Origin of the sequence: Lewinella sp. (genome assembly GCF_050633125.1) — a bacterium.
Taxonomy (GTDB): Bacteria; Bacteroidota; Bacteroidia; order Chitinophagales; family Saprospiraceae; genus Lewinella.
The window spans coordinates 1-57,671 of record NZ_JBOEFX010000048.1 but is presented as its reverse complement, the minus strand read 5'-3'; the positions used below and the strand labels follow the sequence as shown (position 1 = coordinate 57,671).

General features: G+C 45.4%; 56 protein-coding genes, 1 tRNA gene and 1 pseudogene. 38 read left to right on the top strand and 20 right to left on the bottom strand.

Annotated elements, in window-relative coordinates; genetic code table 11:
* Nucleotides 1-49 precede the first annotated feature (49 nt).
* From ACRBG0_RS11525 to ACRBG0_RS11515, 3 genes are all read left to right on the top strand, one after another.
* On the top strand, nt 50-796 hold the full coding sequence (locus ACRBG0_RS11525) for an MlaE family ABC transporter permease (RefSeq protein ID WP_431487037.1): 747 nt from the start codon (nt 50-52) through the stop codon (nt 794-796).
* A 14-nt stretch (nt 797-810) separates the two neighbouring features.
* Nucleotides 811-1,572, top strand: coding sequence for an ABC transporter ATP-binding protein (locus ACRBG0_RS11520; RefSeq protein ID WP_431487036.1), 762 nt, complete (start codon nt 811-813; stop codon nt 1,570-1,572).
* Between the two features lie 99 nt (nt 1,573-1,671).
* Nucleotides 1,672-1,755 (top strand) — tRNA-Leu (locus ACRBG0_RS11515).
* A 69-nt stretch (nt 1,756-1,824) separates the two neighbouring features.
* Here the strand turns inward: ACRBG0_RS11515 and purD are convergent.
* Nucleotides 1,825-3,093, bottom strand: a complete 1,269-nt coding sequence (gene purD / locus ACRBG0_RS11510) for a phosphoribosylamine--glycine ligase (RefSeq protein ID WP_431487035.1) — start codon at nt 3,091-3,093, stop codon at nt 1,825-1,827.
* Nucleotides 3,094-3,266: 173 nt separating this feature from the next.
* Here purD and ACRBG0_RS11505 point away from each other — a divergent pair, with 173 nt between their 5' ends.
* Nucleotides 3,267-4,013, top strand: a complete 747-nt coding sequence (locus tag ACRBG0_RS11505) for a glucosaminidase domain-containing protein (RefSeq protein ID WP_431487034.1) — start codon at nt 3,267-3,269, stop codon at nt 4,011-4,013.
* A 137-nt stretch (nt 4,014-4,150) separates the two neighbouring features.
* On the opposite strand, the gene ACRBG0_RS11500 is transcribed toward ACRBG0_RS11505, so the two are convergent.
* Nucleotides 4,151-4,687 carry an SH3 domain-containing protein gene (locus ACRBG0_RS11500; protein WP_431487033.1) on the bottom strand — a complete coding sequence of 179 codons (537 nt, stop codon included), beginning with the start codon at nt 4,685-4,687 and terminating at the stop codon, nt 4,151-4,153.
* A 148-nt stretch (nt 4,688-4,835) separates the two neighbouring features.
* On the opposite strand from ACRBG0_RS11500, the gene dprA reads away from it, so the two are divergent.
* Nucleotides 4,836-5,933, top strand: a complete 1,098-nt coding sequence (gene dprA, locus ACRBG0_RS11495) for a DNA-processing protein DprA (protein ID WP_431487032.1) — start codon at nt 4,836-4,838, stop codon at nt 5,931-5,933.
* Between the two features lie 42 nt (nt 5,934-5,975).
* Nucleotides 5,976-7,139, top strand: a complete 1,164-nt coding sequence (locus ACRBG0_RS11490) for an alkaline phosphatase (RefSeq protein WP_431487031.1) — start codon at nt 5,976-5,978, stop codon at nt 7,137-7,139.
* Between the two features lie 13 nt (nt 7,140-7,152).
* Here the strand turns inward: ACRBG0_RS11490 and ACRBG0_RS11485 are convergent, their stop codons facing one another.
* The 6 genes from ACRBG0_RS11485 to ACRBG0_RS11460 form a co-directional block, all read right to left on the bottom strand.
* Nucleotides 7,153-7,575, bottom strand: a complete 423-nt coding sequence (locus ACRBG0_RS11485) for a VOC family protein (RefSeq protein ID WP_431487030.1) — start codon at nt 7,573-7,575, stop codon at nt 7,153-7,155.
* A gap of 15 nt (nt 7,576-7,590) precedes the next feature.
* Nucleotides 7,591-8,892, bottom strand: a complete 1,302-nt coding sequence (locus tag ACRBG0_RS11480) for a M43 family zinc metalloprotease (protein ID WP_431487029.1) — start codon at nt 8,890-8,892, stop codon at nt 7,591-7,593.
* 51 nt (nt 8,893-8,943) lie between these two features.
* On the bottom strand, nt 8,944-9,315 hold the full coding sequence (locus ACRBG0_RS11475) for a nuclear transport factor 2 family protein (RefSeq protein WP_431487028.1): 372 nt from the start codon (nt 9,313-9,315) through the stop codon (nt 8,944-8,946).
* A gap of 10 nt (nt 9,316-9,325) precedes the next feature.
* Nucleotides 9,326-9,655: a TfoX/Sxy family protein gene (locus tag ACRBG0_RS11470; protein ID WP_431487027.1), complete on the bottom strand. Its 330-nt coding sequence runs from the start codon at nt 9,653-9,655 to the stop codon at nt 9,326-9,328.
* A gap of 43 nt (nt 9,656-9,698) precedes the next feature.
* Complete coding sequence (locus tag ACRBG0_RS11465) at nt 9,699-10,544, bottom strand: TPM domain-containing protein (RefSeq protein WP_431487026.1); 846 nt, start codon at nt 10,542-10,544, stop codon at nt 9,699-9,701.
* An 87-nt stretch (nt 10,545-10,631) separates the two neighbouring features.
* The gene (locus ACRBG0_RS11460) at nt 10,632-11,081 is read right to left on the bottom strand and encodes a TPM domain-containing protein (RefSeq protein WP_431487025.1); all 450 of its coding nucleotides are present in this window, start codon (nt 11,079-11,081) and stop codon (nt 10,632-10,634) included.
* Between the two features lie 116 nt (nt 11,082-11,197).
* On the opposite strand from ACRBG0_RS11460, the pseudogene ACRBG0_RS11455 reads away from it, so the two are divergent.
* The 4 genes and pseudogenes from ACRBG0_RS11455 to ACRBG0_RS11440 all read left to right on the top strand — a co-directional run.
* Nucleotides 11,198-12,252, top strand: a pseudogene (locus ACRBG0_RS11455) (UvrD-helicase domain-containing protein); the annotation flags it as partial.
* A gap of 2 nt (nt 12,253-12,254) precedes the next feature.
* Nucleotides 12,255-14,470: UvrD-helicase domain-containing protein (locus ACRBG0_RS11450; protein ID WP_431487024.1), on the top strand; the 2,216-nt coding region annotated here is incomplete at its 5' end.
* A gap of 353 nt (nt 14,471-14,823) precedes the next feature.
* Nucleotides 14,824-18,051, top strand: a complete 3,228-nt coding sequence (locus tag ACRBG0_RS11445; protein ID WP_431487023.1) for a zinc-dependent metalloprotease — start codon at nt 14,824-14,826, stop codon at nt 18,049-18,051.
* Between the two features lie 69 nt (nt 18,052-18,120).
* Nucleotides 18,121-19,638: a T9SS type A sorting domain-containing protein gene (locus ACRBG0_RS11440; protein WP_431487022.1), complete on the top strand. Its 1,518-nt coding sequence runs from the start codon at nt 18,121-18,123 to the stop codon at nt 19,636-19,638.
* A gap of 67 nt (nt 19,639-19,705) precedes the next feature.
* Here ACRBG0_RS11440 and ACRBG0_RS11435 read toward each other — a convergent pair whose 3' ends face one another.
* Both ACRBG0_RS11435 and ACRBG0_RS11430 read right to left on the bottom strand, forming a co-directional pair.
* Nucleotides 19,706-20,470: a LytR/AlgR family response regulator transcription factor gene (locus ACRBG0_RS11435; RefSeq protein WP_431487021.1), complete on the bottom strand. Its 765-nt coding sequence runs from the start codon at nt 20,468-20,470 to the stop codon at nt 19,706-19,708.
* Nucleotides 20,467-21,582 carry a sensor histidine kinase gene (locus tag ACRBG0_RS11430; RefSeq protein WP_431487020.1) on the bottom strand — a complete coding sequence of 372 codons (1,116 nt, stop codon included), beginning with the start codon at nt 21,580-21,582 and terminating at the stop codon, nt 20,467-20,469. Before ACRBG0_RS11430 ends, ACRBG0_RS11435 begins: the two co-directional genes overlap by 4 nt.
* A gap of 606 nt (nt 21,583-22,188) precedes the next feature.
* On the opposite strand from ACRBG0_RS11430, the gene ACRBG0_RS11425 reads away from it, so the two are divergent.
* A complete protein-coding gene (locus ACRBG0_RS11425; RefSeq protein WP_431487019.1) occupies nt 22,189-23,211 on the top strand; it encodes a hypothetical protein in 1,023 nt (340 codons plus the stop codon).
* 196 nt (nt 23,212-23,407) lie between these two features.
* Entirely contained in the window at nt 23,408-24,886 is a 1,479-nt protein-coding gene (gene guaB / locus ACRBG0_RS11420) for an IMP dehydrogenase (protein WP_431487018.1), read from the top strand.
* Between the two features lie 65 nt (nt 24,887-24,951).
* Here guaB and ACRBG0_RS11415 read toward each other — a convergent pair whose 3' ends face one another.
* Nucleotides 24,952-25,545 (bottom strand): GIN domain-containing protein, encoded by a 594-nt coding sequence (locus tag ACRBG0_RS11415; RefSeq protein ID WP_431487017.1) that lies wholly within the window; start codon nt 25,543-25,545, stop codon nt 24,952-24,954.
* An 84-nt stretch (nt 25,546-25,629) separates the two neighbouring features.
* Between ACRBG0_RS11415 and ACRBG0_RS11410 the strand changes: the two genes are divergently transcribed.
* Nucleotides 25,630-26,247 (top strand): DNA-3-methyladenine glycosylase, encoded by a 618-nt coding sequence (locus tag ACRBG0_RS11410; RefSeq protein WP_431487016.1) that lies wholly within the window; start codon nt 25,630-25,632, stop codon nt 26,245-26,247.
* A gap of 35 nt (nt 26,248-26,282) precedes the next feature.
* Complete coding sequence (locus ACRBG0_RS11405; RefSeq protein WP_431487015.1) at nt 26,283-27,581, top strand: DUF5103 domain-containing protein; 1,299 nt, start codon at nt 26,283-26,285, stop codon at nt 27,579-27,581.
* Between the two features lie 6 nt (nt 27,582-27,587).
* Here the strand turns inward: ACRBG0_RS11405 and ACRBG0_RS11400 are convergent, their stop codons facing one another.
* The 6 genes from ACRBG0_RS11400 to ACRBG0_RS11375 form a co-directional block, all read right to left on the bottom strand.
* The gene (locus ACRBG0_RS11400) at nt 27,588-28,211 is read right to left on the bottom strand and encodes a hypothetical protein (RefSeq protein ID WP_431487014.1); all 624 of its coding nucleotides are present in this window, start codon (nt 28,209-28,211) and stop codon (nt 27,588-27,590) included.
* A gap of 12 nt (nt 28,212-28,223) precedes the next feature.
* Nucleotides 28,224-29,111 carry a lipoyl synthase gene (gene lipA, locus ACRBG0_RS11395; RefSeq protein WP_431487013.1) on the bottom strand — a complete coding sequence of 296 codons (888 nt, stop codon included), beginning with the start codon at nt 29,109-29,111 and terminating at the stop codon, nt 28,224-28,226.
* Between the two features lie 171 nt (nt 29,112-29,282).
* Complete coding sequence (locus tag ACRBG0_RS11390; protein WP_431487012.1) at nt 29,283-30,101, bottom strand: hypothetical protein; 819 nt, start codon at nt 30,099-30,101, stop codon at nt 29,283-29,285.
* A gap of 111 nt (nt 30,102-30,212) precedes the next feature.
* Nucleotides 30,213-30,710 (bottom strand): Rab family GTPase, encoded by a 498-nt coding sequence (locus ACRBG0_RS11385; protein ID WP_431487011.1) that lies wholly within the window; start codon nt 30,708-30,710, stop codon nt 30,213-30,215.
* Entirely contained in the window at nt 30,707-31,522 is an 816-nt protein-coding gene (locus ACRBG0_RS11380; RefSeq protein ID WP_431487010.1) for a hypothetical protein, read from the bottom strand. The genes ACRBG0_RS11385 and ACRBG0_RS11380 overlap by 4 nt, the downstream gene beginning before the upstream one ends.
* A gap of 15 nt (nt 31,523-31,537) precedes the next feature.
* The gene (locus tag ACRBG0_RS11375; RefSeq protein ID WP_431487009.1) at nt 31,538-31,834 is read right to left on the bottom strand and encodes a hypothetical protein; all 297 of its coding nucleotides are present in this window, start codon (nt 31,832-31,834) and stop codon (nt 31,538-31,540) included.
* A gap of 346 nt (nt 31,835-32,180) precedes the next feature.
* Here ACRBG0_RS11375 and ACRBG0_RS11370 point away from each other — a divergent pair, with 346 nt between their 5' ends.
* From ACRBG0_RS11370 to ACRBG0_RS11330, 9 genes are all read left to right on the top strand, one after another.
* Nucleotides 32,181-33,302 (top strand): polysaccharide deacetylase family protein, encoded by a 1,122-nt coding sequence (locus tag ACRBG0_RS11370; protein WP_431487008.1) that lies wholly within the window; start codon nt 32,181-32,183, stop codon nt 33,300-33,302.
* A 91-nt stretch (nt 33,303-33,393) separates the two neighbouring features.
* The gene (upp, locus tag ACRBG0_RS11365) at nt 33,394-34,044 is read left to right on the top strand and encodes a uracil phosphoribosyltransferase (RefSeq protein WP_431487007.1); all 651 of its coding nucleotides are present in this window, start codon (nt 33,394-33,396) and stop codon (nt 34,042-34,044) included.
* 97 nt (nt 34,045-34,141) lie between these two features.
* On the top strand, nt 34,142-35,947 hold the full coding sequence (locus ACRBG0_RS11360; protein ID WP_431487006.1) for an HSP90 family protein: 1,806 nt from the start codon (nt 34,142-34,144) through the stop codon (nt 35,945-35,947).
* Nucleotides 35,948-35,978: 31 nt separating this feature from the next.
* The gene (locus tag ACRBG0_RS11355; protein WP_431487005.1) at nt 35,979-37,052 is read left to right on the top strand and encodes a hypothetical protein; all 1,074 of its coding nucleotides are present in this window, start codon (nt 35,979-35,981) and stop codon (nt 37,050-37,052) included.
* 86 nt (nt 37,053-37,138) lie between these two features.
* Entirely contained in the window at nt 37,139-37,873 is a 735-nt protein-coding gene (locus ACRBG0_RS11350; protein WP_431487004.1) for a hypothetical protein, read from the top strand.
* Nucleotides 37,874-37,889: 16 nt separating this feature from the next.
* Nucleotides 37,890-38,444, top strand: a complete 555-nt coding sequence (locus ACRBG0_RS11345) for an RNA polymerase sigma factor (protein ID WP_431487003.1) — start codon at nt 37,890-37,892, stop codon at nt 38,442-38,444.
* Nucleotides 38,434-39,657, top strand: coding sequence for a hypothetical protein (locus tag ACRBG0_RS11340; RefSeq protein WP_431487002.1), 1,224 nt, complete (start codon nt 38,434-38,436; stop codon nt 39,655-39,657). Before ACRBG0_RS11345 ends, ACRBG0_RS11340 begins: the two co-directional genes overlap by 11 nt.
* Before the next feature lie 18 nt (nt 39,658-39,675).
* Nucleotides 39,676-40,611 carry a T9SS type A sorting domain-containing protein gene (locus tag ACRBG0_RS11335; protein WP_431487001.1) on the top strand — a complete coding sequence of 312 codons (936 nt, stop codon included), beginning with the start codon at nt 39,676-39,678 and terminating at the stop codon, nt 40,609-40,611.
* A 71-nt stretch (nt 40,612-40,682) separates the two neighbouring features.
* Nucleotides 40,683-41,987, top strand: coding sequence for an APC family permease (locus ACRBG0_RS11330; RefSeq protein ID WP_431487000.1), 1,305 nt, complete (start codon nt 40,683-40,685; stop codon nt 41,985-41,987).
* A gap of 79 nt (nt 41,988-42,066) precedes the next feature.
* Here the strand turns inward: ACRBG0_RS11330 and purQ are convergent, their stop codons facing one another.
* The 3 genes from purQ to ACRBG0_RS11315 form a co-directional block, all read right to left on the bottom strand.
* The gene (gene purQ / locus ACRBG0_RS11325) at nt 42,067-42,774 is read right to left on the bottom strand and encodes a phosphoribosylformylglycinamidine synthase subunit PurQ (protein ID WP_431486999.1); all 708 of its coding nucleotides are present in this window, start codon (nt 42,772-42,774) and stop codon (nt 42,067-42,069) included.
* A gap of 52 nt (nt 42,775-42,826) precedes the next feature.
* The gene (locus ACRBG0_RS11320) at nt 42,827-43,816 is read right to left on the bottom strand and encodes a hypothetical protein (RefSeq protein WP_431486998.1); all 990 of its coding nucleotides are present in this window, start codon (nt 43,814-43,816) and stop codon (nt 42,827-42,829) included.
* Between the two features lie 229 nt (nt 43,817-44,045).
* Nucleotides 44,046-44,348, bottom strand: coding sequence for a hypothetical protein (locus ACRBG0_RS11315; protein ID WP_020536006.1), 303 nt, complete (start codon nt 44,346-44,348; stop codon nt 44,046-44,048).
* A gap of 195 nt (nt 44,349-44,543) precedes the next feature.
* Here ACRBG0_RS11315 and ACRBG0_RS11310 point away from each other — a divergent pair, with 195 nt between their 5' ends.
* The 15 genes from ACRBG0_RS11310 (at nt 44,544) to lspA (ending at nt 57,588) form a co-directional block, all read left to right on the top strand.
* Entirely contained in the window at nt 44,544-45,422 is an 879-nt protein-coding gene (locus tag ACRBG0_RS11310; RefSeq protein WP_431486997.1) for a T9SS type A sorting domain-containing protein, read from the top strand.
* Nucleotides 45,423-45,710: 288 nt separating this feature from the next.
* The gene (locus ACRBG0_RS11305; protein WP_431486996.1) at nt 45,711-46,028 is read left to right on the top strand and encodes an ArsR/SmtB family transcription factor; all 318 of its coding nucleotides are present in this window, start codon (nt 45,711-45,713) and stop codon (nt 46,026-46,028) included.
* Nucleotides 46,029-46,240: 212 nt separating this feature from the next.
* Nucleotides 46,241-46,813 (top strand): DUF1990 family protein, encoded by a 573-nt coding sequence (locus ACRBG0_RS11300; RefSeq protein ID WP_431486995.1) that lies wholly within the window; start codon nt 46,241-46,243, stop codon nt 46,811-46,813.
* Between the two features lie 26 nt (nt 46,814-46,839).
* A complete protein-coding gene (locus tag ACRBG0_RS11295) occupies nt 46,840-47,733 on the top strand; it encodes a YndJ family transporter (RefSeq protein WP_431486994.1) in 894 nt (297 codons plus the stop codon).
* Between the two features lie 253 nt (nt 47,734-47,986).
* Nucleotides 47,987-48,622 (top strand): hypothetical protein, encoded by a 636-nt coding sequence (locus tag ACRBG0_RS11290; protein ID WP_431486993.1) that lies wholly within the window; start codon nt 47,987-47,989, stop codon nt 48,620-48,622.
* A 3-nt stretch (nt 48,623-48,625) separates the two neighbouring features.
* Nucleotides 48,626-49,189 (top strand): FKBP-type peptidyl-prolyl cis-trans isomerase, encoded by a 564-nt coding sequence (locus ACRBG0_RS11285; RefSeq protein WP_431486992.1) that lies wholly within the window; start codon nt 48,626-48,628, stop codon nt 49,187-49,189.
* 234 nt (nt 49,190-49,423) lie between these two features.
* Complete coding sequence (locus ACRBG0_RS11280; RefSeq protein WP_431486991.1) at nt 49,424-51,982, top strand: M14 family metallopeptidase; 2,559 nt, start codon at nt 49,424-49,426, stop codon at nt 51,980-51,982.
* Nucleotides 51,983-52,083: 101 nt separating this feature from the next.
* The gene (locus tag ACRBG0_RS11275; RefSeq protein ID WP_020536078.1) at nt 52,084-52,341 is read left to right on the top strand and encodes a type B 50S ribosomal protein L31; all 258 of its coding nucleotides are present in this window, start codon (nt 52,084-52,086) and stop codon (nt 52,339-52,341) included.
* A gap of 153 nt (nt 52,342-52,494) precedes the next feature.
* A complete protein-coding gene (locus ACRBG0_RS11270; RefSeq protein ID WP_431486990.1) occupies nt 52,495-53,706 on the top strand; it encodes a GlmU family protein in 1,212 nt (403 codons plus the stop codon).
* A gap of 33 nt (nt 53,707-53,739) precedes the next feature.
* Nucleotides 53,740-54,426, top strand: coding sequence for a spermidine synthase (locus ACRBG0_RS11265; RefSeq protein ID WP_431486989.1), 687 nt, complete (start codon nt 53,740-53,742; stop codon nt 54,424-54,426).
* Between the two features lie 412 nt (nt 54,427-54,838).
* Nucleotides 54,839-55,210: a hypothetical protein gene (locus ACRBG0_RS11260; RefSeq protein ID WP_431486988.1), complete on the top strand. Its 372-nt coding sequence runs from the start codon at nt 54,839-54,841 to the stop codon at nt 55,208-55,210.
* A gap of 15 nt (nt 55,211-55,225) precedes the next feature.
* Complete coding sequence (locus tag ACRBG0_RS11255) at nt 55,226-55,912, top strand: porin family protein (protein ID WP_431486987.1); 687 nt, start codon at nt 55,226-55,228, stop codon at nt 55,910-55,912.
* A 20-nt stretch (nt 55,913-55,932) separates the two neighbouring features.
* Complete coding sequence (locus tag ACRBG0_RS11250; protein WP_431486986.1) at nt 55,933-56,424, top strand: hypothetical protein; 492 nt, start codon at nt 55,933-55,935, stop codon at nt 56,422-56,424.
* 11 nt (nt 56,425-56,435) lie between these two features.
* Nucleotides 56,436-57,065: a hypothetical protein gene (locus ACRBG0_RS11245; protein WP_431486985.1), complete on the top strand. Its 630-nt coding sequence runs from the start codon at nt 56,436-56,438 to the stop codon at nt 57,063-57,065.
* Nucleotides 57,058-57,588 (top strand): signal peptidase II, encoded by a 531-nt coding sequence (gene lspA, locus ACRBG0_RS11240; RefSeq protein WP_431486984.1) that lies wholly within the window; start codon nt 57,058-57,060, stop codon nt 57,586-57,588. The genes ACRBG0_RS11245 and lspA overlap by 8 nt, the downstream gene beginning before the upstream one ends.
* Nucleotides 57,589-57,671 lie beyond the last annotated feature (83 nt).

Here is a 57,671-nt window from a genome sequence, read left to right as displayed (position 1 = left end):
TTTACCTAATTTTACCGTTCCGCTTAAAACAGACCCTCGAAATTTCAGCATGATTATCAATCGTTTTTTAGCTCACGTTGGCAGGTACTTCCAATTATTAGGAACAGCTATTGCCCGCCCTGAGAAAACCTCCATGTACTATCGAGAGACGATGCGTCAGATGAATGATATCGGCGTGGGCTCATTGGTGATTGTAGTACTTATCGCCGTTTTTATTGGTGCAGTAACTGCGATACAATTCGCCTATCAGCTACAGGATAGTTTTGTGCCTCGTTACTACATTGGATACATTGTTAGAGATACGACCATCATTGAATTGGCACCTACGATTACCTGTTTGGTATTGGCAGGTAAGGTTGGGTCTAATCTTGCCGCTGAAATTGGGGGAATGCGTCAAAAGGAACACATTGATGCGATGGAGATCATGGGCGTCAATACCGCCGCATATCTGATTATGCCCAAAATACTTGGTGCCTTAATCATGATTCCTATGCTGGTGGCTATTGCTGCTTTCGTAAGTATTCTTGGCGGGTATTTGGCTACGGTACCAGTAGGTTTAATCTCGCATTCTGAATATGAATTGGGCGTACGCTCCTACTTTGTTTCGTACAATATCACCTTGATGTTTATCAAGTCTTTCGTCTTTGCCTTTATTCTTACTTCTGTTCCTTGTTATCAGGGGTATTATGTAAAAGGTGGCAGTATCGAACTTGGCCGTGCCAGTACCAATGCAGTGGTATTCAGTGATATTCTTATCCTTCTATTTGACTACCTGATTGCCGTAGTTTTCACCTAATAAGCTCCTCAAAAATGATCAGAACTGAAAATTTAATCAAGGCGTTTGGTGATACTACCGTTTTAAAAGGGATCACTACTGAGTTTTACCCAGGAAAAACTAACCTTATTATTGGCCGCTCCGGAGCAGGTAAAACCGTACTTCTAAAACTGTTGGTTGGCCTACACAAACCCACGGATGGTAGTGTTTGGTATGGTGATACAGACTTTTTCTCGCTGGATAAAAAGGCAGTACGTGCTATTCGGATGGAGGTGGGGATGCTTTTTCAAGCTTCTGCATTGTTTGATTCCATGACGGTAGAGGAAAACGTTCGCTTCCCGCTCGATATGTTTACCAACATGACGGCAAAAGAAAAATTGATGCAAGTCAACAGCTGCTTGGAGCGCGTAAGCCTGGAGGGAGCAAATAAGAAATACCCCTCTGAAACCAGCGGCGGGATGCAAAAACGGGTAGGTATCGCCAGGGCTATCGTCCTTGATCCCAAATACCTCTTTTGCGATGAGCCAAACTCTGGCCTCGATCCTAAAACCTCAATCGTTATCGATGAGTTGATCAAAGACATTACGGTTGAGAAAAATATCACCACCGTCATCAATACGCACGATATGAACTCGGTGATGGAGGTTGGTGATAATATCATCCTTTTATATAAAGGAGAAATCACGTGGAGAGGAAGTAAGGAAGATGTATTGGAAAGTGATAATGAATACCTACAGGACTTTATTTTTGCCAGTCCGTTCCTACAGCGTTTACGGGCTCGTGCCTTGGGGAAATAATACAGTTTTTTTTTGCATCATTATTTGTAAAATCAGCGCTTTTTCTATCTTTGCGAAACTTTTGGAAGAAGAAAGAAGTTTCTTCATCAAAATACAGTTGCCCAGGTGGTGAAATTGGTAGACACGCCAGCTTGAGGGGCTGGTGCTCGCAAGGGCATGCAGGTTCAAGTCCTGTTCTGGGCACACCAATAAATAAAAGCGGCGTTCAACTTTAGTTGAGCGCCGCTTTTTTTACGTAGAACCTCTCTTTAATTAGAGGTCAAACCCAATGTCTTCCCGGTAATAAACACCGTCAAACTCAATCTTAGCGGCATTCGCCAAAGAAGTCCCTAGAGCCTCTTGGAAGGTTTCTCCATAAGACGTTACTGCTAAAACGCGGCCACCATTGGTCAATAACTGCCCGGATTCCTCACGAACACCGGCTTGGAAAACAAGGCTTCCTTCTACCTTCTCCAATCCTGTAATAACTTTGCCCTTTTCGTAACCGCCGGGATAACCACCAGAGACTAAAATAACAGAAGCAACAGAACGCTCGTCGATCTCGATAGCTACTTCCCCCAACTCTCCGGCAGCCGTAGCACGGCATAATTCTACAAGGTCAGTCTTTAGGCGAGGGAATACTGATTGGGTCTCCGGGTCGCCCATCCGGCAGTTGTATTCAATAACGAAAGGCTCGTCTTCTACGCTGATGAGGCCAATGAAAACAACACCACGGTAGCCTAGTTGCTGTTGCTGTAAGCCTTCAATAGTAGGCTTGATTATTCGGGCTTCAACTTTCTGCATCATCTCTTTATCAACAAAAGGAGGATGTGAAACAGAGCCCATACCTCCTGTGTTAAGCCCCGTATCTCCAGCACCAATACGCTTATAATCCTTTGCGACAGGTAAGACCTTGTAGTCTTTGCCATCGGTGAAAACAAAAACAGAAAACTCTATTCCAGAAAGGAACTCCTCGACAACAACAGTTGCTGATGCTTCTCCAAATTTCCCTTCCAGCATAGCTCGGAGTTCTGCCTGGGCTTCCATAACATCATCTAGAATCAATACCCCCTTGCCTGCGGCCAAGCCATCTGCTTTCAGGACATAAGGGGCGGGTTGCTCAGCGAGGTAATTCAATCCATCTTCCAATTGGTCAACGGTGAATTCCCGGTAGGCAGCCGTAGGGATATCTTGATCATCCATAAAGGCTTTGGCAAAAGCTTTACTGCCTTCTAGTTGTGCACCTGCTTGGCTTGGCCCCATAAATAAGACCTCCTTCAAATCAGGATCAGCAGCAAAATAATCCTGAATTCCTCGGACAAGAGGTTCTTCAGGTCCGCAGATGACCAAATCGACCTGGTTTTCCAGTACGGCAGCCTTGACTGCGGGGAAATCATTTGGACTAATTGCGAGGTTAATGCCATGTTGCTTTGTCCCGGCATTACCTGGAGCAATAAATAAGGCTTGGCAAGCTGGACTTTGGCTTAGTTTCCAGGCGAAGGCGTGTTCGCGGCCGCCATTACCCAAAAGTAGAATTCGCATACTGTTGCTTGGTATTTTTTATTTTTTGAGCAGTGCATTTGTGCGAAGATAGTTGTTGTGTAAAAAACAAAAACTTTGCAAAATGTTTCTTTTTAAAACAATTTGGTTTAAATTTGTATTATTACTTTGAGGTCCAGCATTTTTCTGTGACCAGTATTCAAAAAAAATCAGCCATGAAAAATGAAACACGTTCGTTCGTGCTGGGCAGGCTGTGGCCTGTACTGAGCCAACATTGGTTTAAAATAGGACTCGTCTTCCTGGCGCTTTATGCTGTACTCAGTAAAGACTTGTCTTTTAATATTAACATCCAGGCTCCGGAGAATCCTGCTACTCAGCCACTGGAAGAGTACCAGAGCCGTCGTCAAGTAAGAAAGGAAACGCTTACCGATAATAGTGAAATTCAGCCCCAAGCGACGAATCGGTTTAACTTCCTTCCTTCTTGGGGAACCGATGATTCCAAGTACTTAATCCTACGACTAAATAGAATAGAAGAAATACAAATCGATGAATTTATTCAGCGTTTTTCTCATGTAGCAGAAGCCGAGCAGGAAAAATTTGGCATCCCTGCCAGTATTACGCTTGCTCATAGTCTGCTGTATAGTCAGGCCGGACTTAATCCTTTGGTGGGTAAGGGAAATAATTACTTCTGTCTACCCTGCACCGATGATTGGCAGGGCCAAACCCAAGACGGTGAGAAAGGGGAGTGTTTGCGTCGTTATGACAATGCCTGGATGAGCTTCCGAGACCACAGTTTATTCTATACTACCGGCCAGCATGCTAGTTTGCGCCAGTTGTCTGGAAAACCATACCAAACTTGGGCTAAAGCCCTGGACGAAAGTCCTACCAATACCACTAAAAGACTGGCAGAGCAACTTTTGGAGCTCATTGATAAGTTTCAATTGGGACGGTTTGACGCTTAAGAGCTTGTTGGGGGATTTGCTTCCTGATTATCAATGAATTAAGGTTCTTAATTCCCTGGTAATCAGGAAGCACCAAGAGGGTTTAGTCAAATATTTTGTTCATTCGTATTTCACCAAATGGAATTCCCCAACAAGCTCTAATCTAGCCCCTCAAATTTGTACTTATAGTACTCGACACCGGCGCCGTACACCCAGCCGTCGCGACCTTTCTCATTACGGATTTTTACCCAGGGCTCAACAGCAGTGATGGTACCCAGTTTGATAGAGTCTCGGGTGAGGGTTACTTCATTAAGAAACTTGACCTCTTCGTATAGTTTTAGCCGACTGAGGATCTCAAAATTAAGTCCTGGTCCTTTGCGCATAGCCAAGTTCTCGATGGTAACGTAAAGAGGAGTGACCCTTTCCCGAATCAGTTGCATTTGCCCGCCACGCAGGGTGTCGCGTTGAACGCTGTTATCTGCCGGTGGAGGCGGTGGAGTATTCGCCTGAGTGGCTTCCAATAAAGCAGCCAGGCTGTCTGCCCGGGCTGTAGCCTCGTTGGTGATTTGTTCTGTTTCGGCTTCTGCTGTACTTCGGTTGCAGCTGCGGCTGGCCCATACAAAGAAGATCAATAAGAGCACACCGAACAAAATAAACTGTGCTTTTACCAGACGTGGAGCTTTTTCTTGGGCCATTTTACCAACATTTAGTACGTAAACGATTATTATTTATACCAAAATTAGTAATTTTATGCATTAATAAAACGCGCCGAAAGGGATTATCAGCGGTAATTCATCTTTTTCATAGGTTTTCTACCCCATTTCTGGCCATTGATCAACATTTATGGAAAATCTACTTTATCAAGTAGCACTTTCCCTCATTGAGAGGGTAGGTCCTATTACCGCACGCCTATTACTTTCTCATTTTGGTGATGCAAGATCTATTTTCGAAGCCCGTCCACGCGAGTTGGCTACATTTTCTGGTATCACCGAAGCGATTGCCCGGAGTATTTGCCAGGGCGAAGCACTTCGGCTGGCTGAGCGGCAGTTGTATTGGATGGAACGCTACCACATCACACCCTTGTTTATCAAAGATCCTGAGTACCCGGAACGACTCCGCCGGATAGATCAGGCTCCGATTCTTTTGTACTACAAAGGGAGTTGCCCATTTAATAATTTACGTACGGTCGGTATCATTGGTACTCGGCAACCCTCTACTCAAGGCCTGATTCAGGTAGAAAGATTGGTGGAAGAGTTGGCTCCTTATCAGCCTATGATCATTTCAGGGCTTGCCTATGGTATTGATATTGCGGCGCATCGTGCAGCCCTCCAGTACCAGCTACCTACAATAGGTGTATTGGGGCATGGTTTGCAGCACCTTTATCCTGCTCGCCATAAAAAAGTGGCTCAGGCTATGCTTGAAAACGGTGGATTACTCACGGAATATCCTTTTACAACCAAAGCAGACCCCCGTCATTTTCCAATGCGAAATCGGATTGTAGCTGGCCTTTGCGATGCACTTATTGTCGTAGAAACAGCCCGGAAAGGAGGCTCCATCATCACTGTAGAATACGCTAATAGTTTCAATCGTGATGTGTTTGCAGTCCCAGGTCGGCTACATGATAAGACCTCAGCTGGCTGCAATTGGCTCATTAAAACCCATAAGGCCGCTCTCTTGGAATCCGCTAGCGATATAGGATATGTCATGCGTTGGGACGCACATAACAAACCTCCTGCGGAACAACTTCAACTCTTTGAAACCTTAAGTGAAGATGAAAAATTAGTCGTAGCTTTGCTAAAGGAACATGAAAACCTACCTATCGATCGCTTAAGCATTGATTCCCAATTACCAGCAGGCATCTTGGCCACCGTTTTATTGGAAATAGAATGTAAAGGCTTGATACGCACCTTACCCGGTAAACGCTACATGTTGATAAGATAAAAGCTTCGTTTGACATTTCTTTATCAACTAAAATTATTGAACATGCTTAAATGGAGTATTGCTTTTCTGACTGCTGTTTGTTGTCTGGGGAGTGCCTGCGAGTCTTCGAAGACAACGACCAAGACGACAACATCTACGACTGCGACTACGCTTAGTAGGAGCCCTAAACTTAGTCCAGCCGAACGGCCCACTAATATTATTTTAATGATTGGTGATGGTATGGGCCTTACCCAAATAACCGCTGGTATGTATAGCAACGGCAATATGTTGAACCTGGAAAGATTTCCCGTTATTGGCTTGCATAAATCCTACAGTTCAGACAATCTGATAACAGATTCAGCTGCAGGAGCGACGGCTTTTAGTGCAGGTCAGAAAACTTACAATGGTGCGATAGGGGTTGACAATGATTCTATGGCGCTTTATACCATACTTGAGGAAGCTGAAGCTAATGGCTTAGCTACAGGTATGGTTTCCACTTCTACTATTGTACATGCGACACCAGCTTCTTTTATCGCGCATCAGGCGCAGCGCAGTTACTATGAAGCTATTGCAGCTGATTTTCTTAAAACAGATATAGACTTGTTTATTGGAGGGGGGAAGAAATATTTTGACCGCAGGGAGGATGAGCGAGATTTGCTTGCTGAACTCAAAGCCAAAGGCTATCAGGTTAGCAATTATTTCGAAAAATCATTGGATAGGGTCAACGTAAATTACCAAACAAATTTTGCGTACCTCACAGCTGATAGTGACCCATTAACGGTGGAACAAGGGCGTACCTACCTGAAGCCAGCAAGCATCATGGCCTGTGATTTTTTGGATAAGCATACCAAAGACGCGGGCTTTTTCCTAATGATCGAAGGAGCACAAATCGACTGGGGTGGCCATGCCAATAATTCTCAGTACATCATTACAGAGATGATCGACTTCGATAATACGATTGGAGCAGTACTGGATTTTGCTGCTAAGGACGGAAATACACTCGTCATTGTTACGGCTGATCACGAGACAGGGGGGTATGCCATCAACCCAGGATCTACCCACGACAGTATTATTGGTGCATTTACCAGCGATTACCATACAGCCGCACTTATTCCTGTATTTGCTTACGGCCCTGGTTCAGAGCTGTTCAATGGTATCTACGAGAATACCGAAATCTACTACAAAATGAGGGATGCTTTTGGTTTTATGAATAAAGCAACGGAGTAATAAGGAAGGCCTGTTACTTATTGGCCCGCCCTTGAGAATATTCCGTGAAAACCCGATCTACGGGCTCCCATAGTTCTATCTTATTGCCTTCTGGGTCAAGGAGATGAACGAATTTCCCGTAATCATACACGGCGATTTCATCCAGCATCTCGTGACCAGAGGCTTGAAGTTGTTCCACCAATGCTTCGATGTTTTCCACCCGATAATTAATCATAAACGGACTTTTCGACGGCTTGAAATGGTCTGAACCTCTTGACATGGTTGACCATTGTAGGTACGCAACTTCATCAGGGGCTGTTGCTTTGCGGAATTCAAACAAGGCTCCGTATTCATCAGTCGTTAAACCGAAGTTTTCAGCATACCATTCTCGCATTTTATTGGGATCGTCGCACTGAAAAAAGACGCCACCAATGCCGGTAATTCTTCCTTTTGCCATCATTTTTGTTTTTACTTAGCGACTGGTTTCTACATCAAGAACCTCCCCTCCGTTGACTAACGTCAAAGTACCTTCTTGTTGGCCGTTCTTTTCTACGCGAATCCCTTGCCAGGTACCTCCGCAATCTTGGTGGAGATAACCACCATCAATAATGAGCTCACCGCCGGGCTGAATGGTCACCAATCCATCGGCTGGGATCGAAACCCGGCAGCGGATAGTCAACCGTGCCCCAGCGGCAATCGTCAGATTCCCGTGAAGATCATGCATACTGGGCCAATCGACCTCGTCCTGGATCGTCATGTCCATTTCGGGGTTTCGGGTACACCAACGAGGTTCCAGAAATTGCCGTTGCAGGTACCTGGCGTTTGCAAATCGGCGATTCACTTTCGCTATTTGGCAAGGCGTCCACGCTAATTGTAGCGAATTGTAATCCATCACATTATTGGATGCCAACGTGTCGCAACCTGGCCCGGAGCCCGTACTGTAACATCGATTAGGGTGTACCGGTGTATCGTCGCATCCATCCCCACGGCTCCAGGCGTGGCTAATACCCAAAATATGCCCCACCTCGTGGTTGATCACACCCCGGTAGCGCCAGTGCGTGTTTTTAGGATCACGGGCAAAGTCTTCTTTCCAGGGAGCTGCAACTTTTAGCGCGTTTCGCAACGCTACACCTACGTTGTCAGCCTGGTAGGTAGGCGAAGCCACACTATCGGGTTGATGTGGCATCATGAAGAAATTAAGTACAGTATCCAGTTGCACGCCGTATTTGTCAAATACGGTACGGTCGTACAAGTTAGAGTCTTTTTTACGAAAATGTACGTAGTAGTAAAGAGAGTCATCATAATGATAATAGATGCCATCATCCTCCGGGTCATCAGGCCGGCCGGTAAGCACGTAGCGAAAATTAATGGGATGTACCGGTGTAGTATTACCGATGGGCAGGAACATTTTTTTATTGTTGATCAGCGCATAATTCATGGCGTCAACGATCCTTTGCGTGTGCGCTTTTGCTTCTGTTTCCGGAATGTTCTGCTTTCCATCTTCACTATTCATCCAGTGGATGTTTATCCGGATATACTGCATGGGATAATCCTCCAAACGAGTGGTGTCCATGATGTAATTATCCTGATTGGTACAAGGGTCGCGAGGATCTACTCGTCGATTTTGGGGAGTAGCATCAAAAGCAGTGGGCAGAATGCCCATTTCTTCGGCTGAAAGTAAGCGAGATTCTAGCTTAGGGGAACAGGTGAAAATTCCCAAAATAATCATCGGGAGGATTAAAGCTACCCACTTTATGTTGAAATGTATCATCATGGCGTATATCTGAAAACAATTATGACCCATCAAATTCAACTCGCTATACCTCTAATACATTGTATTACCATTTAGGGTTTCGTCTGGAATTTGTTGCATAGCATCCCAATGTTCAACGATTTTTCCACGAGCATCAAAACGAAAAAAGTCCATGGTCACGTACTCGTCATTTCCTGGCCAAACCTGGTGCGTGTGTAGAGCCACCAAATCTCCTTCACTGATTGCGCGTACAAATTCAATTGATTTATCAGGGTACTCCGCCTGCATTTTTTCAAAGTAGGAAATAAAAGGTTCAGGCCCATCACCTACCAGTGGATTGTGTTGGATATATTCTGCCCCAACGTAAAGTTCCACAGCTTTGCGAGGATTACCTTCATATGCCATTTTGTAAAAGGCAATTGCATTTTCTTTATTGGTCAACATTAGTACTAATCTATTTTTTAGAAGAACGCTGAGCAGCAGCAAAAGATTTTTTTGCCCATGCAGCTAGAAGTGTACAGTCTTCTAATATTTCCGCAGGAACTTCCCAGTAAGGCATACCTTTTTTCTTCGTTTTTGAAGCATACGGCTGCATACCTAGTTTTTCAAAGTCGGCCTGGTTGTATTCATCTACTTTGAGTCGAAAGGTGTCACCTCCAATCATGCCAAACATGAGCCCTTCGTGGAAGATGCCCATGCCTCCAAACATCTTCTTTAACTCCACTGCACCGAATTCTGAGAGTTGTTCTTCTACATAAGTAGCGTATGTTGGATCGACTGCCATGTTCTTTGTTTTTTAGAATTATTCCTTTCTAATATTTACTGATTTACCAACTTCCGCCAGCACCACCTCCGCCGAAACTTCCGCCTCCAAAACCACCGAAGCCGCCACCACCGAAGCCGCCAAAGCCACCTCCGCCACTACTGCCTCCGCCTCCGCCGCCACGTGACCAACCTCCTCCTCCAGGGAAGATAATCGTACGTCCGCGACGACGATGCCGCCGCTCTGGCATATCATAACGACCACCACGGTAATAACCGCCATCGTCGTCATCGTCATCATTATGGGTAAGCCAAGAGATTACCAGAATCAGGAGGATTAGGAATACAATGATGATCCAACCTGGAGCACTCTCTTTGTTATTGCTACTGAAGCCATCGCCCTCATATTCGCCACGCCCCAAGTCCATGATGGCGTCGGTGGCCCGATCCAAGCCTTGGTAATAATTACCGGAGCGGAAGGCCGGGACAATGATATTTTCAATAATTCTTTTCGCCGTGATGTCGGGTAGGAACCCCTCGGTGCCTTGCCCGGTTTGGATACGTACTTGGCGGTCTTGTTTTGAAACATAGAGGAGAATACCATTGTCATTTCCCGCTCCACCAATGCCCCATTTGGTTGCCAATCGCTGAGCATACTGAAAAGGATCGTCTCCTTCCAGGGATTCTTCTGTAACAATGACAATCTGTGTAGAGGTTTCTCCTACGTAGTCGCGTAGTTTATCCCCTAAGGCAACGACCTGCGAACGATTGAGCAATCCTGCATAATCATTGATCAGGTACTGAGTGGGTTCTGGCACCTGCTTTTGTCCCGTAAGGGAAGGTACGAGTAGTAATACCCCTGCGAGAAGTAACAAAAAACGAATTTGGAATAACTGTTTGATCTCTTTCACTTTTATATGATCCTATTCTATGGACGGATAGTAGCTTACCTCAAAGAAGCCTACTTATCAAATGTTTTCGACGAACTTTTAGTTGCCTTAGCCCAATTGCTCTTCATTATTCCCATAGGAAATATCATCTGATAGCTCGTTTTTATCCTCTTTTTCGTAAGGAAAGTAGGCTTTTAATTTCTCTCCAATGAGATCGATAGCAGCGACGATTCCTGCACAAAAAGCACCCTTTTTAAAGTAGCCTGCAAGCAGATCGCGTTCACTTTCCCAAAAATCACCTTCAACAACCTTGTCAATGCCCTCATCACCAATGATGGCAAATTGTTTTTGCTCAGGAGCAAGTAAAATAAGCACTCCATTGCGATCTTGTGTTTTGTGCATACCAAGTCGAAAGAAAGTGCGCTTGGCTTCTTCCAAAGCTTCCTTGCGGGGATTTTCCTCCAGGTGTACTCGGATTTCTCCGGAAGTCTGCATCTCCGCCCGGCGGATGGCCGCAATAATCAAGGTTTCCTCTTCGGGCTTAAAGAATTTAATCATAGTTATGAGGTCATATTGTAAAGTATTGCGCAAAAAATCAATTTTCCATTCTCTGAGGTTTTTGCAATAGCCGACACGCTTGAAATGTAACGCTTAGTCAACTATTACAAAAACGAATGGAAAATTTATTTTTGTGCTGTTTCAAAGATACTACTTTTACAGGCATGAATCTCGAGCAGCTCAAAATCATCTCGGCAGGGGCCGGCAGTGGAAAAACATATCGCTTAACCCAGGAAATGGTCGCCCTACTACAAGGTGGTCATGCCCAGCCTAGCGGAATTATAGCTACGACCTTTACTCGTAAAGCTGCTGCTGAGTTACAGGAACGGGTACGTGTCAAATTGCTTAGTAGTGGCCTGACCAAAGAAGCCGACGAACTCACCAACGCATTGATCGGCACAGTACATGGCTTGGGTGTGAAATTACTCAAACGATTTGCCTTCGAAGCTGGTGTTTCTCCGCAAGTAGATATTCTCCCCGATGGCGAGCAGCAACAAATGTTCAATCAAGCTTTGGCTGCTACCCTCCAGTTGGAGTTGATCGAAGAGATGGACGAGCTTTCCGATCGCCTGGGGCTCACCAAACGAACAGGTTTCTTTGATTGGCGTAAAGAGGTTCGCCAACTGGTGGATGTCGCACGCGCCAATGATTTTTCGATCACCGATTTGCAAAAAAGTCGCGATCTTTCCTGGACTTCTTTTGCTGCATTCCTTCCTGCCGCTGGTACAACGACTAAAGAAGAGGCGCACAAGCAACTCGCGGAATCGCTAGAGGATACCATTTATGCATTAGACAACTGCGAAGACACTACTAAAGTAACCAGTACCGCAAAAGATCGACTGCGTAACTTTCGTCGAGAAATACAACTGCGAGGCTACCTCTATTGGCACCAGTGGGCTACTATTGGGAAGCTGGGTGTGGGAGCCAAAAGCCGCGAAATAGTAGAACCTCTGCAAACTTTTGCCTGGACACATCAGGAATTACCCGCTTTTCAGCAAGACATCCGCCAATTTATTGCTGGACTTTTCGATACCGCAGTATCAGCGCTTCAGGAATATGACGAATACAAAAAACGGCGCGGACTGATTGACTATACTGATATGGAAGTATTAGTCAGTAGGCTCTTGAATAATGAACAGGTGCGAGATGTTCTTCGTGCAGAATTAGACCTNNTAGACGAATTTCAGGATACCAATCCCATTCAATTGGAAATTTTCCTGAAGTTATCGCAGTTGGCCAAGCACTCCGTCTGGGTAGGTGACCCCAAGCAATCGATCTATGGCTTTCGGGGAGCAGAACCCCGGCTGATGGCCGCGATCATTGATGCTGCAGGAGGGATCAAACAAGAAAATATACAAATCAAGTCTTGGCGTTCACGAGCCGATTTGGTAGACATGGTGAACGCTATCTTTTGCCAAGCTTTTGAGCCAACACCTCCTGAACAGGTCGCGCTGGAAGCGGTACGGATACCCGCAGGAAACGAAAACAGTCCTGCCGAGCCTGCAGAGATGGAAGATGCTATCATCCATTGGCATTTTTCACCAGAGGAAGGCCGTCGAGCACCGGGAAAACCCTGGATAGAAGAATGTATCGCACGAACTTTGCAAGAATGGCTAGCCAGTAAAGTCATTATTCAGCCCAAAGGAACCAAGGGTTTTCGTCCGGCCCGGCCCGGAGATGTAGCCATTCTTTGCCGTAGTAATCGTGATTGTGCTACGGTAGCAGAATCCTTACATCGGGCAGGCTTAAAAGCGGCTATCGCTCGGGCGGGTTTGTTGGCTACAGCCGAAATCCGTTTGGTGCTTGCTTGTTTGAAGTACATTCTACATGCAGACGACTCGCTTTCTGCTGCCGAAATTCAGGTATTAGCTGCCCGCCTACCGCTGGAAGAGATCGTAGAGGATCGACTTGAGTATTTGGAGAAATATAAGGAGACTCCTTATTACAAGCGCCCAAATTGGGCCGAGGAGAACGATTTTATTAAAAAATTAGACAAACTTCGTCCGGAACTGGCCGAAGCCTCTGGGGCCGAGACCCTCCACCAGGTATTGGAAGAGTTGGATCTGCGTCGATGTATTGTTGTTTGGGGAAACAGTGAGCAGCGTCTCGCTAATGTTGACCAACTGCGTAAACTGGCCCTGGAATACGAAAACAACTGCAACAATACCCATACCGCTGCCAGCCTTAGTGGTTTTCTTTTGTGGCTCAACCAGCTTTCTGCTGATGAAAAAGACCTCCAGGGGGCAGGAGAAGATCCGCAAGCAGTCAATGTACTTACTTACCACCGTAGTAAAGGATTGGAATGGCCCGTCGTCATCTGCCATAACCTGGAACAGAACCTCCGGGCTGATCTATGGGGCGTAGACCTGGTGGCTGAACAGGAAACGGTAGATTTGACACAAGTATTGAAAGGTCGTTGGCTTCGTTATTGGGTGAATCCTTATGCCGATCAATCAGCACGAACCCCACTGTTGGAAGCATTGAGTACGAGTGAAGCACAGAAAAACAAAACAGCGCAGGCTTTGGCCGAAGAGGCGCGTCTGATGTATGTGGGGCTGACCCGTGCACGGGACTACCTTATTTACCCGACCCAGGAAGGCCGCTCGAGCAAGTGGCTCAATCGGGTGTGGAGCAAAGGCGATGAATCTATCCCTGCCCTAGATGCCACCACCTCTGATACTCCTTGGGAATGGAAAAGCCGATTTTTAGATAAAACCATCCGTGCGCAGAGCTACCCTCGCCAGTTTCCTGTGGCGGAATCAAAGCATGAGGTTTCTCGTTTCATGCCGCCAGCTTTGGGAGAACAAGAATACCCTCTTGCCAAAATGGAAGCTGTTGAGATACTCGCTCCACTCGGGATGAATACTACTTGTGGAGATAGCTATGCCTATTTTTCCTCTATGGAAGAAGAGGAAGTTCGGTCGGAGGTACTCGTGAAAGTACAAGAACATTTTCTCAAAGCGAGCGCTTACCTCAAAGAAGATAACCAACGCCGCTTGCTGGCTCGTGAACTTAGCCTTCGTTTTGGTTTGCCAGATACTTTTGATACAGTACAGTTGGTGGAGCAAGCCGCCGCTTGGGAAGCCTGGATGGAACAGCAGTTTTCGCCTTCATTTGAGGTGTTTTCCAGTCAGGCGATTCACTGGTCGAAGCAGGGGCGCACCTTTCGTGCTACTGTGGATTTTGTCATCGAGACGCCCACGCAAAGGATTTTCATTCAGCACAATCCCTTCATCGGGGGCGACTACCAACGGCCAGCCTTGGACACGGGCCACCAGTTGTTGGCTGCCGGGCTGGCCTGGGAAGCTAGTGGCCGCGATAAAGTCGATCAGTATTGGGTGCATTTTGTGGGGAAAGGAGAAGTAGTGGAAGTTTTGCGAGAGGGGTAATGCCAGCAGCGGAGTCGAAAGTGTTAAATTCAATCAAACTATTGATTTAGTTTCTGATAAAGATTATATTTATATTTTTAGACATTAAAATAACGCACTCATTCCTCACCGGAATAGCCATCCAAATTCGACTTTTCGTGAAATTTAGTTCGGTAGAATCTCATCGTAGATAGTTACAGCTTGTCTTACTTATTATGTAATAACTCACAGTTGAGGTTACACTAAACGTGGTAGTGCCGGAAAGTTACTTTTCAAATAATATTAAAATCTAAAACCCATTGCCATGAAAACAACTAAATGTTACGCTCTCTTCCTTGCTACATTTCTATGTTTAAACCCTTTAATCTGTCAAAATGACTTACTTTTTTGCGATACTGGCGGGGGGGGGGGCAAATTCTATTGGTTATTTAGCACCTCAGTTGAATAGTATCCAGACCAGTACCGATAAATACATCAAGTTATATATCCACGTTGTCCGCAAGGCTGACGGAACTGGAGGTGCTACGGAGGCTCAAGTTGAGGCGGCCATCGCTCAGTTGAATACTGACTTTAACCCTTTGGATATATATTTCAAAGCGCTTTGTGAGGTAATAGACATACCTAGAAGCGATTACACGAACAGGGACTTGTCTTGTGAACTATTCGGTAACACTGATTACCAGTATGACGATGGAATAAGTCTCTTTTTCGGGGAGATAACAGAGGTCAATATGGGATTTGTCGTTGCTAAAGATATACCTTCTACTGCGCTTTGGATGAGCGGCAGAGTCTCTCCTTCCTCACTGGTCCCCGCAATTAACTCCGTACTCATATCACACGAGATGGGTCATTGTCTAGGTCTTTTTCATACTTTTCGAGGAACCTACGATGAAGGTAACGAGTCAAATTGTGGGGGTACTGTAGCACCCAGTTGCTGTGAATTGGTAGATAGAACCAATGGGTATGATTGTGGTGATTACGTTCCTGACACCAATGCCGATCCCCGTAGATGGCTTTCGCTAGCTAATTGTTCCGATTACTATTTTACGGAGATTTCTCCGAGCGGTTGTGTAACCGGGAATGCGTTTGAGAACTGTGATGCTAACCCGACTGATCTTTTAGAGATTTGCCTGAAAGATTCAAACGGCGACCCTTATGTTCCTCCCGTGTACAATATTATGTCATACACCAGGCTCGATTGCGCAGTAGATTTCACCACCGGTCAGAGAGAACGCATGCACCAAATGATCGAGACCGTTGTGCAGCTTCAAGACGTATTGGTTCAGGCCAAGGTGATCAATCAATCAACCACCTGGACGCCGAGTAACACCTTCAATAACGGTGATTTTGAAATTACGGAAGATCTGATTATCGAGGACGGGGCTACTTTGACCATCAACCCCGGTGTAACGGTACGCTTTGGAGAAGCAGGACGCCTCATTATCAAGCCTAACGCCCAATTGATCTTGAAAGGTAAACTGACCAGTAAAGAATGTGAAAATTATTGGCAGGGCATCGAAGTATGGGGTGGAAACGGATCACAGTACGCCGTCGGCGGCACTCGCAACCAAGGACGTCTAAAAACCACTCCGGGGGCCATCATCGAAAAAGCCGATACTGCTGTGAAGTTGTACGGTCCGACCGTAAACGACGCTGGCGGGCAGATCATTTCCTCCGGGACTACTTTTGCCAATAATAGAATAGCTGTTGATTTTGCCCCCTATTTAAATTTTTGGCCCTACTCCTTTCCGAGTGGACAGCAAGGGCAACCGCGTAATTATATCGGAAGATTCGGCGACTGTACCTTTGTGACGGATATTGATTACCCCTTACCGACAAAATTCGAGGTATTTGCCGAATTAAACAACGTAAATGGCGTACTTTTCTCAGGCTGTGATTTTACAAATACCAATGTACCAAGTGCTGCTACAACTGTCGGCGACTATGGTTACGGTATCCGAGCCTCTGACGCGGGTTTCACAGTACAAGCCAGTTGTACCAACCCAACTTTTCCCTGTATCAGCTACGACCGGGGAACTTTTGTTGGTCTGGGCTATGGAGTACAGTCTACGGGCACCGATCCAGAAAACCCACGCCCTTTTATGGTGAGGCAACAGGACTTTGACGAATGCTACTTCGGTATTTATAATAGTGGTGTGAGCAACGCTACTATTTTACACAATAATTTCACCATGGGCGACCTGCCTGATGCGGTACTATCTTCCGATCAGTTCGGGGTATTCCTGGTTATGGGAATAGCTGGCTTCACTCTACAGGAAAACACTTTTACTGATTTAGTGAGTGATAATACCATCAATACCATAGGTACTTATAGCCGTGATTTGGGCCACTTTAGTAACGAAATACGCAAAAATAGCTACACTGGTCTGGACTATGGCAATTTGGCCGAAGGCGATAACGCTCTGCCTCCTGTCTCGGAGGAAGTGCGTGGCCTCACTTATTTGTGTAACACCAATACCAATGTCAGCGATGACTTTGCCGTAGGGAATGTATTTACGGCAAATCGGATTCGGCCCTCGCAGGGGTTGGCGGAGGATGTTGGTGGCCAAGTTAACTATCGAGCAGCAGGTAACCGTTTTTCTTATGTCGATACCGATTTTGCGAATGCCGGGGAGGCGATTACGTATTACTATTACGATGGGAACACGAATGAGCAGCCACTGACCACTACTGGGAGTATAGTATCAGCACTTACTAGTGAAAATACCTGTCCCAGCGATTATTGCGTACCGCCCTGTAAAACGGATACAGAAATAGGACTGGAGAAGGATCGCTACTACCAAGAAAGATCGGATAGAGACAAGGCCCGGATTTTTTATCAACAAACTTGGGCTGGAGCTACGGCGGCTGGACGCCGAACTATTGCTTACCATCAACAACAGATGGACAAAGCTGCCTATACGGTAGTAATACACATGCTGTACGACACCATCCATTTCGACAAAGACAGCTTGGCACTTTGGGTCGATAACCTGGAGGCATTTCCAGCGGGTGTTGGTCAGGCATTACAAGCTCACCACAATGGCGATCATGAGACAGCAGCGGCTGTGTTGGAACGACTGGGTAGACGTGCGAATTTAAATAGCAGAGAACAGCAAGATCGGAAAAATTTACCCCTTCTCTTTGCTGCGCTGTCAGAAAGGGCACAGGAACCATTATCGCCTCTGCGAGTAGCCGCTTTAGAAGCTATCACCAAAGATCCGCACAGCTACACTGGTAATATTGCCAAGAACATTCTACGACAACAGGGCCATTATTTTGCGCCGGTGTACCATTTGCCGGGGACAAAAAAAATAAATGAACCACTTACAAACGTCAAGGGCCGCTCTACCGGTACGCTACAGGTATACCCCAACCCATCAAATGGGCAATTCACCTTGCACTGGATACCCGAACAACCCTTGGTAGAGCAAGCTACGCTAGAGATCAGAACCCTTGCGGGCCAGTTAATTACCCGACGTACAGTAACAGCCCTTGAGCTTACGGAGGTGAATCTGCAAGGTGCAAAAGCTGGTATCTACTATTACCAGCTGCGAGTAGCCGACCAAGCTCCGTTATCGGGCAAGATTATTATCCAATAATTCATCGCTTTTACCAAATCACCGGAGTAGTTTAATGTTACTTCGGTGATTTCATATTCCTATCCGGTTATGCGCTTTACTTTAATAGTCACATTGTTGATAGCAGCTGTTTTTGCTTACGCCCAAACGGGTTTCATCCAAACCTACGAATTTGAGGGCGGAGGCATCAGTTTTGACAATATGCTGCTAAAGGAGGATACCTTGATCTTGTACGGAACGGCGAAAGCGGCGAATGCTACGCAGTGGGGTCTCTATTTTGCCAAGCTGGATACATTGGGCAACATACTATCCGAAACCGTTCATTATGATGAAAACGGACGTAGCTACGCTTTTGAGCAAGGGTACAAGATCATTTTTACCAGTGACGGTGGCTACGCCATTACTGGCCTTGTTTTTGAGCAGCAGATTCCCTCTTTATTCAAGCTAAACGTAAACGGAGAAGTACAATTTGTCAGAGAATATCCCGACACCACAACTTTAGCAAAGCGCCATTGGAACATCATCGAAACTAACAATGGCTACCTTAGTACGGGGGGTAAGCAGCAGGCTGATGATGGGCTTTGGGATACGTTTATCATGCGTACGGATCCCGAAGGTAATAAGCTGTGGGAGATTAATTATGGGGAATCCGATGTTTGGGATCGTCTGGCGGGGATCAATAGGATAAACGACAATGAATACTTAATAACGGGCTCCACGTTTATCAGTAGTTTACAAGTGAATAACTATGCGGATTTGTGGTCTAAAACCAAAGCCATCAAAATAGATACGATGGGACAAATCATTTGGGAATGGGAAGGAGAACTGGAGTATTTTAATGGCACTTTAGCAATATTAAGAGAGCTTTATCCTGCCAGTGATGGGAATTGGATCAATACCGGTGCTGATGTAACGATACTCGAAGAAGATCGCTTGGCTTATCAACCCGAAATCGTAAAAAGAGATACCAATTTCAATGTCCTTTGGGCCACCTCTTTCGGCGAACCTACTTCTAACCGGAACTACTTTGCCAACCTCGCCTCTACGTCAGAAGAAAACTGGGTGGCCGTAGGCCAATACGTGATAGATGACGATAGTGGCCGCTACCGTACATCGATCATAGCGAAGGTAAGTGCCGAGGGTGATAGCTTGTGGAGCCGTACCGATACGCTTTTCAATCCGTTAGAAACTGCTTCTACGCCGTACTTATCCGGTGTAGTAGTATTGCCAAGTGGCAGTATCATCACTTGCGGGAGGGTGGATAAAACGTGGCCAGCACCAGCATTTTCCATCGGCTGGCTCATTAAGGTAGATAAAAACGGCTGTATTGAACCCGGCTGTAATCCGCTGGTAGATGGTGTCAACCTTGCACCCATGCTAGAAGGTATTCAGGTATTCCCTAACCCCACCGCTGACTTTGTACAACTGCACAGCCTACAGCCTTTCACTTGGGAGCTGTACGACGGGCAGGGGCGTCAACTCGGCAGGGGTAACTCTACTGACACGCAGGCCCAGCTAGATCTGCGGCGGCAGCCCACCGGGGTGTACTACGTGCGGATTCGCCAAGGGCGGCTGTGGGGAATGCGGCGGGTGGTGAAATCGTTTTAATATCTACATATCGCTTGAACAAGACTTACTTGTACTGCCTATTTAACTGGAAATTCTTTCCATCTCCCTATATCTTCAAATGCTTGAACAACGCCTCTTTGTACGACTTACTGACGCGAAAAGTCTTTCCATCTTTCATCTTTGTGACCACATCCCCGGCACCGGTGTGCTGAATTTCGGAAAGAAAATCGGTGTTAATAATGGTAGACCGGTGGATGCGAATAAAATTGGTTTTGCCCAATTGTTCCAGCATATTGGTCATGGACTCCCGCAGCAGTAGGCGCTTACTCTCACTGGTGTACACCTCTATATAATAGCCAGAAGCTTCGATGTAGCGGATATCCTCCAATTGTACCAAGCTGATTTTGCTGCCTTGTTTCAGCGCCAGGGGTTCGGGCTTTTCCTGTTGTTTTTGGAGATAATTAACCAGTTCTTTCAACTGATCTACCCGTTGTTCTTGCTCCTCTTCCTGCTGCAATTGTTGAATCGCTTTATCAAGAGAAAGATAGAAACGCTCATTCTTAAAAGGCTTGAGCAAATAATCAAAAGCGAATATATCGAAGGCCTGAATAGCGTATTTGTCGTAGGCGGTTACGAAGATGGTCAATGGCCAGCTGTTTTCGGGTAGGGATTGGAGCACGTCAAAGCCCGTCATGTCCTTCATCTGGATATCCAGGAAGATGAGGTCTGGCTGGTGTTCCGTAATAGCCTGGATAGCTTCTTTACCGTTGCGGCACTCTTGCATGATTTCAACATCACTACGTGTTTCCAATAGCTTGCGTACCCGTTGGCGGGCTAGTGCTTCGTCATCAATGATTAATGTTCGTGTCATTCTTTTTTTCTTATTGGTATTGCCACTTCACTGATTACGCCGGGATGGGTATTGTATACATCGAAGCGAAAATCTTTGTCGTACATGGTACGCAGGCGTTCGCGGGTATTCTGCAAACCTGTTCCCTGTTCGAAAATGGCCTCTTTTTCTTCTTCCAAAAAACCTTGTCCGTCATCGCTAACCCTTAATACCAAGTGGCCGTTTTCGCGGGATGCTGCAATTTTTATTTGTAACTCCAGGTGATCTGAAGAAAATCCGTGATGAATAGCGTTTTCTACCAATGGCTGTAATAACAACCCTGGCACTTTCACATCGGTTACCGTTTCGTCAATCTCCCAATCTACACTAAGGTCTTCGCTGAATCGCATTTTTTCAATGTCTACATAGCGCTGTAGTAAAGACAATTCATCTTTGAGGGTCACTTTTTGGGTGTCTTTCCAGTCTAATACTTTTCGTAACAAATCAGCCAAATCGACAATCATCACTTGCGCTTTTTTTACATCAATATCCATTAGGCTGTTTACGCTATTGAGGGTATTGAAAAGAAAGTGGGGGTGCAACTGGGAACGCAGCATTTTCATGCGGGCTTGCAGTACTTTGGTTTCCATTTTGGATTGCTGCAACTGGTTTTCGTTATCCCTGCGTACATAATAATAGGTGTAGGTCACTGCTACAGCTAGTAGGTACACCATTGTAAGGGTATTGGCATTGAGAAGGTAGCCGTAGACCAGATCATCCACGTTTTGTTCACAATCCTGAAATACTTGACAAAACCAAAGGGCTACTCGTCCAAAAACAAAATACCAGCAAAAAGTAATGGGCACGACCATCAGCATGTGTGCCACGATGATGCGGAATCCTGGCCAGTTCCTTCTTAGGAAATAACGTGAGATGGTAACAATGAGGTAGATAAAGGTGAGCCCTACAATGGTAGCTATGAGGCGATCACGGATTATTTCGCTACTTGGACTGTTTAAATTATCCAGATAATTGAGCGCATAAACGCGGGTAAGTGTTGTCAATTGGATAAAGGCATACATAATACCTATACCAATGAGGAGGGGTTTGCCCGACCAAGCTTCAGCTGGTTGATGTTTTGGTGTTTTGCCCAAAATGATTATTGCACTTAATTATGAACGGTTTCTTACAAATTACCCCAAAATTACGGGAATTAGTAAAGGTGAGCTATTTTATCACTGCGCTCCGACTTCATTTGACTGCAAGCACTTCCTTATTCACAGCATCATATCCTGCCGTTTGAGCAAAAGTTTTATGTTTGGTGACAAATCAAGTGTATTCTGAATGTATATGACAAGTGGCAAAAGCCGGAAATCACCTGACAAATTTATTTAAGACTGTTTTTGGGGGAAGGATGCTTTGTTTTATCCCCTTGGTTTTTAGCCAACTTTTAGTAAAACCAGGCAAGCGACCGTATCTCATAATACGTGTCGCTTGCTTTTTTTGTGCTTATTGCCGACAGCATATAAAGTTCTCTGAGCTTCATCCGAGAAAAAGGGTCGTTCATCGAAAGGCAATTCCGTTCACTCCTAATTTGGGGGTATTCGTCGCATATTTTGAGCAGTTCAGGTAAAATTATTGGGGGTAAGGGGCAATTACATGCATCTTTGTTGCAACCAATGAGGGAATGACCTCGTCTATTGTTTGAACCCGATTATAACCAGGAAGTGTTAAAAGCACTTCTTAACCCGACTGAAATTATGAAAGCCCGATTCCTGTATCCAGCAGTACTGCTTGTACTGTTAGGTGGACTGTTTATGTCTGCTGCACCCGAAACAACTGCTACTGCCAAAGGTCAACAAAGTTTTTTTGACCGTTTGGCTACTCCTAACGACATTACTCGTTTTACTTTAACTTTCGATATCGATGGGCTTTCGGATATGAAGCGTTCGGAAGATTACTTCCCGGCTACGTTTTCTCATCAAGGCGAAAATTGGGATGCTAAGGTTAAAGTTCGCGGCCGCTACCGTCGTCGGGTATGTGAATTTCCTCCTCTTAAGTTGAAGTTATCAAAAGACATGTTGGAAGCAGCTGGCTTACAGCGCCACAACAAGTTTAAATTAGTAACGCACTGTTCTGATGACTTTGATAATGCCGACAACGTCTTACGTGAGCAATTGGCTTATGATATGTACCGTCTGATTACTGGCGAAGGCTTTCGTACCCAGCTTGTTCAAGTAACTTACCGTAATGCGAAGACTGGCGAATCTGTAGAACGCTTTGGTATTCTGATAGAAGATACTGACGAAATGGCGCAGGCCTTGGGAGGTGAAGAATGTGATGAATGTTTCAACTTATCTCAAGAGAAGTACGTGCCTGGTAACCTTGAGCAGGTGGCTTTGTTTCAGTACATGATAGGTAACGCGGATTATAACGTAAAAATTCCTCGCAACGTAAAGCATGTTCAGCAGCAAGCTGGTGGGCAGTTTAAGATTGTTCCTTACGATTTTGACTTTTCTGGTTTGGTAGATGCTGAATATGCTATACCTAACCCCAATCTTGATCAAAGCCATATAAAACAAAGAATGTGGATATGGGAGTTTGCTGCGAGTAGCAATACGCTTGATACGACTGTTCAGCAGTTCTTGTCCAAAGAAACAGCGGTAATGCAGTTGGTAGAAAACTACCCCCATTTGAGCAAATCCAGCAAGCGGCAAGTCACCAAATATCTTGGTGATTTTTACGACAGCCTGCAAGACGGTAGTTTTATGGCAGGAGTGTAATGCATTTCGATATAATGATAATTGACTAAGAGAAAGGGTAGAAGGGCATTGTATCTTCTACCTTTTCTACATTTTTATGATTGGGCACTGGGGAAAGTAGCATGAGACAAGGATCGCGGTGGTGCTAAAAAAACCGGATTCTACAAAAAAAACGATTCCTACTTGTACCATTCCAAGGGTTGTTCTATCTTTGCGCATGGAAACAATACAAGCTCAGTCCGACAAATTTATAGGTGAAGGGCTCACCTTCGACGACGTCCTGCTCGTCCCTGCTTACAGCGAAATTCTACCTCGCGAAGTTGACATTTCTACCCAGCTTACACGCTCGTTGCGGCTAAATGCGCCGATATTATCAGCTGCTATGGATACCGTTACCGATAACAAACTTGCCATCGCCCTTGCGCGGATGGGGGGTATTGGTATTATCCATAAAAACATGACGATTGAGGAGCAAGCTGAAATGGTACGTAGTGTAAAACGTAGTGAGAGTGGTATGATCGTTGACCCGGTTACACTTAGTGCTTCTGCTACGGTAGGGGATGCTCAAGCGTTGATGCGCCGGTTTAAAATTGGTGGAATTCCTATTGTAGATGACAATCAGCGACTAGTAGGTATTCTTACCAACCGTGACCTACGGTTTGAAGAAAATATGGCAAGTTCAGTAGAGTCTTTAATGACGTCTAAGAATTTGATTCTTGCCCCAGTAGGAACCACGCTAGATCAGGCCCGTGAGATTCTCCAAAAGCATAAGATTGAAAAGTTACCGGTGGTCGAAAATGATCGCCTTGTGGGGCTTATTACCTACAAGGACATTATGAAGGTGCAGGATTTTCCAAATGCCTGTAAGGATGCACTTGGCCGCTTGGTCGTTGGTGCGGCGGTAGGTGTTACGCACGACATGATGGATCGGGTAGAAGCTCTTGTTAAGGTAAATGTGGATGTTATTTGCTTGGATACGGCTCACGGCCACTCCAAAGGTGTATTGGATGCAGTTCGCCATGTAAAGAGCACTTACCCTGACCTTCAGGTGATTGGTGGTAATGTTGCTACTGGAGCAGCAGCCTTGGCATTAGCTGATGCTGGTGCTGATGGCGTAAAAGTAGGTGTAGGTCCTGGTTCTATTTGTACTACTCGGATTGTAGCTGGTGTGGGGGTGCCTCAGTTGACGGCTATTCGTCAGGCAGCTCTTGCATTGAAAGGGCGGGGTGTTCCTATCGTTGGTGACGGAGGTATTCGTTACTCTGGTGACATTGTCAAAGCACTTGCTGCTGGGGCCAATACCATTATGGCTGGTAGTTTGTTTGCAGGGGTAGAGGAAGCACCGGGAGAAACCATCCTTTATGATGGTCGTAAGTTCAAGGTATACAGAGGAATGGGTTCTTTAGGTGCGATGAAAAAAGGGTCTAAGGATCGCTATTTTCAAGACGTTGAAGACGATATCAAGAAGCTGGTTCCTGAAGGTATTGAAGGGAGAGTTCCTTATAAAGGAACGCTTGCAGAAGTTGTAAATCAGTACCTTGGTGGGTTACGTGCCGGTATGGGGTACTGTGGTGCACCTACGATTGATGTCTTGCAGGAAGCACGTTTTGTGAGGATTTCTAATGCAGGTATGACAGAAAGTCATCCGCACAATATCACGATCACAAAAGAATCACCTAATTATTCTAGAAGGTAATTCTAAGTACTACTGGCTGCTAAAAATAAAACTAGCAGCCAGTAGCTTATTTTTCGAATAAGTTCTTACTCTACAACCAAACTCTGATTACTCACCTGTTTGGTCAGTTTTGCTCCATTGGTGTTGATCGTAGCCACTGACTGATGGTTGGCTTGAACGTTGATCACGCCAGACTTCAAGTCTTCCGCATTAACAATGGACTGTGTGTCGAGCGATAAATCAAAATCATCGGCATTGCCACTCAGCGTTAAGATACTCTGACTTTCTACTTCTGCATCTAGGTCCTCTACATCTACTTCTAACGCGACGATTGATTGTGAACTGATCGTGAGGTCTAGGTTTCGGGTTGCAAAAACGCCTTGACCGTTAATGATAACAGAACCTGTGGTTTCAAGTGCTTCCAGTTGTGTTACGGTTACCCTTACTTCGGGAGTGTCTTGGTTTTTGCGGTAACGTGCCATGATTACGAGCGCCTCACCATTTACTTCCCAGTTTACCTGGTTTTCTCCTTTAAGGATGGTTACGCCAGGTTGTTCGCCAGCGACCAGCTCAATAATTACAGGGCCGTCAATTTCAATTTCGGTGAAATTATTCATTTTGCTTTGAGCCATAAGGGCAACGGAGAGCAGCATGAATGTGTTTAAGAGCCAAATTTTCATATTCCTTGGGTATTAATTAGTTTTGTAAGAAGATCAAGCAAAAAGACAGTAGCTAAAATTATTAGTTGCAAAACCAAAATGCATATGACTATTCTTTCTGCTGACTTTTACCGTCGTGAAGATACGGTGCAAATTGCAAAGGAGCTTGTTGGTAAGGTAATCATCACGGAATTTAACGGTTTACTTACCAGTGCACGGATTGTAGAGACGGAAGCTTATAAAGCTCCTGAAGACAAAGCCTGCCACGCTTACCTCAATCGTAAGACCAAGCGCACGAAAACGATGTTTCTCCCCGGTGGGGTAGCTTATATCTATCTTTGTTACGGCATCCATCATCTGTTTAATGTGGTCACAGGACCAGAGGGGGCAGCTCATGCGGTATTGATCCGGGCGGTAGAACCTCTAGCTGGACAGGAAATCATGCTCCGGCGACGAGGGCTAGAGAAACTTAAGCCACAATTAAGCGCTGGCCCGGGCGTTATGTCAAAGGCTTTGGGGATTGAGAAAGCCTATGATGCGATCTCCTTGACCAAGCGTGGAGGGATCATTCGGATTGCTGATGCTCCAGTGCTTCCTCCTTCCGAGATTATTGCCGGCCCTCGGGTAGGGATTGATTATGCGGAAGAATGCGTAGATTGGCCTTGGCGATTTTACCAGCGTGATTGCTCTTGGGTAAGCAAAACCCGCAAGAAAAAGTCCTGAATTATGCCTCTGAAAGGGGCCGAGAAAACTTACACATGTACAAATACGTCTTTTACTCCTTCCTTTTTTTAGCCCTGAGTAGCGCTACTTTGACTGCTCAAGATATTGAATATCAATATTCTAATCAGACTTATGTAGATCATTTACAGACCATTGTTTTTGGTCCTACGGGTTATCCTCATCTATTTCCTGTGATTACACTGGATGGTGATGAAACACTTTCCCTTAGTTTCGATGATATGGAATCTGATGTACGCAACTATACCTATACGGTTATCCATTGTGACCGTGACTGGCAGCCTTCCGGGCTGGCACCATTAGAGTATATTGATGGTTTTGAGGAAGAGAATATTCCTTCTTTTAATTTCTCTTCTCGCACATTACAAAACTATATTAATTACTCGCTCACGTTTCCTAACCGGAATATGTCGGTGACCAAATCGGGTAATTACCTCCTTGTTGTGTTTGAAGATGAAGATGAAAAGCGGGCTGTAATAAGCCGTCGTTTTGTGGTCGCAGACCGCCAGGTGGGCATCAGTGCTGAGTTTGTTCGCCCTATGGACGTTAGTAAAATTCACACTCACCAAGAGGTCGATTTTGTTGTTAATTTTCAACGTCTGAGTGTTCGTAATGCTATGGCTGAAATGAGTGCTTCGGTACTCCAGAATCAACGTTGGGATAATGCTATTACTGGTGTTAAGCCCAAATTTCTTTCTGCAGATCAGGCGATTTTTGATTATCAAGGCGAGATAGTTTTCCCCGGTGGCAGTGAATTTAGGCTTATTGACTTACGAAGCTTGCGAATTCCTCATCGGGATATTGAATATCTCGATGTGAATACCGATAATCAAATGGAGGCTGAACTCCTGCCTGTTATCAATAGGTCCAAAGCGCCCCATTTATCCTTTATTGATTTTAATGGCCGGTTTTTGATCGAAAACCAGGATATGGCTATTGCCGATTTACAGAGTGAATATGTTTATACGCTAATTACATTCAAGGCTGATGAGCCGCTTTTCAACGATCATGTCTACCTTTTTGGTGCGGTCACGGAATGGCAGCTTAAAGAAGAATACCGGTTTCGCTACAATCCGGCTATCTCAGCTTATGTTGGTCGCTTCCCGTTTAAGCAGGGCTATTATAATTACTATTTAGCTACAGCTCCTTCGAACTCTGATCCCAAGCAACCGCTGGTGCCGTCAATCATAGAAACGGAAGGTAGCCATGCTGATACCGAAAACGATTACCACGTATTGGTTTATTACCGTCCTTTTGGTACTCGCTACGATCAGGTTGTTGGCTTTTTACAAATCAATTCTCAGCAGACAAATTAAGATTGCTTACCAATTTCGTAAGGCTTCCCAGTTGATGGTAAAGGTATCCGTTGTTATATCCTTACGGTAACTACGAGCCAGGAGGTCTAGCAAACGCTGGCTAGCAGCTTCGTCTAGGCGACCTTTGTTTTTGATCCTAGCATTGAAGAAATCAGGATCTTCTACATAACGAGGGTTGTACTCGTATTTTAGTACTCCTCGAACATTAGCAATGTTTTCATCGCAAACGCCCTGAAAGTAGTGATTAGGATCAACCCTGATGGTTCGTTGCTCATTAGGGGCAAGGAGCAGGAAATCGTCAGGTGTTTTAACAGCGGTAGTGCCGCTGTTAAATGGAGGGTATAAACAAAGGGCTGTTTCAGGGAAAAGGGAAAGTCGGAAAAAATCTGGAGGAACCGAAGAGGGTACAAAGCGATTGGTATCCTTGGCGGGTAGAGGGCGAAGGATCACAATGGTATCGGAAAGGTGATTCGTGAGGCTGAAATACAGTTGAGGCTCGTTATGAACGAGGTCAGCATAAGAAAAATACATACTCACTTCTGGAGAAACAGGAGGCGTTTCCACCTGCCGTGTAGTTCCGCACTGGGTGAACAACAGGAGGAATATTGTATAAGAAAAGAGATTTTTCATTAGCAACAAGTGCTATTTATTGCTAGCAAAAACATGTTTTTCAGCGTGGTAGCTTGACCGTACAAGTGGGCCACTCTCAACCATGTCGAAACCTTTTTCGAGGCCTACTTCTTCGTACATTTTGAAAACATCAGGGTGAACATACTCTGCTACTTCCAGGTGCATTTTGGTAGGTTGCAAGTACTGGCCAATGGTGAGTACATCACAGCCGTGGGCCACGAGGTCGTCCATTATCCTCAGGACTTGTTCTTTGGTTTCGCCGAGGCCTACCATGATACCGCTTTTGGTACGTTTGCCAAAGTCTTTGGTGCGTTTGATCTGCTCCAAGCTACGGGCGTACTTACCTTGTGGGCGTACTTTGCGGTAAAGCTCTTCAACGGTTTCCATGTTATGTGATACGACCTCTTGTCCTCCTTCGATCATACGTTCGAGGGCGTCCCAGGTAGCCCGTACATCGGGGATGAGGGTTTCGATAGTGACGTGAGGGGTGCGATCTTTAACCTGGACAACAGTTTGGTACCAAATTTCTGCTCCCCGATCCTTTCGTTCATCGCGGTTGACGGAAGTGATGACGGCGTGTTTTACGCCCATCAGGTCAATGGCTTCTGCCACGCGTCTTGGTTCATCTTCATCATACTCAGGTGGCCGACCAGTTTTGACGGCACAAAAGCTACAGGAACGTGTACAGGTGTTGCCTAGAATCATAAATGTAGCAGTACCAGCACCCCAGCATTCTCCCATGTTGGGGCAGCTTCCACTCTGGCAGATAGTATGCAACTGATACTCATCAACCAGTGAGCGTACCTTTTTATATTTAGGTCCGATAGGTAGTTTGACTCGCAGCCAATCCGGCTTTTTGCGGCGGGCTTCCTTGGATTCTACTATTGGTAATTCCAGCATGAATGATTGTATTTGTCGGCGTTTATCGCACTGCAAAGTTAGGCAAGAATTGCCAAAAAGCTCTTACTTGTCTTTGTAAATACGCGGGAGTAGGCAAAAAGTTTAGCGATACTTATACTCCACTGGCGCTTAGTTTACTAGAGAATAGAGCGTCAAACAGGGGGCTAGCCATTACCAACGCTTGCCGAGTTGCAAGTTCAAATAAAGATTAAGAAAAATAGGGCTGTTTTGCAGATGGGGTACTTCTGGGCTTTCGATCATAATTGGGAGGTCTTTGAAATAAACATCGACCTGTATACCTGCTTCGAAAGCTTTTACGAGTTCATCAAATGCGCCCCAGTCAAAATGTGCTGCTGCTTTAGCGTGGAAACCGGGCATAATGGCTAATTCATTCAGTCCCTTAGAAAAGGAAGCTGCGCCGATAATGCGACTGAGGTCAAGGAAGATGTTTTCATTGGCATCACTGTAGCGCTCTTCACTAACATAAAACTGCGTAGAACCAGAGCCAGGGTCACGCGAGCGAAGTACCTCTAGGTAATAAGGCTTGACCAGGCCAATATTAGCACCCAGCTGATAACTCATACCAATGGCTAAACCACGGGTTTTGGCTTTCTCCGAAAAATAACGTTTCTCGCCAATACCTGCTCGTAAGACGAAAGCGCTATTTTGCTTACCATAAATGAATGCACGGGAAACGCGGTTAGAAGGCCCAAACTGGAAGTCAAAACTTTGGCGGTATTCTTGAGGATGACGGATGTCTCCAAATTCGAAATTATAAAAACGAGTCCGGTCGTAGCTCTTGAGTTCGCCGATATTAACACCAAATGCAAAAGAGCGAGGGGTAAGTAACCGGAAGTCAAAGCTCAACTCCTTATTATAGACGATTCCAACATTGGTATCATTATAGTAGTTCTGTCCAGCAGGTAATGATTGCTGAGCAATAGCATAGCAGACACTTAAACTAAATAGTAAGGAGAAGAAATATTTCATAATGACCAAGAGCTGTTATCCATGTAATTTACTATAAATTAATGAGTCTTGTTGGATAATTGTTCTCCGATCAGTGTAGAACCTGTAATAAATGACGGTAAATGGACGCTTTTATTCCGGATTGCTGAATGGTTTCAGTAATACACGAGCAATACCTTCGAAGAGTTCTTCCACATTTTCGCCGGTACGAGCACTGGTGAAAAAGTGAGGTTGGGTTTGTGCACGGATATCTTTTAGGGTCTGATCTGAAACCAGGTCCTTCTTGTTGCCTACCTTTCTGATTAAAACATTAGGCAATACGGAGTTAATGTAGACCAGATCATCTTCTAAGCGACTAAATGTAGCGGGCCGACTAAGGTCAAAAACATAAATAATGGCACTGGCTCCCAAAAAATAGGAGCGAGGAACCTTCTCTTGGGAAACTTCTCCTGCCAAGTCCCATATTATCAGGGATATTTCCTCTCCGTTAACAATGACACTTTTTTTATCTACGCGAACACCAATGGTAGTGAGGTACTTTTCATTAAAAGTATTGGTAATAAAACGATTAAAGAGAGAGGTTTTTCCAACCCCAAAATGCCCGGTAATGACTACCTTTTTACTGATCATTGCGGCAAGGCTTTGTAGGGTTTAATAAAATAAGCATCTAGTTCTTTTTGCATATGAGCATAAAAAGCAGGTTCTGGTTGTTGCAAGTCATGATTAAGTTCACGTGCAGCAAACGCTAATATTTTTTCTGCCAATTCATTACGTTCTTGTTCGCTAATCGTACCAGCGATAGCTAGTGCAATGTAGTAATTAAAAAAGTTATGAACCATTATTTCATAATTACCATACTGGATGCCTCGGAGTTCTTCGTCTGTTCGCTTGAATGCATCTTCCACAAAAGCTTTGATCGCTGTTAGCATCCCAGCAATCATGTCTTTATCTGCCGTTTCTGTGGAGGATGCACTGCCTAATAGTAGGCCAGACTCGTGACTGATGATATAGACTTCTTCTACAATAGACGGACGAAGGTCAATAATGATTTCCTCTGCTGTTTTGCGTTCCCAAAAGCGCAAATAAGAGGAAGACTCTCGGAGTATTTGATCAAGACGTTCGCGCATTAAGCGAAATTCGTTATTGATGTATTTTCTAATGAGTAAGCCTAGGCGCGGGTACAAGATATTGATAAGCTCATCTTGCTTTTGCCGCATCCTCTGATCGACAATTTTTTGAACAACTTCGACGTATGGATCAGGGAAGTTTTCTTCCAACTCCTTCATGTGAGCAGCAATAATGGGATTGATCCGCTTGGACAATTCTTCTTTGCTTTCTACGATATGCTTTACCTCAGCTACCGATTGGCGGTCTTTGCTGAGGAGTGCATCCCGAAGACGTTCCAAGAGAATTTTATCCTGTGTTGATCCTGCTGTGCCCATAATCCTGCTTGCTGATTAGCGCTTGAGTTCCTGCCCCAAAGAAAGGAACAGTGCGCTCAACGACTTACGATCGTCGTTCATTTTGTTTTCGAAATGAGTGGCGAGGTGAGTGCTTTTTTGCTGTAGCAACTCGTCTAGCGCTTTGATGCGTTCATCAAGCGCTGCTTCTTTGGCTTCCAAGGATGCTTTTTGCGCCTTGAGTTCAGCTTCTACTATTTCGAAACGTTCATTGTATTCACTAATGATTTCGCCCATCAGAATATCTCTGATGGTCATCAACTCAGTGAGGGAGGTAGGTTTTGATGTTGCCATACACGGTGTGTTTTTACAGAAACTAAGGGCTTGTCGAAATAACAGCATTTTTTGATAGTCTTCTTTGTGGAAGCAAAGTCTAAATATTCCGACAGGCTCTAAAGTAAACAATTTTTATAAAATTAAATCTAATGGCTTCGCTTTTGGGGGGTAAATGCTTAAAATTGAGGTTATGGAGGCAATTTTCTATTGTGAGAGGCCTAGTACAAGGCTTACTTATATTGTGGATTATATTTTTACTCAGCTGTTGGGGGTTAAGGTGTATGTGACACATAAGGAGGTTGATTATCAGTCTTTTATTGGGATCCGTTGCAACTATTCAGGTACAAAGATTTGTAGCAAGGAAGTGCATATTAAGCCTCATGGCTTACTTTATGAGCAAGGGGTTGAAGAACAGGTTGTTACTTCTTTTCTCGTTGGTGATCAGCCTGCTATTTTTGCTTCTGGCCCGGGGTATGACCTTCCTTTTGACGTGTTTTCTGCAAGTTTTTTCCTGTTGAGCAGGTATGAAGAGTATCTCCATTTTGAATCAGATATACATGGTCGTTTTCCTGCTAGAGCTTCTTGGGCGGCGCGTAATAATTGTCTTGGGTATCCTGTTTTATGGGAATGGAGCAAGCTTTTGAGAGCTGCATTTTTGCAAAAATATCCTCGTTGGCAGCCGAAACCTCCCGGGTATGTCTTTGTGCCAACTTATGATATTGACTTGCCCTGGGCTTATCTTCATCGTGGATTGCGAGGCTGGGGTAGAGTAGGCTTGGATTTACTTAAAAGAGACTGGCCACAAGTAGGTGCACGATGGCAGGTTCAACAGCAAGGTAAGGCTGACCCTTTTTTTACCTTTCCGCGTTTGCAAAAATTACATAATGATACCGGTACCCGCCCTCGTGTTTTTTGGTTGTTGGCCAATAGCACGCGTGAAGATATCAATCCGTCTTGGAAGCTAGAGGCTTACCAAAAACTGATCCGAGAGGTGAGTGAATGGAGTGATTCGGGTATTCATCCTTCGTATTACAGTTGGCAAACTGCCAGCGTTATTGAGCGTGACAAAAAGCGTTTAGAAACGATAATCAACTCGGGAATTACCCATAGTCGGCAGCATTTTTTGCGGTTACGCCTACCGGATACTTACCGGGCATTATTGGCTGCTGGAATACGCCATGATTATTCTATGGGCTTTGCCGCGCAGCCAGGTTATCGAGCAGGAACGACGGAGCCTTTCTTCTGGTATGACTTGAAGGAGGATAAAATGACAGAGCTTTTGGTACATCCTTTTGGTGTAATGGATGTAACACTTAAACAATATTTGGGGTATTCCGCCGAAGAAGCTGTCGAGGCGTTGAAAGACATGCAGGAGTATTGCCAAAAAGAAGGATTACAGTTTTGTACGCTTTGGCATAATAGTAGTTTTTCTAGTCTTCACGGATGGGATGGCTGGTGGGAGGTTTATGAAGGGTTACAAAAATGATGGGAGGAAAAGAATAATGAGGAGGAAAAAGTTTAGCGGCCCTCTATCTTTACTGCTGCTTGCTTATCTTTAACCAAAATAAATACATTTTATGCTCCACCTATTGAGTGATACTCCTTCTATTGCTAATCAATACGTCGCCCAGTTGCGGGATATTAATGTTCAGGCAGACAGTATGCGCTTTCGCCGGAATATGGAACGGTTAGGGGAGTGCATCGGATACGAATTGAGCAAAGAGCTCAATTATGTAGAATACTCGATAGAAACTCCGTTGGGGCAAGCACCTACTGAATTGCCCGCAGAGGAACTCGTGCTGGCAACCATTCTGCGAGCGGGTTTGCCGTTGCATCAAGGCTTACTTAATGTATTTGATGATGCAGGGAATGCCTTCGTTTCGGCTTACCGAAAACACCATAAAGACGGAACTTTTGAAATAGAAGTTGAATACCTCAGTTGTCCTGATCTGGAAAATAAAGTATTGATTGTTTGTGACCCAATGCTGGCAACTGGTGCCAGTATGGTATTGGCAACCCAAGCTTTATTGGCTTACGGAAAGCCTAGTGCAATTCATTTTGTGGTCGCTATTGGTGCGCGCCTGGGCTTGGAGCATTTGCAACGTAATTTCCCTGATGCCCACATTTGGATAGCGGCCCTCGACGAAGAACTAACCGCCAAGAGTTATATCGTACCTGGCCTGGGCGATGCTGGCGATTTGAGCTATGGCGCGAAATTGCAAGATTGATCGACGGGAACTTTAGATAAGCATCTGCTCTTAAGAAGTTGTTGTTTCCGTTAATAATCGGACGGAACGGTCTCTGTATTTTACTAAACACCAACCTATGCCTGCACCTCAAAATTTTCAGGTCCATCTTTCAGGAATCATCAACTTACTAAGTGATCACCTTTACAGTAGTGACCAGGTTTTTGTCCGCGAGTTATTACAAAATGCAGTGGATGCCTGTAGTGCAAGATCCGTATTAGAGCCGGATTTCCAACCGTCTATTAGTTTCACCTTTTTGCCTGATACCTCCACTCTGCAAGTTCGGGACAATGGTATTGGGCTAAATGAAGAGGAGATTACGACTTTTCTGAGTAGCATAGGTGCAAGTAGCAAAAGAGAATTGGGGGCTCAGAGAGAGCATTTTATTGGCCAGTTTGGTATTGGTTTACTCTCTTGTTTTATGGTGTGCGAGAATATTGAGTTGCAAACACAATCGTTCTCTGGTGGACCAGCCTATAAATGGACGGGGTCAGAAAACGGTACTTTTCAGGTGGAAGAACTTCCGCCATTGGAAGAGGCAGGGACATTGGTGAATATTCAGCTCAAAGCTCATAAAGCGAAAAAGTTTGATGCAGAGAGTATCCCTCGGTTGTTAAAGTATTATGGCCAACTTTTGGCTTACCCTATCCATTTTTACACTTTCCTTAATGGACGGGAAGTAAGTGAACAAATCAACACACGGTTCCCCTTTCCCGAGGATATAAAGGCCGCGATTAGTGATGATCGGCAGGAGTTGCTTCAGTATGGGAAAGACCTTTTTGGTTTTATGCCACTTGATGTAATTGCATTGGAAACGCCTTCTGGTGATACGCAAGGCATGGCTTATATCTTGCCTCATGAATGTAACCCAGGCAGCCGACCGATGCACAAGGTGTACCTCAAGCGGATGTTGTTGAGTGATAAAATAGATGATATTTTACCACCTTGGGCTTTCTTTGTGCGAGCGGTTATTAACTCTTCGGAATTGCAGCCAACAGCTTCGCGGGAGCGTTTTTATGAAAATGAAACCTTAGAAAAAACACGAAAATCACTTGGGCGATGTATTCGTTCTTATCTTATTCGTCTTCATGACAATGACCCTGTTATTAGAGATAATATTTTCTTTAATCACCAAAACGCTATCAAGCAGATGGCAGAGCATGATGAGGAACTTTACCGCATCATGATTCCTCATTTTACCTTCCCAACGAGTGGTGGGCAGATGACGATCCGTGAATACCGGCAAAAAAACGAGATGATACGGCACGTTTATGACTTGGATGAATACCGGAAGATTGTCTCTTTGGCCAAGCAGTCTAATGACCTGATCATTTTATCCCGTTATAACAATGATCGTAAGTTGCTAGAACGCTTGCCGCTGGTGTATGAAGGGGTGAAGATTGAGCCTATAAGTACGATGTACTTCATGGACCGCTTTGGGGAATTATCTTTTCAGGATCAAGCCCGCTGGGCTGATTTCTTAGCCATTGCCAACGAGGTGCTCGATGAGCATGGCTGCCGGGTGCAGCTTAAGTATATTTCGCCGGATAACTTACCTTCCATTTTGAATGTCACCCAAATGGGGCTGATGAAGCGAGGACTATTGCAAGCAGATACCGATCCCGAACTGCCACAACTCCCCGGTGTTTGGTCGAATATTGCTAACGCACTCCACCAGGGGGCGGGGCAAAATGCCAGCCTTTTTCTAAACATCAACAATGAACTGATACAGCAGCTGTTGACCCTAAAAGCAGTGGAGACGCAGGAAATGTTTGTGAAGTTTCTGTACCTGCAAGCGCTGATGCTGGGGCGTTATACGCTGATGGAGGAAGAGTTGGCGATGCTCAATGATGGAATAATGAAACTCATGCTTTCTCATTCCTAAAGATTAGTCAGAGAATCAAACTATAAAGCTCATGATTTTGGATGCGTTCGATGATATTGCCAGCAAGTATCCCCATCTGGGAAGCCATTCCCTTTCGGATGATATGAACGAAAACATTCAGTTTTTGCTGAAAGGGCAGGCCCTTAATGCACCAGACGGAGTAGATGGATTAGAATTGGGCGTTAAGATTGCCGGGATGTTGCTCTTTTTGACCGTTCGTACCCAATATACTGACTTGGGTTTGCCTGCACTTAATTATTTGCGTAGCTATTACGGTCATCCAGCAGCGCCGGATGAATTAGGGGATGAACTTGCAGCCTATTTAGTGGAATACTTGCCCTATCTGGCCGAAGTAATGAGTATTAGTAGAATGCAAGTGGAAGAGCTAATTGCCGATGCACGCCTAATTATAGAAGGGAGTAAAACGCCGGTCGAATTGCTTTCTTGTTATGAATTATTGGCACTCAAAGCGATGGGCCAGACCGAGGAAGCAGAACGTAGATCGAAAGAATTGCGAGCGATTGGTTGGAACAAGGAGGCAACTGGGTGTACAAGTTGTAACCAAACCATAAAGGTAAATGTAGCCCTTGCTTATGATGATTTGGAGCAAGCCCATCAGCTTACAGATCAGTGGATGAGCAAAGAAATATCCAGTTGTACACGTGGCCCACAAGATGTTCTTGGCGAAATGGCATGGCGCAGTTGGCAATCAGGAGCTACTGATTTGGCACGTTTGTACGCTAATGAGCAGGAGAAATGTTTGCTGGAATCACAGAAGATGTATACTCGCAAGGCTGTTCTGCCGCTGCTGGAATATTATGTCGCTACAGAAAATTGGGAGAAGGCAGATCATTGGTTCAATGAATTGGCAGAGGGGCTGTTTTCTACGGTCTTTGCTCTACAGCGGTTACGGTTTCTTAAGGTGAGTTGCGAGTTGATGGATCATTACGAAACGATAGACAAAACCGAGCTGTTTTTTCCAGAAAAAGTAGCGCCCATCCCATTGCAAGCTAATGGACTATTAAGCGTAAGTGTTTTTAAAGAGTGGTTAGTTCAAGAAAGAGATGCGTTAGCCGAAATGATTGACAAAAGAAATAATATTTAGCACCCCAGGCAACCCCTGGTCCTTCTGATCCGTGTAGTAAGTAAAAACTGTTGGGGATTTCCCAGCAAGGTTAAAAAAGCAAGACTATGAATCGGATATTATGCTTTAGCTTACTCGTCTGTTTGGCTACATCTTGCCAAAAGTCTATCCTACAGGAAGCGCAGAATGTTGAAGAAGTACAATTAGCAAATTACTACCTAGACCTGGATATCAGTAATATAGACTATATGAGTGCCGAGGACCAAGATGTCACTCATGTCGATGCAGATCAGGACCTTGATTTTGAATTCACTTTCAAAGAGGTGGCCTCTTTAGATCGGTATCTTTACTTTGCTAGTAACCAGAATATCCCTGCTGATTCTCTTGCAATCATAGGCAATATTCGTTTTATACAGTCGCCAGGGTCGGCTTTCCCGGAGGACCTTTTTGACCTGGAATTTGTCTTGACGGAAGCGCTGGGAAATTTGGAGCAAAATGCTGATGGTACCTATGGTTATATTGATAAACAATTACTAGCAAATCGTTTGGCGACCGAAAACTTTGGAAACAATAGCTTGTTTGCGGGGTACAATGTCAACCAGATGATGCTTACACTTCCACTGCCACAGGAGCCCTTGTCTGGATGGGGAGATATGGTGGTTTCGAGTAACGGTTTCTATTTTCCGCACGAAGTCCTTGATTTTACGGAGGTTAGCTATCTTGCTGAAGAGGATGCGATTGTTGTAGGAGGAACCTTTGAGGTGGAGTTGAAAGTCATGAGTTGTGGTTTCTACTCTTTTTATTCCGTACAGGAGGCCTCTTTTCGCGCACTTATTCAATAATTGAGACCTAGATAGTTTGAGTGACCACGAACTCGCACTGCTGATTGAGGGTTGCCGTGAAGGCAATGCCGAATGCCAGAAACGGCTGTTCCTGCAAATGTATAATTACGGGATGTCGGTGGCTGCGCGTTATGGTCAACATTTACAGGAAACGGAGGAAATTGCTAACGACGGATTTTACAAGATGTTGGATAATATTCATCGCTATCGGCCGGAGGTTCCCTTTAAATTGTGGTTGCGGAGGATTATCATTAATTGTGGAATTGATTATTACCGCAAGCAGCAAACCCGTGAGCGGGCGCAAGCATCGCAACCCACCAGGGGAAACATTCGTAATGCTGGTGCTGATGAACTGGATCGTGAATACCTGTTGCAATTGGTGAGGCAACTCCCTCCTCAGTACCGTATGGTGTTTGTACTCCACGTCATTGAGGGGTATAACCACGAAGAAATCGCAAAACAGTTAGGTATCAGTCGCGGGACGTCGAAATCTAATTTGGCGAAAGCCAGAAAGAAGCTTCAGGCATTGGTCATATTGCACAACCGTCAAGTCGCCGAATATGGAAAATAGAGAATTGGATCAATTGTTTAAAAGTGGGCTTGAAGCAACAGTAGATTTCCATGCCGCTGAAGAACAGTGGGAGGTTGTTGCCGCTCGTTTGGCTGCCCCTGGTCGTCGCAAATCAATATGGTGGTGGTTTTTGGGTGCCGGTATTGGCGTCGTTGTGTTGTGTCTGGCGTTTGTGCCGAAATCAGGCGGATCAATGCCTGTTGTTGGTGCGTTTCAAATTCCTATGGCTACAGAAATCGAATCTTCTTCTCTGATAGCGCCATTGCGCATTCCTTCCGAAAAGGAAGAGGCAAAGGTAAGGGATGGCGACGAAGGGAAGTTAGTAGCCCCCGTTGCTATACATAAGGATAAGGAAAGCAGGAGTTTGCCGGCTTCAATTCCCATGTTTGGGAAGGAAGATATCGCGGAGACAACTGTAGAGAAGGTTGCTGAAAATCAGATAGGCGGTACCTATACTTACCATTATCCAGCGGCTGCTCCCACGATTAAGGAACCGATCAGTACTGGAGCAGTAAGGAATATTGCGACGTTGCCTTTTGTAGATCTAACAAGTAAGGATGCATCAGTGATGGGAAAGCCATTGGCTATTTCGTATGAAAAACCGATGACTTCGAAGGCTAAAGTGGATAAGTGGGCACTAGAAATGGGCGTACAGCAGGATTTTATCTCTGCTAGTAGGGTTGGTAGTCCTGATTTGTCCTTGCAATATTATGGAGCGGTAGCTGTGAATTTTTCACCCAATTGGCAAGCCCGAATGGCCTACGGCCAAGGGGAAGTTCAGCGTACGATAAGCGGTGACCCAAGTACTTATAATGTTCCCGTCGTAGATGTTCCTTTGGATGAAAATGTCCCATCAACTACGCAACTTCAGTATCATAATCAAAATCTGGATGTCCAACTGGCCTATCATTTGCGTAAGTTGAAAAAGCTGACTATTTCTATTAATACAGGCCTTCAATGGAACAAAGATACAGGCATAAATGCCGTTTATGATTATGATGGCGTTTATCAACCGATTACGGTAGAGGCTATGCTTTCTGATACTAGATTCTTGCTATCAGACTTCACTGCGGGTGTTAGACTTGGTTATTCGCTAACCAATGCTTACCATCTTTACGCCGGTTTTCAACAATACTTTTCGCTTGATCGGAGTGGTACTTTTCGTTGGCCTTTGAGGCGGCGTGTGCAACTCGGAATGAATTATCAATTTTAACTAACACCCCTTACTATAATGACTAAAGACAGAAGAACATTTCTCAGAAATACGGCACTGGCTACTCTTGGCCTTGGCTTAGGGGCCTCTGCTCAAGGAGCACCTGCCGGAGATAAGCCTTCCTCGTTACTTACGTGTGACCGGACGACGCTTGATTATTACGGTGAAGGGCCGTTTTATACGGAAAATCCTCCCATGTTGGAGGGCAACCAGTTAGCAGAAATGGATGAACCAGGCGAGCGAATGATCATCAGTGGGCGGGTGCTCAACCTGAGTTGTTCGGAGTTTATCCCCAATACGGTGGTAGATGTTTGGCATGCTGACAACGAAGGCGCCTACGATAATAGCGGTTATAAGTTGCGTGGATTTACCCGTACCAATGAGCAGGGTTTTTACCTGTTTGAAACCATTAAGCCGGGTAAATACCTCAATGGTAGTAGCTTTCGTCCGGCGCATATTCATTATAAAATTACGCCTCCGGGGTTTCCTCAATTGATTACCCAACTCTACTTTGCCGGGGATACGAGTATTCCTGGTGATGCAGCGGCCTCGATCACTTCCGGCACCTATGATGCTACTGATCGGGTCATCCCTCTGGTGGCAAATGCGGATGGTGTACTAGAAGGTACTTTTGATATTACGATAGACGGTGAGGGTATTGCTGTTGGTACCAGTGATTTGCACCTTAGCACGGGGATGGTATATAAGGTGTCTCCCAACCCATTTACGACGGAGCTGACGATCCACTACGGGGTGTTTAAAAGAGCTAAAGTAGGCTTGGTGGTGTTTGATCTGGCAGGGAGACAAGTTGCAGTATTGGAAGATAGCGAGAAGATGCCTGAAAAATATTTTGCCACTTGGCAGCCTGATAGTGCCTTGCCAAATGGACATTACTTTGTGGCATTAAAAATCAATGACCTACAGGTTCATTATTTGAAAGTGGTGAAGGTGTAGGCGATTGCTAGAAAAGAGTTTTTTTAACAAAAAAAGCTATCTTACTAGCTGGAAACCACCACTATCTAGCTATGAGTCAGTTGCAACGCCGCCTTACCCTTTATGGCCTTACCATGATTGCCGTTGGCAGTTGTATTGGTGCCGGTATCTTTGCTACTCCTGGCGAGATCGTTGCCGAATTTCCTCATGCAGGCTGGGTGGTCGTTGTTTGGGTTGTTGGCGGATTGGTGACGCTAACAGGCGCACTGACGTTTGCAGAACTTGGAGGGATGTTTCCTAAGGCAGGTGGTATTTATGTTTATTTGCGCGAAGCCTATGGCGAACTCACTGCTTTTCTCTATGGGTGGGTTACGTTGCTGGTGGTGAACACCGGATCTTTGGCCGCATTGGCACTTATCTTTGCCAAGTACCTCACTTTTTTTGTGCCTTTAAGTGAAACTGCTCAGGTACTTGTGGCGGCGAGCACTATTATTGGGCTTACGTTACTGAATATTCGCGGAATCAATACCAGTCAGTGGATTATCAATGTTTTCACGACGACCAAGCTGTTGGCTCTGTTATTGATTGTGCTGATCGCTACTATTTTTCGTGACCAAACTACGCATCAGCCGATTTGGTCCTTGCAAAGTGATTTGCCTGATAATTGGGGAAAGCTATTACTGACGGCATTGATTGGTGTCTTGTGGTCTTTTGGTGGTTGGCATCACGCTACCTATCTGGCGGGCGAAACGAGGCACCCACAGCGTAACGTTCCTCGGGCAATGTTGCTGGGAGCTGTGATTGTAACGTTGACTTATGTTTTGGCTAACTTGGCTTATCTATGGCTTTTGCCTATTGAACAATTGGCGGGCAGTGAGCGGGTAGCTGGTGATGCGCTGGAGGCTGTGATGGATGGAGGCGGCCGGGCTGTTGCCTTATTGATTGGTGTCTCCGTATTTGGGACGATTGCGATTTACACCATGTCGGCACCCCGGATTTATTTTGCGATGGCCCGTGATGGTGTCTTTTTTAAAGAACTGGCTAAAGTACATTCGCGTTTTCAGACCCCTGCCAATGCCATGATGGTACAGGCTATATGGGCTGTTTTACTGCTCTTGGTTTGGGGACAGTTCCATGATTTGATTACCTATGTTACTTTTATTGATATCGGCTTTATGGCCTTGGCCGCTGCGGGTATTTTTCTCTTTCGTAAGCGTCTTCCTGATGTTAGTAGACCTTATCGGGCATGGGGCTATCCTTTTATCCCAGGCTTGTACCTGTTAATAACGACCTTGTTTTTGTTGAACACTTTAATGGAGCGGCCAAAGCAGTCTTTGGCCGGGCTACTGGTTTTGGGCCTGGGCGTAGTGTTGTTTTATCGTTTTAAGAAAGAATAATCAACTTTAGAACTTACTGTACTGGTGATAAAACCGAGGTACAGTGACCATCATAATGAATATTGTAACTGGCTGATGGTTATACCGCCACCTCTGTACTGGCAAGCAAGCTGGTAAAGAGGTCGAGTCCGTCAGTGTTGCCTAGCAAGTCTTCTGCGGCACGCTCGGGGTGAGGCATCATGCCAAAGACGTTGCGTTTTTCGTTACAGATGCCGGCGATGTTACGTAGTGTGCCATTTGGGTTGGTCTCGGCAGTAACTTGGCCACTTTCATCACAATAGTAGAAAAGTACCTGCTGATTGGCTACTAATTGGTCGATGGTAGCTTCGTCGGCGTGAAAACGGCCTTCTGCGTGAGCAATAGGAATTTTGTAAGCTTTGTTCTGATCAAGTTTAGCCGTAATTGCTGATTGATCGGTAGCAGGCTTCAAGTACACGTTTTTGCAAGTAAAGCGTTGGGTGTCATTGTGCAACAATACACCGGGCAGTAAGCCTGCTTCACACAAGATTTGGAAACCATTACAGATTCCCCATACATATCCACCAGCATTAGCATGTTCGATAACCGCTGCCATAATTGGAGAAAAACGGGCAATAGCTCCGGCACGCATATAGTCGCCATAAGAGAAACCACCTGGTAGGATAATGCAGTCGTCCGTTGTCAGATCGCCAAGGCTTTCTTCTTTGTGCCAAAGCTTACGAACGGATGCACCTACAACGTCACCTAAGACGTGGATCATGTCATCATCACAATTAGAACCTGGGAAAACGACTACGCCAAATTTCATAATACTTGCAATCTAGTGCGTGAATTGAATAAGCCGCAAAAGTAGGCAAAAACTACCATATAGGCAGCTTTAGTATGGGGGCAAAATTCAGATAAAAAAGAACAATTAGCAGTACGAGGTGCCATGCCTCAGCTGTTTGTGGTCGTGCTTTGGTGAAATTGAAGCTTAGTAAAATACCTGCTATAGGTACGAGGGTCTGCCATTGTTGCATATTCCAAGGCATGAACCACCAAATGGATAAACCTGCTCCGAGCAGCATCCAGTAAAGGATGTCGATCTTTATTTGGACTTCCATTTTGGTCTTTGTCAGATAAGTTCGGCGGCTGGTCAGTATGATCAGCAACAATGCGGCCATTGTGATATTTGCAAAAATTGGAATTTTAGACCATGTTATTGTTTGTGGCCATGAAAATGCAGAAGACCATTGCTGTTCCCAGAAAAGGGGCATCATGTCAAACCAATAATACCCAATTCCGACAAGGTATAGTGGCACGATGGCACCAATGATTATGATCAATTGATCTCTGAATTTTCCTGATTTTAAAATAGGTAGCATAGCGCTGTATGCCAGTAAGAATACAAGGTAAGCAGGAACAAACAATGCGGCTATTCCTATCCAAAACCCAGTATTGAAGATATGATCAGCAGCAGCATTAACCCTAAAGGCCTTGAGGTAAGAACGTAAAGATAAGAGCAGGAATACATTGGCTATGAGATAGCCGGAATAAACATGAAAATCGGGCAACAAAGACCCTATCAGGACGACAAATACGCCAGGGAATAGGTTGACGGGACTACTGATGCGATGTGCGAAAATAATGGCATTGGCAAATACTGCTTGAAGAAAAAGCAAAACAACGACCACTCCTAGGCAAAGGTTAGGGGCAGCGTCTAGCCAAGGAGTTACCCAGGTATTGCCTAATCCAGGTATAGGAGTAAGCGGTACCGTACTTTGCCAAAAATCGGCCAAGTGCAGGAAAAGGGTGTACCCTAAAATTACGATACCAGCTAAAAGCTGATTGGTTCGGAAAATACTTAACACGCTTGCTATATTGTGAAGTTCAAATGTAGGCAAAACGACGCACCTCTACGGGAAAAATATATTTTTTTCACAAGCGTAGGGTATTTAGCCAAGTTACGTTTGTTGGCGGGTAACGTATGTGATACTGAGTAGCAAAACCGCTACTCGGTGTATTTTACGTAGGTGAAGGGAAAGTGTTTTATTATTACTGTAGTATAAACACCATAATGTTGGTAAGCAAAACGTGGATTTAGTTGAGCGAAAACCCTTGGGTTTCGTTGCATGCGAAGAAACTAAGCTCGATAATTTTAAGTTCCTCTCTTTCGCACCAGGGTAAACTCGCTACCATTTCGCGGGCATGCCATTCGGTTTGGGCGGGGAGAATAGCCCACCAAAGACCTTCTTCTTCGGCGACAGCATATTGTAGGATAGCACCACTCAACAATAAACGATCGACAGCTACCGCTTGGGCGGTGGCTAGCTCTGTGCCCGACTCATAGGGCGGGGTGTAAGGGAGTTTGCAACGAACTAAAAAGTGAGCAGGTGTAAACATAATTGGTGTTTAGTAGCGCTTAGTAAGCCAGTAGTAAAGGTTGTACGAGTAGCTTTACCAACAAAGTTATTTTTTTTTATAATTTTCATTGAGAAAGGAAGCGTGATTGTCGGATAATTTACGTGGAAAGCACACTTTGTGTTTGCATTGGTCGTAAATTTGGCATTTCATTTTATTGATAATAATCCCAAAAATATGAAACGCATTTTTATCCTATTTGCTTTTGTATTCATCTCTTTCCTTTCTTTCGCACAAGATTATATCCCGGTTGTAATTAATGGGGAAGTGTTTTTTAGCACGGAATTAGAGACCGTGGAGGGTATTGTTCCTGCAGAAGTGACGGTAGCCAATTTCGAGAAAATTAATGGGCAACTCTATAATCGAGTATTTTTCAAGCGTAATTTGGAGGCGGATATGTTTATTGGCTATTTGCGGGAAGACCCCGGTGCCGGAGAAATCTATTTTCGTACGACAACCAATCCACAGGAGTATTTGGTATATGACATTAGCCTGGAAGTAGGCGAGAGTGTTGAGCTAAGTGCTCGTTGGTGTGATGGCCTGTCTGGTGATGTAGCTACAGTGGTGAGCGTAACCGAATCGGATGGCTTGCGCGAAGTCGTTTTTGACCGTGAAGTTGGTGATGACCAAATTTGTGAACCTCTCACCTTTATTGAAGGAGTAGGGCCCAGTGCCAGTTTAATTTTTCCCGTTTTTCGGACGGCTATTGCCGAAAACGGCGTAGCTCAAAACCTTTGTCATGCTTCTCATGAAGCGGTTATCTATTACCCCTCGGGTACGGATACGGACCTTTGTGGAGGTGGAATCACAAATACCGATGTTCTTTCGGTGATTGATGAAATAGAGGTGTTTCCTAATCCGGTGAGTAACATGCTTCAATTGAGGGGGCTGCCCGAGGGGAGCATCGTTACCGTAAATAATGGCTACGGTCAGGCGATGCCTGTAATCTTCAATGGTTCTAGTATTGATAGTAATAATTGGCCTGCGGGGCTGTATATAGTAGTGGTTGAGTTAGCTGAAGGTGGGCGCGTTCTGCGAAAGCTGGTGAAGCGGTAGGAGTGTTTTTTGAGTTTTTTGTATGATCGCTTTTATGCGATTGGATATGTTGATTGTATGATCGCACTAGTACGATCGGCTGTATATTGGAGTGCGTGTTTGCTACTTAATCGTACAATCGTATTGGTACGATTAGGTGCCCTGATCGCATGATCGCACTAGTACGATTAGGGTGCCTTTACAAAAAGAGGCGCTTTTTTTAGATGATTTTTTAAAAGTCCCAGATTTTGGGACTTTTAGGGCTTAGTATTGTGTGGTAATTATTTTTTAAACTTAAATAACGCACTTATGGCTCTCAAAAAAGATTTCAAATTCGGTGATGACCTCGTTGAACTTGCGGATTTCAATTTCGCTTTCGCTCATCCCGCTCGGATAGTTATTTTCAATATCCTTCAATCGGCCCCAACAGTCCCTTTCGAAAATTTTGCAAGGGTTATCCCGCTGAGCCAATCTACAATTTCTCAACATTTACAAATTTTCAAACGAGTTTACCTGATAAAGTCTCAAGAACTAGCTGATGGCAGGGTAGAGTATGCTCTTAATAGAGAGTGTTTTCAACATTATCAGGCGAATCTGTCGACAATGATTTTATCATCATTAGTGTAGTGGTGTTGTAGAGGTAGGTAGTGACCTGTAGGCGTAAATTTGGGGCGCATCGTATAATCGTATTGGTACGATTAGCGGGGGGGGATCTTGTTTTTACTACTTGAACGTACAATCGTATTGGTACGATTACATGCTCGATGTAATACTTTTCATTTGTTTCAAAACAAAATGAAAGATAGGTCGTTTTAATACTCTAACCAAGCATCAACCCTATGCGTGCCCACCTCCGACAACCAGGCGACACACAATTACAGGCTTATTTGACTGACCGTAGTCACCAATCTTTTTCCTATAAGGATATAGGGGCTAGCAAGGGGGAGTTTCCTGCCCATTACCAGCAGCACAGTAATCGTTTTTATTTGGGAGAAGGTCCTTCTTGCTGGCAACGTGCCAAAGATGCGATAGACCAATGGCAGCCATTCAATAATGGTTGGGCCATGGTGTTTCCTGGGGTAGCACCTATTGAAGAAAAGGTCGTTGTGGTGGTATGCTTCCGTATTTTGGGTATTTGGTGGAAGAATGCCTGTCGAATTGTGTATGTCGTCAATACTGACCACACTTATGGCTTTGCTTATGGAACATTGCCTGGCCATGTAGGACGGGGCGAGGAGTATTTTGGGGTAGAGCGCGATGAGGATGGGAAATGCTGGTTTGTGCTTAAAGCCTTCAGTCAGCCAGATTATTGGGGCGCCCGCTTGTTTCCTTGGTTTTTGCGTTGGCAACAGCAGCGGTTTGTACGTGCTGCGGCCATGCGTATGCAAGAAAGCGTACTCGCGAGGCATTAGTAGTAATCGATGTTCAACCAATGAAGATGGTAAAAGGAATCTTATCAAAGCTGCCCTGGGCTGCCATGTTACTGTTTGTCAGTAGCTGTTTGCTGCTGCCCATAAAAGCGCAATGGGGCCCTGCTTATTTGTATTGGATATTGTTGGCAGGGCCTGTTTTGTTTGTCCCTTGGGGCTTGGGATTGCTAACGGAACAGTGGCCTACTCAACAGCTGATGATTACTCGTTTGTTGCCGTTTTCAGGGCTAACGTTGGTTGCCGCTTTCTGTTTGCCCTCAGGGGGGATAGCGGCTGGTTTGGCTGGCCTATGGTTGCTGACGGTTATAGGAATAGGACTATGGGCGGTACGGCGATTTCGGGAATTACCCTTGGCTGGGTTGCTGGCCGTACTATTCCTAGGGATAGCTGCCGCTTGGGCTTTTGCTGATCGGTGGGGGTGGCAGCCGCTGGGGTTTGATCCCTTGATTGTATTGCTAACAGCTATCCACTTTCATTACGCGGGGTTTGCGCTGGCCTTGATGACGGCTTTGTTGCCGAAAAGTAGCTTGCAAGCAACCTTGAGTAAAGGGCTGGTAATAGGTGTAGGAGGTGTAGCGGTGGGGATTACGAGTACGCAGCTGCAAGGGCCGGTTTGGCTGGAGCTAACAGCTGTAACATTGATGGTCTTGATTGGCTGGGGAGTAGCAGTGTTGCAGTGGTATGAAGCAAGGAATGTACGGGGAATGGGGAGCAAGGTGCTATTGAGGGCAGGTAGTGTAGCGCTATTTTGTGGTTTGTTGCTGGCCTTGCTTTATGGTTGGCGGTTTGCTCATCAGTGGCCCTGGCTGACGATTCCGTGGATGTATGCCACGCATGGGGTGCTGAATTCGGTGGGCTTTACGCTGCTGACTTTTATGGGGAGAAGCATGAAGGAGGTATAGGGCACGGTGTGGGAATGCCCGCGCAAGCTGCCTGGAAGGCACGACCGGAGGGAGTGGCCCCGACCTATGAGGCACCATACTTGGTGTCTTATAGGTCGGGACGGAGCGAATAGCGAACCCTGTAAGGGAGCGACCCTCTCCGATGGATCGGGAGAGGGATGCGCCCAAAAAAGATTTAGGAACCAGTCGCTTGGTGCAGGATAAATTATAAACTACTGTATTTTTACAAAAAAAATTAAATACCTAAACGACGATGAAGAACTTGTTATTGGTAATGCTATTGATGTTTTCGCTGACCCTAGGTTATGGGCAAATAAAGGCCGTTACCGAAAACGGAGACGAGGTAACCTTGTACGATGACGGAACCTGGGCGTATGATGATATGGAGATGATGGCAGCATCGGAAATAATGATGAATCCTGAGACTTTTACGAAAGGGGAACGTGCCAGTTTTCTATTGAAGAGTAGTAAGAATGATTTTGGGTTTTATCTGAATCCGAAAGATTGGACCTTTATGAAGGACGGTAGCAACCCGGCTGCTGAGTATGAATTGCACCTGAAGTCGGGCGATTTGTACGGGATGATTATCTCTGAGCAATTGGAGATTCCACTAGAAACCCTTCGGGGGATTGCCCTGAGTACTGCCAAAGCAGCAGCGCCAGATTTGAAGATTGTCAAGGAAGAATACCGGATGGTGAATGGCTTGAAAGTACTGCACTTGCAAATGAACGGAACGATGCAGGGGATCAAGTTTTCGTACTACGGCTATTATTACTCTAACGAAAGTGGGACGGTGCAATACGTGACTTTTACCGCGCAGAACTTAATGGACAGCTACCGCGAGCAATGCGATGCGCTACTCAATGGCCTGGTAGTGATAGAAAAATAAGCAATGAAGGGAATAATAATGTTGCTGTTGATGGTGGGCCTGCTGGTAGGTTGTGGGCAGCCACCACCAGCTGCAGAGGAGGAGCCACCGCCAGTGCCCGTAAATGAAGACGATTTGCTGCTACGCTTGTCGGCCTATTTGAGTACAGATACGAGCAGGGCGGCACGTGAACAGAACGAGATTGTAGACTATGCGATTGAAAACCTGCTGGATGTGCAGGTGAGTAACTCTGGCTTGTTTTATGGTGTTCGGCAGGAGGGGAACGGTGAAGCTATAGCCTGGGGGGATTATCTGAAAGTACATTACAAGGGGTATCTGCTAGACGGTACCGTCTTTGCTGATTCGCGAGAACAAGATCGCCCGCTCTCGTTTTATGTAGGCAATATGATCCCGGCCTGGAATGAGGGGCTCGCTTATATAAAGGTAGGGGGGGAGCTGCTACTGCTTGTGCCCAGTCGTTTGGGCTACGGTGCTGATGGCTTGAAAACGAGTAAGGGGCGGGTGATTGTGCCGCCTTATCAGATATTGGCGTTTGAGGTGGAGGTACTGGAGAAGGAGGAGGATTAGTTTTCATCACATAGGCACATAGTTTTTATCTAAACCTTGTGTTTTGAACCATTAAAGGCACTTAATTTTTTCATCACATAGACATATAGTTTGGGTTTGTGGGGTTTGGTTTGTCTTAAAAGCTCCTTTGTGTCTATGTGATGAAAAGGTGTTTGGATTAGGTCTTATCACATAGGCACATAGTTTGAGTTTCTTGTTATTTTTACCGGAATGCTAACTACGAATCAGACTAACATGACTAATCGCTTATTCTTACTATTATTTTGTGGCTTGTTGTTTATAGGTGCGCAAGCCCAGAAGCAAGAGCTTACCTATTATCTACCTGACATTGCCTACGATCCTGCGATACCTACGCCGGAAGAATTTCTGGGCTGGCAGATTGGCGAATGGCATATCAGTCACGATCAGCAACTGGCTTATATGCGGATGTTGGCAGCGGCTTCGCCGCGAATCACGCTTACGGAGTATGCCCGTACGCATGAGCAGCGCCCCTTGGTGTACCTGACGATTACCAGTGTGGCGAACCATGCTGATTTGCCGACGCTGAAAGAGAGGCATGTTGCCTTAAGCAATTCTGAAGCTTCTGGTCGGGTGGATATTGGAAAGACGCCATTGGTTTTGTACCAAGGGTTTAGCATCCATGGTAATGAACCCAGCGGAGGGAATGCGGCGCCACTGGTAGCCTACTATTTGGCCGCCGGGCAGGGTGCTGAAATAGATGCTTTGCTGGATAATACAATCATTCTTTTTGATCCATGTTATAACCCTGATGGTTTTACCCGTTTTAGTACTTGGGCGAATATGCACAAGAACCTGAATCTGACTGCTGACCCGGCGGATCGGGAGTACGATGAAAGCTGGCCTGGTGGCCGTACCAATCATTATTGGTTTGACCTAAACCGCGACTGGCTGCCTGTGCAACACCCTGAGGGCCGTGGCCGGGTAGTGACCTTTCATGACTGGAAGCCCAATGTATTGACGGATCACCACGAAATGGGAACCAACTCTACCTTCTTCTTTATGCCTGGTGAGCCGAGTCGCGTACATCCACTAACCCCTGGCAAGAATCAACAACTGACGGGAGCTATTGGTAACTACCACGCCGAAGCACTGGATGGTATTGGGTCGCTCTACTACTCGGAAGAAGGCTACGATGATTATTACATTGGAAAAGGCTCTACCTATCCGGATGTGAATGGTTGTATAGGTATATTGTTTGAGCAAGCAAGCTCGCGCGGGCATTTGCAGGAAAGCGACAATGGTTTGCTTACTTTTCCATTTACTATCCGTAATCAAGTAAAAACAGCCTTGAGTACGCATGCTGCAGTTGTTGGGCTGAAGACGGACATTTTGAGTTACCAGCGCGATTTTTACCAGAATGCCCGCACCGAAGCGAAGGCTGATAGCCGGTTTGGGTATGTTTTTGGAACGGATGGCGATCCTAGTAGGGCTAATCACTTGATTGATATGTTGCTGACCCACAAAGTAGCTGTTCATCCGCTTGAAAAGGATGCACGCGCTGATGGAAAGACCTTTCGTGCAGGGGAGGCTTATGTGGTGCCTATGAATCAAGATCAGTACCGTTTTATCAAAGCTGTATTTGATCCTATTCTGGAATTTGAAGACAGCCTCTTTTACGATATCTCTACCTGGACGCTGCCGATGGCTTGTAATTTGCCGTACGCTAGTTTGAATAGTACACCTTCGGTAGGAGATGCTTTGACAGCAGTGCCGACGTTGTCGCCGACAACACCCGCTAGTAGCACTTACGCTTATCTTTTGCCTTGGAACGATTTTTATGCTCCTCGCTTGGCGTATTATTTAATGGATAAAGGCTTGCGCCTGAAAGTGACGACTGAGCCATCGGATGTCGGCGGAAATACCTATGCTGCGGGTACTGTTGTTCTTCCTGTGGTCAATCAGGGTGATTATTCTGCGGAGGAGATTCATGCATTGGTAAAAGAAGGCGTAGCGGAAACAGGTGTAGAAATGATACCGGTGAATACCGGACTCAGTTCGGCCGGGCCTGATTTGGGAAGTAGAAAGTACCACACCCTGGAAATGCCTAAAGTGGCCATTGTAGTAGGAGAGGGGGTGACGAGCTATGAAGCAGGGACCAATTGGCACTTGTTAGACCAGCGCTACCATATTCCTGTTACCAAATTGACGACTGAAAATATTGGGCGTACAGATCTTAGCCGCTACAATGTTATCATTTTACCCAATGGCAATTACCGCTTTGGTACCAGTGAGACGGCGAAAATTCAGGATTGGGTCGGTGCTGGTGGTACACTGATTGCCCAAAAAGGAGCCAATCGCTGGTGTGCTTCTAATAAATTGGCAGAATTGAATTCGATTAAAATAGATGGCGATAAAAGAGACCAACGCCCTTACGGTAAAATTGACCGGGACGGAGGAGGTCGGGTATTGGGTGGTGCTATTTTTAACACAGAAGTAGACCTCACGCATCCATTGCTCTATGGCTTTACGCGGACAGACTTTCCTGTTTTTCAGCGTGGGAACTTGTTTTATGAAGTGAGCAAGAACCCTTATGCTACGCCAATACGTTTTACCAATGATCCATTACTAAGTGGTTATGTACATCCTTCTAGCCTGGATGCATTGGAAGGGTCTGCCGCTGTTTTGGTAAGTGGCCGTGGCCGCGGACGCACTATTTCAATGATGCAAGAGCCTGCATTCCGGGCCTTCTGGTTTGGAACAAGTAAGCTCTTGGCAAATGCTATATTCTTTGGTTCCACCATTGATAGAGGCGCTTGTGAAGCCGTAAAATAAGAAAGAGACTAAAAAGAGACGGAAATAATTGACTAGTAATTGGTTTTACAAAAAATAAGTCTATCTTTGCCGTCCGAATTTGAATAGGAAATATTACCGCCATGAAGAAAGATATCCATCCCGATAATTACCGCCTCGTTGTTTTCCGTGACATCTCGGTTGACAAATCTTGGTTGTCGCACTCTTGCGCTCCTACCAGAGATACCGTAGAGTGGGAAGATGGCAAAGAATACCCACTAGTAAAAGTGGAAATTTCTAGTGAGTCTCATCCGTTTTTCACGGGTAAGATGAAATTTGTAGATACGGCTGGTCGTATCGACAAGTTCAACAAGAAATTTGCCAAATTTGCTAAGAAGTAAGGCTTCGATAATTATCTGGCTTGAAAGAAAAAGTCCTGATCAGCCATTGTGCTGCTTAGGACTTTTTTAATTTTGTAGTGTCGCTAAAGAAAAGGTGCTACCATGCGCCGTTTTTTAGGCAATAGTGACTGAAATTTTAAACATCCCATCCCTATGGCACACCTCATTCTGTTTGATAACGAAACCCGTGATCACCTTTTGCCGCTGACGTATACGCGCCCGGTAGGAGCACTGCGAGTAGGCATTCTCACCATTAATGAAAAATGGGAGCGGGTGATGGCTTGTCCGGTATCTTTTCTTACCCAGGATTATCTCAGTGAGAAATTTGAGATGGACTATGGTGAAGAAAACTACCTCATCAACGGCTCTTTATTGCCAACCCCACAGATGGTACGCCTCATCAAGCAGCTGGATTATAGCGAAGCTATCTTGCTAGACGGTGAGCTGCTGGCCACTAAACTGCGGGGCGAGCAGATTGAACAACTCATTAAGGATGAAGATTTTGGTGAACTTTCAGGCTATGAAGCCAAGAACACGGATATCCTTAAACTAAGAGGTGTCTATGATATTTTTCACCTGAATCAAGCTGCTATTGAGGCCGATTTTGCACTTCTGACCGAAGGGCGTACTTCTGCACCTTTGTCGGATACCAACCGTTTGGTGGGGCCTGCTGATCAGCTTTTTATAGAAAAAGGAGCCACGGTAGAATGTGCTATTCTTAATACCCAGAACGGCCCCATTTACATTGGTCGGAATGCCTTGATTATGGAAGGCAGTATGATTAGAGGAGCCTTTGCGATGGGAGAGGGGGCGGTCCTTAAAATGGGCGCTAAAATCTATGGTGCTACGACCCTTGGGCCAGGATGTAAGGTAGGAGGCGAGGTAAACAACGTCGTGTTTCAGGCTGACGCCAATAAGGGACACGACGGCTACTTGGGGAACTCTGTGATCGGGCAGTGGTGCAATATCGGTGCCGATACCAATTGCTCTAACCTCAAGAATACTTACGAAGAGATAAAACTTTGGAATTACCTCGAAGAGCGTTTTGTGAAAACAGGCTTACAATTTTGTGGCCTGATCATGGGCGATCACACCAAGGTGGGTATCAATACCATGTTTAATACCGGAACGGTAGTAGGCGTAGCGGCCAATATCTTTGGAGACGGATTTCCACGCAACTTTATCCCTTCATTTGCTTGGGGTGGTGCCAGTGGCTATTCTACTTACCGCACAAGTAAGGCTTTCGAAATGATGGAACGAGTGCTGGAGCGCCGAGGGATAGACCTGACCGTACAGGATCGCCTGATTTTGTTGCGGGTTTATGAAGACACCGCCAAGTACCGTCGTTGGGAAAAGAAGGACTAAGGAACAGCACTTTGTTTTCTATGTAATACTAATATGGAAAAAATACCCCGCTGGAAAATCTGGTTAAGCTACCTGCTGGAACTCCACGTGGAGAGTGCCGAAAGTGATTACAATCCCTACCTGTATGTAAGCCTCCGGCGTGGCCGTTACCAGCTTAGTACTGCCAATGCGGTATACTCTTACGGCGACCTTTATACCAACTTTTCCCGCACCTTTGCTCGCTGGAACTGGGAAAAGTATCCGATAGACGAAGCGTTAATTTTAGGGCTAGGCCTGGGTAGTATCCCGGTGATCCTGGAGCAAACGCATGGGCAATCGTGCCAAATTACAGCAGTAGAAATTGACGAAGTAGTCCTAGATCTGGCCCAGCGCTATGTTTTGGATAAATTGCAGAACCCGCAGCAAATGATCGTCGCGGATGCAGCCATCGCCGTGCAGCAATTGCCAGATGAAAGCTACGACTTATTGTGTGTAGATATATTTGATGATGACCTTGTTCCTGAAGTATTCGAGACGGTCACCTTCCTAGAAAATGTAAAAGCGCTGCTTCGCCCAGGCGGCGTACTACTCTTCAATCGCTTGGCTGCTAACCCAAAGGACGAACAACTGAGCAAGCAATTCTTTGAAGATACCTTCCTGAGCGTTTTCCCCGAAGGATATTGCCTCGATGTCGGCGGAAACTACATGCTGGTGAGCAACAAGGAAGCGGTGATTTTATGACATAGTCACAGAGATTTTCAAAAGAGGGCCCTATCTGCGAATTATAACTATGTGTCTATGTGTTGACCTCCTCTGTTCTGTTTTATCACATAGTCACAGAGATTTTCAAAAGAGGGTCCTATCTGCGAATTACAACTATGTGTCTATGTGTTGACCTCCTCTGTTCTGTTTTATCACATAGTCACAGAGATTTTCAAAAGAAGGTCCTATCTGCGAATTATAACTATGTGTCTATGTGTTGAATTCCTCTGTTCTGTTTTATCACATAGTCATAGAGATTTTTCCAGGAAATACCCCTCCTAGCAACATGAATTTATGTGTCTATGCGGTAAACCCCCAAATCCCCACTTGTTTTTTACAACATAGCGCCCTAGATTACCTATTTTTGGGCATTGCTATAAAATTAATCCGCATGCCAGCCTCTGAGAAAAAACAATGTATCGTTTGTGGGGATGAAATGACGGGCCGGCAGGATAAACGCTTCTGTTCCGATAATTGTCGTAGTACTTATCATAACCGCCAGAATAGTAGTCAGACCAACTTTGTGCGGAAGGTGAACGGTGTTTTGCGAAAAAATCGACGTATTCTCGCTAGCCTAAATCCCGATGGTAAAGCCTCTTTGCACAGAGATAAACTACTGGAAAACGGCTTCAATTTTCGATATTTTACCAACGAATATGTGACCCGCAAGGGGACGGTATACCGTTTTGTGTATGATCAGGGGTATACCGAACGGGAAAATGGCTACCTGACTTTGGTCATTCGCCAGGAGTATGTTGAATAAATAAATCTTTTCTGAATGCTAATCAAGGCTTGTTGGCAAGGTGTTACTACCATTTCTTTGTGGGTGTTTTTATTGCTGAGTATCACACTCGTGGCCCAAGAGGACAGTACTGCCTTTCGGCCACAAACCTACTTGGGTGTTCAGTATGGCATGAATTGGAACACCGTTATGTTTTCTCCCCAAATAGACCAGGCGACGCTGGTGGCCAATCGTGTTGGAGCGGTGTTTCGCTATGTAGGACAGGCTCACCTGGGGATACAACTAGAAGTAGCTTACGATCAGCGGGGCTGGGCCGAAACGCTGGAAGGTATAGCAGCCGACTACACCAGAGAGATTGATTACCTGGAGTTTGCGGCCTTTTCGCATATAAGTATTGGCAACGGTACAGTCAGGCCACTTGTATTGTTGGGGTCGTACCTGAGTTACCCTGTTGGGCAAACAGAGACCATCCCCACCAGTTTGGATGCCAGCCTTTACCAGGATTACTACCAAGAACTGCTCCCCGAGCGTATCCAATACGGCTTGGCTGGCGGTCTGGGGCTAGAGGTGTTTCTAGATCGTTTAACGCTGCAGTTGGATGGTAGATACCGCTCTTCACTCGGAGGTATTTTCTCTTCCTCAGATAATCGATTTATCTTTTCCAATAGCCAAGGCTTCACTGCTCAGGCGAGTGTGCTTTTTCGTGTTTTTGGTGGTAAATAAGTCGCTTTAAATCCATTGTTATGTTATCTAACCATCGATCCTCTCGTACCCTTTTTCGATCTACATTCCTCATTTATGTGGCCCTAACGTTGGGGCAGATAGTGTTCAGCTTATTCATCGTTTTTCTAATTACACAGCCCGACCGAGACCTAAAAGAGGGCTCTGATTACCCTTTTTTGGGTTTATTAGTTGTCTTTCTGGCAGCCGGAGCAGCTTGGTTTGTCAACAAGCTCCGTAAAGACCAGTTGTCCAAACTTCGCTTCAACCACGATGGCAAACTGTTGCACTACCGTACCTCGGTCATCATGCGTTCCGCCATGGTAGAGGCCGGCAACCTCTTCTGCCTGATCCTGGCGCTACTGGAAGGCAGCCTTACCCCCATGCTCTATTTTTGTGTCGGAATGGTCATTTTCCTCTATTTTAGACCTCAGCTTGCCGAGCTGGTGCAGCTCTATGGCATGAATGAAGAGGAACGCCAACGGCTGGAAAGGCAGTTGAAAAACAGAACATAAGGAACAGAGAAATGAAAACCATCTTGCTCAGGGGCAACAACCAAGGGGTGTATTACAATCCTACCGAGGGACTTGCCTGGGCATCAACCAATTTACCAACGGAAGCTTTCCGTTTTCGGGAACACGAGCCGATCTACTGGCGGGTCAGGATGTGTGCCTACCAAAAAGAAACACAACTTTTGGAAGTAGAGGTACTGGATTATGAGGCGGGTTTTATGGAAGATTTTGAAAAACAAAGCCCCAGGCAACCGATCGGCACCTTGCAGTTTCGCCCTTTGTCACCGCAGGCTTTCAAGGCTAACCTCTCCTATTATGATGGCCTCCGGCTGGCGATGATACTGGCCAATACGGAGCCTGAACAACCAGCATCCAAGGTGATTTGGACCAAGCCACGCGAGGAATGGGAAATCGAAATGCACTGGGAACCAACAGATCCTTCCCCTCCGCCGCTAGAAAAACCCGCCAGTATTCATCTCCATTTTCAAGAACGGATCCAGGAGTTGAGCTTTTCGGGCCATCAATCACCGACATGCCGGCTCCAATTTTGTCGACGGTTTCCCCCGCTGGAGGAATCTTTTGCTGGAGCAATTGGTTTAAAAGCATCACTAAATTCTCTTTTCCTATCTTTGCCCCATGAATAAGAAATGGACACGTATCCTCCTCGTGCTGGGCATTATTGCCGCCAACATTGGCTTGGATCAATGGACAAAAGTGTGGGCCCGAAATACATTGCAGTTTCGCCCAATGGAATCCTATTGGAATGACTTCTTTCGCCTGATTTATGTCGAAAACAGAGGCGCTTTTCTCAGCCTCGGCTCCGATCTCTCTGATTGGGTTCGGACCCTGGTGCTTCACCTTTTTCCTGCTGTTCTTTTAGGCGCGCTCACGCTCTACGCCATGTTTTCCAAGGCTCTCAATAAGTGGCAAATAGTAGGCATGAGCTTTATTATTGGTGGCGGTATCAGCAATGTCTACGACCGCATCCTCTATTCTGCCGTGACCGACTTTATGAATATGGGCCTGTTTGGCTTGCGTACAGGTATCTTCAATTTTGCGGATGTTTCCATTATGGTAGGCCTGGGTATAATGCTCCCTTTCGCATTCAAGAAAGACCCCGAAGGCGAACCTGTCTTGGAAGAAGAAACAGGCGAGCCCACGATCTAAGATCATCTAAGACCATTATCATGGGCCCTGCCTGCGTGCCTTGGCACCGGGTCATCCGCTTTCATGCAGTGCTGCGCATTGCA

Bases quoted from the DNA above. Each gene is read 5' to 3' on its own strand.
- ACRBG0_RS11525 (WP_431487037.1), top strand. From the start codon at position 50: ATGATTATCAATCGTTTTTTAGCTCACGTTGGCAGGTACTTCCAATTA.
- ACRBG0_RS11520 (WP_431487036.1), top strand. From the start codon at position 811: ATGATCAGAACTGAAAATTTAATCAAGGCGTTTGGTGATACTACCGTT.
- purD (WP_431487035.1), bottom strand. From the start codon at position 3,093: ATGCGAATTCTACTTTTGGGTAATGGCGGCCGCGAACACGCCTTCGCC.
- ACRBG0_RS11505 (WP_431487034.1), top strand. From the start codon at position 3,267: ATGAAAAATGAAACACGTTCGTTCGTGCTGGGCAGGCTGTGGCCTGTA.
- ACRBG0_RS11500 (WP_431487033.1), bottom strand. From the start codon at position 4,687: ATGGCCCAAGAAAAAGCTCCACGTCTGGTAAAAGCACAGTTTATTTTG.
- dprA (WP_431487032.1), top strand. From the start codon at position 4,836: ATGGAAAATCTACTTTATCAAGTAGCACTTTCCCTCATTGAGAGGGTA.
- ACRBG0_RS11490 (WP_431487031.1), top strand. From the start codon at position 5,976: ATGCTTAAATGGAGTATTGCTTTTCTGACTGCTGTTTGTTGTCTGGGG.
- ACRBG0_RS11485 (WP_431487030.1), bottom strand. From the start codon at position 7,575: ATGGCAAAAGGAAGAATTACCGGCATTGGTGGCGTCTTTTTTCAGTGC.
- ACRBG0_RS11480 (WP_431487029.1), bottom strand. From the start codon at position 8,892: ATGATGATACATTTCAACATAAAGTGGGTAGCTTTAATCCTCCCGATG.
- ACRBG0_RS11475 (WP_431487028.1), bottom strand. From the start codon at position 9,315: ATGTTGACCAATAAAGAAAATGCAATTGCCTTTTACAAAATGGCATAT.
- ACRBG0_RS11470 (WP_431487027.1), bottom strand. From the start codon at position 9,655: ATGGCAGTCGATCCAACATACGCTACTTATGTAGAAGAACAACTCTCA.
- ACRBG0_RS11460 (WP_431487025.1), bottom strand. From the start codon at position 11,081: ATGATTAAATTCTTTAAGCCCGAAGAGGAAACCTTGATTATTGCGGCC.
- ACRBG0_RS11445 (WP_431487023.1), top strand. From the start codon at position 14,824: ATGACTTACTTTTTTGCGATACTGGCGGGGGGGGGGGCAAATTCTATT.
- ACRBG0_RS11440 (WP_431487022.1), top strand. From the start codon at position 18,121: ATGCGCTTTACTTTAATAGTCACATTGTTGATAGCAGCTGTTTTTGCT.
- ACRBG0_RS11435 (WP_431487021.1), bottom strand. From the start codon at position 20,470: ATGACACGAACATTAATCATTGATGACGAAGCACTAGCCCGCCAACGG.
- ACRBG0_RS11425 (WP_431487019.1), top strand. From the start codon at position 22,189: ATGAAAGCCCGATTCCTGTATCCAGCAGTACTGCTTGTACTGTTAGGT.
- guaB (WP_431487018.1), top strand. From the start codon at position 23,408: ATGGAAACAATACAAGCTCAGTCCGACAAATTTATAGGTGAAGGGCTC.
- ACRBG0_RS11415 (WP_431487017.1), bottom strand. From the start codon at position 25,545: ATGAAAATTTGGCTCTTAAACACATTCATGCTGCTCTCCGTTGCCCTT.
- ACRBG0_RS11410 (WP_431487016.1), top strand. From the start codon at position 25,630: ATGACTATTCTTTCTGCTGACTTTTACCGTCGTGAAGATACGGTGCAA.
- ACRBG0_RS11405 (WP_431487015.1), top strand. From the start codon at position 26,283: ATGTACAAATACGTCTTTTACTCCTTCCTTTTTTTAGCCCTGAGTAGC.
- ACRBG0_RS11400 (WP_431487014.1), bottom strand. From the start codon at position 28,211: ATGAAAAATCTCTTTTCTTATACAATATTCCTCCTGTTGTTCACCCAG.
- lipA (WP_431487013.1), bottom strand. From the start codon at position 29,111: ATGCTGGAATTACCAATAGTAGAATCCAAGGAAGCCCGCCGCAAAAAG.
- ACRBG0_RS11390 (WP_431487012.1), bottom strand. From the start codon at position 30,101: ATGAAATATTTCTTCTCCTTACTATTTAGTTTAAGTGTCTGCTATGCT.
- ACRBG0_RS11385 (WP_431487011.1), bottom strand. From the start codon at position 30,710: ATGATCAGTAAAAAGGTAGTCATTACCGGGCATTTTGGGGTTGGAAAA.
- ACRBG0_RS11380 (WP_431487010.1), bottom strand. From the start codon at position 31,522: ATGGGCACAGCAGGATCAACACAGGATAAAATTCTCTTGGAACGTCTT.
- ACRBG0_RS11375 (WP_431487009.1), bottom strand. From the start codon at position 31,834: ATGGCAACATCAAAACCTACCTCCCTCACTGAGTTGATGACCATCAGA.
- upp (WP_431487007.1), top strand. From the start codon at position 33,394: ATGCTCCACCTATTGAGTGATACTCCTTCTATTGCTAATCAATACGTC.
- ACRBG0_RS11360 (WP_431487006.1), top strand. From the start codon at position 34,142: ATGCCTGCACCTCAAAATTTTCAGGTCCATCTTTCAGGAATCATCAAC.
- ACRBG0_RS11355 (WP_431487005.1), top strand. From the start codon at position 35,979: ATGATTTTGGATGCGTTCGATGATATTGCCAGCAAGTATCCCCATCTG.
- ACRBG0_RS11350 (WP_431487004.1), top strand. From the start codon at position 37,139: ATGAATCGGATATTATGCTTTAGCTTACTCGTCTGTTTGGCTACATCT.
- ACRBG0_RS11340 (WP_431487002.1), top strand. From the start codon at position 38,434: ATGGAAAATAGAGAATTGGATCAATTGTTTAAAAGTGGGCTTGAAGCA.
- ACRBG0_RS11335 (WP_431487001.1), top strand. From the start codon at position 39,676: ATGACTAAAGACAGAAGAACATTTCTCAGAAATACGGCACTGGCTACT.
- ACRBG0_RS11330 (WP_431487000.1), top strand. From the start codon at position 40,683: ATGAGTCAGTTGCAACGCCGCCTTACCCTTTATGGCCTTACCATGATT.
- purQ (WP_431486999.1), bottom strand. From the start codon at position 42,774: ATGAAATTTGGCGTAGTCGTTTTCCCAGGTTCTAATTGTGATGATGAC.
- ACRBG0_RS11315 (WP_020536006.1), bottom strand. From the start codon at position 44,348: ATGTTTACACCTGCTCACTTTTTAGTTCGTTGCAAACTCCCTTACACC.
- ACRBG0_RS11310 (WP_431486997.1), top strand. From the start codon at position 44,544: ATGAAACGCATTTTTATCCTATTTGCTTTTGTATTCATCTCTTTCCTT.
- ACRBG0_RS11305 (WP_431486996.1), top strand. From the start codon at position 45,711: ATGGCTCTCAAAAAAGATTTCAAATTCGGTGATGACCTCGTTGAACTT.
- ACRBG0_RS11300 (WP_431486995.1), top strand. From the start codon at position 46,241: ATGCGTGCCCACCTCCGACAACCAGGCGACACACAATTACAGGCTTAT.
- ACRBG0_RS11295 (WP_431486994.1), top strand. From the start codon at position 46,840: ATGGTAAAAGGAATCTTATCAAAGCTGCCCTGGGCTGCCATGTTACTG.
- ACRBG0_RS11290 (WP_431486993.1), top strand. From the start codon at position 47,987: ATGAAGAACTTGTTATTGGTAATGCTATTGATGTTTTCGCTGACCCTA.
- ACRBG0_RS11285 (WP_431486992.1), top strand. From the start codon at position 48,626: ATGAAGGGAATAATAATGTTGCTGTTGATGGTGGGCCTGCTGGTAGGT.
- ACRBG0_RS11280 (WP_431486991.1), top strand. From the start codon at position 49,424: ATGACTAATCGCTTATTCTTACTATTATTTTGTGGCTTGTTGTTTATA.
- ACRBG0_RS11275 (WP_020536078.1), top strand. From the start codon at position 52,084: ATGAAGAAAGATATCCATCCCGATAATTACCGCCTCGTTGTTTTCCGT.
- ACRBG0_RS11270 (WP_431486990.1), top strand. From the start codon at position 52,495: ATGGCACACCTCATTCTGTTTGATAACGAAACCCGTGATCACCTTTTG.
- ACRBG0_RS11265 (WP_431486989.1), top strand. From the start codon at position 53,740: ATGGAAAAAATACCCCGCTGGAAAATCTGGTTAAGCTACCTGCTGGAA.
- ACRBG0_RS11260 (WP_431486988.1), top strand. From the start codon at position 54,839: ATGCCAGCCTCTGAGAAAAAACAATGTATCGTTTGTGGGGATGAAATG.
- ACRBG0_RS11255 (WP_431486987.1), top strand. From the start codon at position 55,226: ATGCTAATCAAGGCTTGTTGGCAAGGTGTTACTACCATTTCTTTGTGG.
- ACRBG0_RS11250 (WP_431486986.1), top strand. From the start codon at position 55,933: ATGTTATCTAACCATCGATCCTCTCGTACCCTTTTTCGATCTACATTC.
- ACRBG0_RS11245 (WP_431486985.1), top strand. From the start codon at position 56,436: ATGAAAACCATCTTGCTCAGGGGCAACAACCAAGGGGTGTATTACAAT.
- lspA (WP_431486984.1), top strand. From the start codon at position 57,058: ATGAATAAGAAATGGACACGTATCCTCCTCGTGCTGGGCATTATTGCC.